The organism is Candidatus Dormiibacterota bacterium, from assembly GCA_035532035.1.
GTDB lineage: Bacteria > Vulcanimicrobiota > Vulcanimicrobiia > Vulcanimicrobiales > Vulcanimicrobiaceae > Tyrphobacter.
Window position 1 is genome coordinate 1 of sequence record DATKRS010000009.1, and the last position, 57,671, is coordinate 57,671.

A 57,671-nucleotide genomic window follows, 5' to 3' on the forward strand; every position below is an offset into this window, starting at 1 on the left:
CCCGGCTTCAGCTCGATTAAGCTCTCTAGCAGCTTGACTCAAAGCGGTATTCTCTGTGATGTCCGTCGCTCCAGGAGGCGCGGCCTGTTTGCCGGCTAGCCTATGATCGTGGCTAGATCTTCGGTAGGGTCGCGATAAACGCGTTGATATCGCGCAGTACTTCGTCCGTATTCGATATATAAACAAAGTGATCGGCATAGGGGATAACGATGACTTTTGCATTCGGCAGGCCGCGCTTGAAGCCGTTGATCTGTCGTGCATCGTCGGCATTCTCTCTCGCCGTCCGCGCTTTGTCTTGCGCTGTTCTTGCCATACGGTCGACGTCGTGCGGATGCGCGAAGATCGCGAGGATCGGATCGTCAATCGGCCCCTTGAATGATCGCGCTCCGTCGAGTACGGCGATCCCGATCGGCGGCATGGGCGGGCGTCCCGGCGGCGGACTCAGATTCGGTCGCGTGCCACCGCCGTCGTATGCATACCAGTACCCCGCATCGAGATAGACGAGTCCGGCAACCTTTTGCGGATATCGCGTTCCGATGTCGCTCAACTCCTCGCCCGCGATCGAATGACCGATGAGCACAGGCTTCTCGATGTCGAGCGCATTCATGACCGCGAGTACGTCATCTCCCAAACGGTCGACTGAGTAATTCGCGAGCGTAGGCGCGGGTTTGCTCGAGTTTCCGAAGCCGCGACGCGTCATCGAGTACACGTGATAGTGCTGTCTGAGGCCGGGAACGATCGCATAGACGTCGTGCCCCGTGTTTCCGAGGCCGGCGAGGAACAGCACAGGACGGCCCGTGCCGCCCCAGTCGAGCGCTTCGACCGTCACGCCTGGCTGGACTTCGACCATCGTAACTTTTGGCCGAAGAACTGGCCACGAGGCATGTGCGACTCGATGGTAGTTCATCGCGAGCTTCAGCGAGGGCCCTTGGGTGCTACTCCAGCTTCCATCCATCGTCGTATCGTTCGCGTTCAGTCTTGCACGATAGACCCGGTGGTAATCGAGCCACGGCCCGGTGTCCATGTCAAACGTCATCGTCACCGTCGATCCGTTTACCTTGACCTTGTGCGTGACGATGGGCACCTCGCTCTCGTCGATGCTGTGGATCGTCACATCGTAGGTGCCGTCGCTTTTGGTAATGACCATGATGCGGCGTATGTGCCCGGTGGGTCCGTTCATCGTGCCTTCCCACGTTCCGGACATGCCGGCGGGCGGTGAAGCGGCAACTAACAGAAAAGAAAGCAGAGCTATCATGTAGCGCAAGGACGATCCCCCTATTCCCACAATTGGCCGTCCTTTTCGAGCCGCTGCCGGACGATTCCGGTCGTTTTTCCGGGCTCTCGGCAAGCCAAGCCGTCCATTCGGCACGACATGGTCTGGCTAAACGAACGCGCCAGTCGCACCGTGCAAGGCGCGAGCCGCGCGAGCATACGGATTCGCGAGAAGTGGAGTTGCTCTTCATCGAGCCCGGCAAGCCGACGCAGAATGCCTTTATCGAGTCTTTTAACGCTCGCGTTCGCGACGAATTCCTCATTCCCAATCGCTTTCGCACGATCTTCGCCTTCAACGACACCGCAGAAGAGTGGCGCGTCGAGTATAACACCACGCACCCGCATGCCGGTCTTGACGGAAGGACACCCGAGACGTTCCTAGCCCTTTACGAAACTACGCCAACTTCATAAGTTATTGCTGGCTTCATGACGGGACCCATGCCAAGCGCTTTCCTCAATGATCCCAGCCTCAACCCACGCTTGCGAGATGCTGTGCAGCAGCTCTTCAATCAGGCTTCTTGCTAGCTCATCCCGATTGGCTCGCCCCATGCGCGCCACGTTGCACGGCGCTGCGCAGCTGCGCGATCGCTAAGCGCTTAGATCGTTCAGCATTGAGCGCTTAGAGCACGACGACGTGACGGCGATGCTCGGTATTTGGTGACTGCTTCGGCTTACCTCGGGTAGATCGCGAGGTAGTACGGCTCGCTGAGGCCTGAGATGACTGTGGGCGTGCCCGTGTAACTGCCCTTCGTGTAGATCTTCACTTCACTGTTCTCGTAATCCGCAACGAAGAGCCTGCCCTTACTGTCGATCGCGAGCGATTGTATGTACGAGCCGAAGCCGGTGATGGTCGTTGCCGGCGCACTGGTATAGTTCCCCTTCGTATATTCGGTTACTGTACCGATGGTATAATTCGCGACGAAGAGATCGCCGGAAGTGTCGAGTGCGATGGCGTACGGGTCGTCAACACCGTTCGAGATCGTTGCAATGGGTGCGCCCGTGTAGTTGCCCCTCGCATATTCGGTAACAGTGCTGTTGTTTGCGTTGGCAACGAAGAGGTCTCCGGAGGAATCGAGGACGAGCTGCGCGGGGTCGTTCAGTCCATTCGAAATCGTCGCAATCGGAGCGCCGGAATAGCTGCCCTTTGCATACTCGGTCACCGTGCTATTGCTATGGTTTGACACGAAAAGGTCGCCGGACGAGTCCACGGCGAGCCCGAAGTCGGGACCGTCGACGCCGTTGCTGATCGCTACCGGCGCTCCGGTATAGTTGCCAGCAACGTACTCATTAACCGAGCCGTTATCGTTCGCAACGAAGACATCTGAGGAGCTGTCGGTAATGATGACGTCGGGGTTATTGATTCCGTTGGAGATGGTCACGGCGGGAGCGCCCGCATAGTTTCCCTTCGTATACTCCGTCACGGTGCTATTACCATAGTTCGCGACCCAAAGATTGCCCGAGCTATCGACCGTCAAGGGATACGGGCCATTAATGCCGTTCGAGATCGTCGTGGCTGCACCGGTGAACGGCGCGCGATACTCGTTCACCGTGCTATTGCCGTAGTTCGCTACGAACAGCGTGTTTGACGCTGGTACTTCTCCGCCGGGCGGGTTGAATGCCGTGCCGACGCTCTTACACGCGCCGAGCGAAAGAAGCGCGAGGACGACGAGCGCGATGCCTAGCCGAGAAGCGACCATACTAGAAGCGGCCATAACCGAAGGCCTCCTTGCGAGCGGGCGATATCGTTATTATTTTAGTTCCTCCACTCGCTCGCCCCACCTGCCATTGCGGCGGGCGGACGCCTTGCCGAGCCTTTCCACATGAAGAGTCGCGCCAAGTGCTATGCGGAACTCAAGCACGCCTGGCGCGAGGAGGGCGAGGGGACGTGTCTCCAGTCCGACAGTGCCTACGCTCGATACCCAAGCGACGCGCTCGCCCAGTCCTCGCGTGCTCCATCTAGGCCGAGGCCCATGAGCGACGAACAATATCACGCATGAAACGCAAACTTGGAAAGAGCCTGGAAGTATCGGCGTTAGGACTTGGCTGCATGGGTATGAGCGCGAGCTACGGCCCGGCCAGCAACAAGGCAGAGATGATTACCCTCATCCGAGCTGCGGTAGAACGTGGCGTAACCTTCTTCGATACAGCGGAAGTCTACGGTCAGTTCAGCAACGAGCAGCTTGTCGGCGAAGCCCTCGATCCGTTTCGAGGACAGGTAGTGATCGCCACGAAGTTCGGTTTTAATCTCGATCCGAAGACCGGCGAGCGCCTCGGCGGTCTGAATAGTAAGCCGAAGCATATTCGCGAGGTCGCGGAGGCGTCGCGCAAGCGCCTTAGGGTTGACGCGATCGATCTATTCTACCAGCATCGAGTGGACCCGAGTGTGCCGATCGAAGATGTCGCCGGCGCCGTCAGAGGACTAATCGAGCAAGGTAAAGTTAAGCACTTCGGGCTTTCGGAAGCTGCTACGGCGACGATCCGTTGCGCGCACGTACGCCATGGAAGACACCGACTCGATGGCGATCATCGCGAGTAAGCGCGGCGGGCTTGTCGCGTGCCCCGGCGGCCCGTATCACGCGCGCAACGGCTGCGAAGCAATCAAACTACTCTCATGGGATCAGGTCCGCGAGATCGTCGATCGATTCGCGCGGTTGAACCCGTACGATCGCGACGCTGTTCCCGGTTCAGTCCTGAAGATCGAGGACGACAACGTTGATCCGAAGACCAAGAAGCAGCGGCAGCTGTGGTGCTACGCGATCGCGGCCAAGCGTTACGTTCTTTTCCTGCGCGACAAGGACGGCGCGCCAGTGTTGCTTCGGGATAAGATCAATAATGACGAAGATCGCTGGTCGGAACACGGGCTCGGGCATTTGCTCAACCCCACCGACCCGGACACCGATGACCGTGAATGGATTGCGCAAGCGTGGCTGCGCATTCTCCGCAAGGCGCTCAGCTTCAAGACAGGACCGCTGCGCTTCGAGAAGCTCCCCGCGATCGGGCGCGTGAGCGTGAGCAGTCCGTGGGTGATGCGGGCCTTCGCTTCCTTCAACCGCGGTAAGCCCTACGCCAAGCAGATCAAGCCGTTCAACTTCTTGCTCAGTGCGCAGGTGCGCGAGCTTGGCCGTCCGATCGGCGTTGACCCGGAGCGCTTTCACCTGATCGCGCCATACGAGACCGACTCACGAAAATGGCTCGCACTGCCGTGGATCGATGAGTACAGCACCGAGCGTTACCGCATCACGACCTCGCAAGTCCAGAGCCGCAAGACGGCTGCAGTCAAGACCTACGGCGACGTTCTGCGCGCGTACGAGTACCATCCGGAGCTCAAGTGCGCGGGACCGGATGGGAAGCCGTGCACAAAGCAAACCATCGGCCTGCTGAGTCGCAGGCACGTTCGGATCGTGCAGCTTCGGTTCATTGGCAAGGAGTCGAATCTGCTTGAAGAGGTTGAGGAAGGCTCGATCCACGACGCCGGGAGCGTATACACGGAATACCTGGATGCGCAGCGCGAGCGCGAGGCATGGCTGCGAGACATAGTCCCGAAGCTCAAAGCCGTGAGCCTCAAGGAACTGCAAAGCCGCACGGGGCTATCGCTGGCGGCGCTCAAGGCCGCGCGCGCCGGGCGCATGCCGCACCGCAAGAACCGCGACAAGCTCTTGGCCGCGTTAGGCGAGGCCGGGACCAACTAAGTCGAGCGAGGGCGTAGCGCTCGACTGCAGAACCCATGCTGCCCGGAGGTGCGTATGCTTGGCCTCAAGCGTACTGCCTCAGTCTCTTCTCTCGAAATAGCATCCTTCGCGCCATGGGTTGTGGCTGCGAGCTAAGCATGAGGGTTCTGATGCATAAGATTTGGAGTCGCGTGAAAGGGCTTCTACGCTTATCGGACACGATCATCGGGATTATCGCAGGGCTTTTTGGGGTGTACGGCGGGATCAAAGAAACCATAGGGTGGCCAAAAATCATCAGCCGACTAGAAGGCTCGTCCCTTCCCCTCGTGCGGCATGCGGCGGGAGCTTTGTCTCTCATCGTATCAAAGATGCCGCCTCTGTCGTTACCAGTGATCCTGATCGTGCTCGCGATAACTATCGTGGTTTGGATCATTCTCCGTCGTCGCGGTTTTGAGAAAATGGCATTCGAAACATCAAGGGGGTTAGATCGTCTTGGGAATCAGCGCAACGGTGAGAGGGCCATGGCAGCCTATTTTCAGGATTATGATCCAATCGTTATGCAAGAGATCGTACCCAGGCTCTCTGATCCTGCCGATCGCCAGTACATTATGAACCTGCGCTCGAAAATGGCAGAAAAAGGTGACATCCAGAGACTTGCCGCGCGATTACGAATCGCCATCTGAAGAAGATCGCGATAAGTAGTGTATGCTGGATGATGGTTCACCATAGCAGCGAATCGTCTCGCTCGAGGAGGTCGAGGAAGGCCGTGTCCACGATCCGCAAAGCGTCTGCACCGAGTATCCGCATGCGAGGCGCGAGCGCGAGGCGTGGCTCGAGGTGGTCGCGAGACTCAAGGCCCTGACCAAGAGCCAGTTGCGAGGCCTCGCAGCCCGAATCGGGCTCTCGTCCGGCCCAATCATAGACCAGCACCGTTCCGCCCGCATTCCGGGCCGGTCTATGAGGCGTTCCGGAACAGAACGGGAACGCCGGTGCGCTATCTTCGTGCCATGAGTCGGCGCAAGTACGCCTTCTTGGTCAATCTCTGGTTGGAGACCGAGAGCGAGGAAGCGCCGGGGGCTCGCCGCTGGCGCGGCAGCGTCGAACGTCTCTCGACTCGGCAGCGCCTCTACTTCAACGATCTCACCGAGCTGGTTGCTTTTCTCGCGACCTCGACCGGTAGGCGCGACGTGAACTGAGGGTGAGAAGGGCCGGAACGTTTTGGGAACGGTCGCGTGCTAGGTTGACGCATCGCTAGTTCCTTGGAGAAGGTTCTCATGCGTAAGGGAAATTGCTCGTTCGTCCTGCTTTGCTGAAGGAGTATCCTGAGTATGAAGTGTCTATCGGTTTCGTGCCTTGGGCTTGCCTTGATCGCCCTGGGGTTCTCTGGCTGCCACTCGAGTGGCATCACCCCGAACACACCCACCCCGAGCACACCCCCGCCGCAGACGCTTTTCGTCGCGAACTTCAACGGCACCGTGATGGAGTATGCCCCGCCGTACAGCGGCTCGCCGACAACGACTATCTCGACCGGCGAGCCATGGGCCCTGGCACTCAACTCCTCCGACGATCTCTTCGTCGCGAACTCTCATGCAGCCAACACCGTGACCGAATATGCACCGCCGTACACGGGGGCGCCGATAGCGACCGTCTCCAACGGCGTATGCGCTGCTGAGGGTGTCGCACTCAACTCCTCCGGTGATCTCTTCGTAGGGAACTATTGCAACGGCACCAGCAACGTAACGGAGTACGCACCGCCCTACACCGGAGCGCCGATAGCGACTATCACAAACAGCGTGGGCAGTGCTGAAGGGGTAGCATTCAACTCCTCCGACGACCTCTTCATCGCGAACGATAATAACGTGACGGAGTACGCAGCGCCGTACACCGGAGCGCCGATAGCGACTATCACAAACAGCGTGACCGCTGCTGTAGCCGTGGCGTTCAACTCCTCCGGCGATCTCTTCGTCGCGAACGCTAATACCCCCGGTAACGTGACGGAGTACGCACCGCCGTACACCGGTGCGCCGATAGCGACCATCACCACTGATGTGACCATTCCCTATGGTCTGGCACTCAATTCCTCCGGCGATCTCTTCGTGGCGAACTCTGGCAACGGCACCGTGACGGAGTACGCATCACCGTACACGGGCTCGCCGATAGCGACCATCACGATCAACGGGAGCAGCAGGCTCAAAGGCCTGGCGATAACGAAGTAGCTCGCGGATGTGGTAGGACAGGAGCCGCAGATCTGCTGCTCCTGTCCTACGCCCCGCTAGAAGATACGAGCCGCTCGGATCGAGCGCAAGCAACGGTGACGCCCCTCGCCCCATGCGCGCCACGCTGCGCGACACTGCGATGCCCGCGATCGCTTAGAGATTCGCGCTTAGCGCGTTGCGCCGAGATCGCTTAGCGCCGCACGCCGATCGCGTAGCGCTGTGCGGCCCACGTGACGAACTCGGGGCTTTGCAGGCCTTGATTTAGCACCGCTAAGAGCCCATGCGCCGCAAAGCCTTGCAGCATAAGGCTTTGCGCTCAGAGGCTCGGCGCCGATGGCCCGGGACAGGAGGGCTCGTCTTGGATCGCTTAACTCCTATCCCCTTATGCGGCGGCGCCGTGGCACTTCTTATATTTTTTGCCGCTGCCGCACGGGCATAAATCGTTTCGTCCGACTTTCGGTTGGTCGCGATGCGTCGGCTTCGCCGGCTCGTCGTCGCCACGGTTGGTGTGCATGCGCTGCAGACGCGGGCCGGGAGGCGGCGGCAGCGGCCCCATGGGTGCGCCGACCGGCACCAGCTCCGGAGACGTGCTTTGCGTCGGCGGTAAGGTGAACGGCGGCGGAGGCGGCGCTTGGCCTGCGCCCGGGCCCTGCTCCACCACCACGCGGAAGACGCCTTTGATCGCTTCGTCCGCGATGTTGTTCTTCAGCGACTCGAATATCTCGAAGGCTTCCTTCTCGTATTCGACGCGCGGATCGCGCTGGCCATAGCCACGCAGACCGATGCCGGTTTTGAGATGGTCCATGACATAGAGATGGTCCACCCATTGACGGTCGATGATCGGCAACAGAAGATAGCGCGATTCGATGACGCGCATCAACTCCGGCGTGATCTCGCGCTCCTTCTCTTCGTAGGCCTCAATCGCGGCCGCACGCACCATGCCGCGAATCTCATCGCGGTCTCTCTTCTCGAAGCTCGTCTCCGACAATCGCTTGCGTATGGGGAAGACCGCCTCGAGCGCGTTCAGCAGCTCGGTGAGGTCCCATTCGGCCGGGCTCGCGTTCTCGGGCGCGTTGTGCTCCAGCGCCTCGTCGACTTTCGCCTCGAGCGACTGCAGCATGAAGGCGCGCGTATCGAACGTACCTTCCAATATCGCCCGGCGATCGCCGTAGATCACTTCGCGCTGTTTATTCATCACGTCGTCGTACTCGAGGACGTGTTTGCGAATCTCGTAGTTGTGATTCTCGACCTTGCTCTGCGCGCGTTCGATCGACTTCGTCACGAGGCCCGATTCGATCGGCGCCTCGTCGGTGAAGCCGACGCGCTCCATGATCGCGTTCATGCGCTCGCCGCCGAAGAGCCGCATGACCTCATCTTCCAGCGAAACGTAGAACCGCGACGAGCCGGGGTCGCCTTGGCGCCCCGAGCGTCCGCGCAGCTGGTTGTCGATGCGTCGCGACTCGTGACGCTCCGTGCCGATGATGTGCAGGCCGCCGGCTTGCGGGACGCCGTCGCCGAGCTTGATGTCGGTGCCGCGGCCCGCCATGTTCGTGGCGATCGTCACCTGCCCGGGCTGCCCGGCGTCTTTGATGATCTCCGCCTCTTGCTCGTGGTACTTGGCGTTGAGCACGTTGCACTCGACGCCCTTGCGCCGCAGCATCGCCGCGAGCGTCTCGCTCTTCTCGATCGAGCGCGTCCCGACGAGCACGGGCCGGCCCTTCTGATGCTCGTTCACGATCTCGTCGACGACGGCTTGGAACTTCGCCTTTTCCGACTTGAAGACGATATCTGAGTTATCCTTACGAACCATCGGCATGTTCGTCGGGATGACGACGACGTCGAGCCCGTAGATGTCGCGAAACTCGCGCTCTTCCGTCTTTGCCGTGCCGGTCATGCCGGCGAGGTGATCGTAGAGCCTGAAGAGATTCTGAAACGTAATGGTGGCGAGCGTCTGATCCTCGCCGCGAACCTTGATGCCTTCTTTGGCTTCAATCGCCTGATGGATGCCGTCGGAGTATCGCCGCCCGTACATCAACCGGCCGGTGAACTCATCGACGATGATGATCTCGCCTTCCTTGACGATGTACTGCTGGTCGCGATGAAAGAGATGCCAAGCCTTCAACGCCGCGTTGAGCTGATGGGTGAGCTCGATGTTGCGCTGGTCGTAGAGATTCTGGATGCCGAGCATCTTCTCGACTTTGGCAACGCCGGCTTCCGTGATCGGCACGGCATGAGCCTTTTCGTCGACGGTAAAATCTTCGTCTTTACGCAGACGCGGGACGATCTGGGCGAACTTCTCGTACAGCTCCGTCGCCTCGGTGCTGGGGCCGCTGATGATGAGCGGCGTGCGCGCCTCGTCGATGAGGATCGAATCGACCTCGTCGACGAGCGCGAAGTACAGCTCGCGCTGCACGAGATCCTCGACTTGCCAAGCCATGTTGTCGCGCAGATAATCGAAGCCGACCTCGTTGTTCGTCACGTACGTGACGTCGCAAAGATAGGCCGCACGCCGTTGCGCGGGGTCGAGGTCGTGCTGGATGATGCCGACGCTCAACCCAAGAAACTCGTAGACGGGGCTCATCCACTCGGCGTCGCGCCGGGCAAGGTAGTCGTTGACGGTCACGACGTGAACGCCGCGCCCCTCGAGCGCCCGCGCGTAGACGGGAAGGGTCGCGACGAGGGTCTTGCCTTCGCCGGTCTTCATCTCCGCGATGCGGCCTTCGTAGAGCACCTGGCCACCCATGATCTGGACGTCGAACGGACGCATGCCAAGCGCTCTACGACTCGCCTCGCGAGCGACCGCGAAGACCTCGGGCAGCAGGTCGTCGAGCGTCTCACCCGCTTCGAGGCGGCCGCGGAACTCGGGCGTTTTTGCCCGCAGCTCGTCGTCGGAGAGCGCCTTCATGGGCTCTTCGAAGGTGTTGACGCGCTCGGCCGTACGCCGTAGGCGCGCGACCTCTCGTTCGTTCCCGTCGATCAGGGCCTTGAGAAATGCCATTATCTCTTACTTCAGCTCTTTTTCTACTTCTGCTCGTGCGAGGGGCAAAGCCACCGTAAAGGTCGTCCCCTCATCTTCTATAGACCGCACGCTCACCGTTCCCCGATGCGCGTCGACGATCTTTTTCGAGATGTAGAGGCCCACCCCCGAGCCGGCGATCCCCCGGCGACGGGCGTTGCTCGCCCGGCCGAAACGCGTGAAGAGCGCCGTCAGCTCGTCGCGAGGGATGCCGATTCCACGATCCGTGACGTCGATGCGCGCCTCGTTGCCCTCGGCATGCACGGCAACGTGCACCGGGCCTTCGGAGTACTTCAGCGCGTTTTGCACGACGTTGTCGATGACGTGGCGGAAGCGGTTCCCGTCGCAGCTCACGCTCACCGGCTCCGCAGGCAGCTCGAGCGTGACGCGCGCGCTCTCCCCTGCGACGGCGTGCACGCAACGCGCGACGAACGCACCGAGATCGACGACGTTGCGCGCCAGCGAAAACCCTTCCGACTGCGTCTGTGCGAGAATCAGCGCATCCTCCGAAAGACGCACGAGCCGGTTCGTCTGTTCGAAGATGCGCTTCACTTCATCCACGTCGTGCTCGGCCTCGAGCAAGAGCTCGCAATAGCCGAGGATGACGGTGAGCGGGCCCTTGAAGTCGTGCGCGAGCATCGCGAGCAGGTCGTCCTTGAACTCATTCGACTCGTGCAACGCGCGGTTGGCGCGCTGCATGGCCTCGTACAGATCGAGGTTGCGCAGCGCCAGCGCGAGCAGCGCACCGAGCTCCTGCAGCAAGCGAAGATCGTCACGCGCGAAGCGCACCGGCCGGTTGCTCCCCACGATGAGGAACGCATCGATCGTGTCGCCGGAGAGATCCGACGCAGTACGCGAGAGCGGAATGACGACGTAACCCGGTCCGTCCGTCAAACGCTGCACGCGACGATCGTCGGTCGAGGCCGTCATCGCCGGGCGCTGCGCGCGGTGCGTGAGGTCGAAGCCGCTCGCCGCGAGCGTCCGCTCGATATCCTGTCCGTACATCCCGACGCGCTCGTACGATGCGCCGTCCCAGCGCAGCACGCAGGTGCGGTCGGCGTGCACGAGCGTCGCCGCGAAACGGCACATCACGTCGGCGAGCGGCCGAAGCGCCGTATGGCTGAGAATCGTACGCGCAGCCTCCGCCAGCGTCTCGCGCTCCTGCGCGCGGCGCAGCTCGCGCTCGTACGCGTACGCGTTCGTCAATGCGATCTCGAGATGCGAGCCGAGCGTGCGAAAGAACGTCGCGCGATCCTCGGGTGCCCATTCCGCGAGCCCGGAGTCTGACCGCACGATGAACGCCCCCCACAGCCGCGCCTCGGTTCGCAACGCAACGAGCACGCCGCCCGCTTCGCCGAAGAGCGCACGGCGCGTATCCGCGGGCAGCAGCTCAGCGTCGGATGGGTCTTCCAGGGAGAGCTGCTGCTCCAGGCCGGCGCGCAGAATCGATGCCTCGGGCGTGAAACTGCTCGTCTCTCGCAGGCGTACCGCACGGCGCTCCAGCCTTTCGTCCTCGATCCCGTACGCCGCGCAATCAACGCCGAGCTCGTGCGACACCGTAACGACGAAGACGAGCAAGACCTCGTCCACGTATTGCGTGTCGCGCAGGATGCGCACGACGCGCTCGAGGGTCTCCGCTTGGCGGCGTCGCGCACGCTCCCGTTCGTAGAGCCGCGTGTTCGAGAGCGCGAGGCCTACGTGAAATGCGAGCACGCGCAGTGCGCCGACATCGGAATCGTCCAACGTTCGCCGTTCGTTGAAGACGAGCAGCATCGCGTCTTCGACGCGTCCGTCGACGATGAACGGCATCGCGATCGCGCTGCGCGCTCCGTCGCCGTACGCCGCCGCACGCTCAGGCAGGCGCTCGCGGCGAAGGGTCAAGCCGCTGAAGACCTTGCGCAGATCGCCGTCGATTGCAATTGACGTTGCAAGCGGAGCGCGTGACGTCGCTTCAGCGACGACGAGCGCGCGTGCGTCGGACGCGCCGCGCTCGTAGACGATGCAGCGATCGGCGTCGAACGCCGCGCGCACGCCTTCGGTGATTCCCGCCAGCAGCTCGCGCCGGTCGAGCGACTTGTGCAGCCGCTCGTTGACCATTGCGAGCAGACGACTCTCGCGCGACTGCCGCTCGGCAAGCTCCAGCGCTCCTGCGGTTTCGAGCATGCGCGAACAAACCTCTGCGATTGCCGCCGCTCGTTCTTCGGCGGTGGTCGCAATCGCGAGGCGCGTGAGCGCTGACAATGAATCGATGGGTGCGGGTGCTCCTTACGGAACGAGGCCCAAACCGATCGGTACGCCCGGAGAAGTGTAGGTCCTCGACGGCGCCACGTTGGCGGTTCCGCAGGTCGGTGAGATGCCGGTGAAGACGTACACGACGCCTGCGCCAGCCACCGTGGTATCCGCGACGTAGATGTTTCCGCTCGTGTCCACCGCGACGTCCGTGGGCGCAAAGAGGTTCGTGCTCGTCCCGCTGATCTTACAGGACGGCGGCACGTTCTGCGTGCCGGTCAGCCCTGCCGGAAAGACGAGGATGCTGGGCGGCACCGAGATGCTGCCCTCATCGGATACATAGAGATTGCCGCTCGCGTCGAGCGCGATGCCGCTCGGCTGCGTGAGCCCGGTGAGCCCGCCCGCGAGCGTGAGCGTCGGCGCGAGATTCTCCGGCGTGGGCGTCGGGCTGGGCGTCGGAGATGGTGTGGGCGTCTGTCCCGACGGCGTCGGCGCGGGCGTCGCCGTGGGGGCAGGCGTCGCGGTCGCCACGGGCGTCGGCGTCGGACTCGGAACGACGAATGCTTCGACCGACGCGCCTTGGAGGTTGGTCACGTACGCCGTGTAGCCGTTCACCGCAACGCCACTCGGCACGTTCATTCCCGTGTTCGGTCCGGCGATGATCTGGCCGGGAACGATGCCGCCGGCACCGGCGTCGCCCGTCGCATAAACGAGGAGCTGGCTCTCGAACGGCGATCCCGCCGCTGGATTGACGTTTGCGATGACGACCTGTTTGTTCGTCGCGTCGATGGCGATGCCGCGCGGACGAACGACGCCATCGCTCGCTCCGCGAATAACGCCGATCGGAAGCACGTTTCCGGTTGCCAGCGATTCGATCTCGACGACGCTTGCCGCCTGCGTGCTCGCGTTGTAGTTGGTGACCCAGAGATTGTTGCTTCCGTCGAACGCCAAGTACTGCGGACCGTTGAGCTGGGTACTGCTGCCGCCGATCTGATTGATGGGGCCTTTACCGGTTGCCTCGTTTGCCGCATACATCGAGATGCCGTTCTGCGTGCTGTTCGCCACGTAGAGCGTACCCTTAGGAAAGTTCGGGCCGATGTTCAAGCTAGAGGTCGTTCCCGTGTTGCCGGCGCACGCGGCCACGAGCGCGACCAGACACAGGGCAACCAGCCCATAGGTAAGCTTACGTGGCGTGTTCACGAGGCCTCACGTTCAAGCGAGGGGCCGACTTTCCTTGAAAAGCGGCCGGGCCCGTGCGGTGCAGCCCCCTCCACGCGCCGAAAGCCACGCCAGCCACGATGATTATCAGCACGAGCGCGACGACGATGCGCCTTCGCACGAGACGTCCGCGGCTCGATTCCGTATCGATGATGCTTCGAGGCACTGTGCGGGCGGCTTAGATCGAACGGCGCACGGGATGGTTCACGGCCCCCGCTCCCAGATAGCGCAGCAGCTGCTGCACGGTTACGAATCGGTAGCCCGCTGCACGAAAGGCCTCCACGATCGCAGGCAAGGCCTCGATCGTCGCGAGTTTACCGTTGTGCAGCAGCACGATATCAGGCCGCGTCGCGAAGTGCTCGACGTGAGCCACGATGCGTGCTGAAGGTATGGTGCGCCAATCGCCGCTATCGTCGGTCCAGAGAATCACGTGATAGCCGAGGCGCTGAGCGATGCGAAGCGTCTGCTCGGTGTACCGGCCGTGCGGCGGACGCATCATCCAATTGACGGAGGGGTCGTGCGTGAGGGCCCACAGCACGTCTCGGCCGCGAAGTATCTCGCTGCGCACGACCGCCGGCGTTTCGCGATCGAGATCGGGATGCGAGTACGTGTGATCGCCGATCTCGTTGCCCGCGGTCTCGATGCGCTGCGCCAGCTCCGGCCATTGCTCCGCATCGCGACCGATGAGAAAGAACGTCGCCGGTATGTGGAGATCCCTGAGGCGGTCGAGTAGCAGCGGCGTGAAGATCGGATACGGACCGTCATCGAACGTCAGCGCCACGAGACGGCTGCGCTCGCCAGGAACGATCGCTGGGCGCGAGTGGAGCGCACGATACAAGCGTGGTCCGAGCGCGCCTGAGAACTCTTTGTGGACGTTCATCGTCGGAGTGAGAATGGCTGCGGTACGGTTGCTCACGTGGAAGAACTCGCGCACGCCGAACGCCACCGCCGCGAGCGCGGCGGCCGCGGCAAGCACGAGCACGGCTCGCTTCATTCCGGGCGCGCCAAATCGCGCCCGACGATGATCGTCACGTCGCTCGTCTGCGGCGAAGGAGATGCGCCCGCGTCGACGATGCTCACGTTTTGCCACGGTCCCGGCATGGCTTCGCGTACGCGAGCGCCGGCGAAGAGCACCGCCGAGTGCACCTGGATCTCCGACGTCGGGAGGTTGGTATTTGCTGCGTCGCCGATGTCGCCGATCTGAAATCCGGCCTTGCGCAGGTGCTCGGCGACGCGGTGCGCCGCGCCTTGCACGCCGCTGCCGTTCTCGACGTCAACGCGCAAGGTCGAGGGCGGAATTGCGGCAAGCGCCATCGTGCTCGGCGGTGCGGGCGTCGGCGTCGGCGGCGCGACGAGCATCGTTTGCACGAGCCTCGCCTTCGCGGCGTCGTCGGGAATGAGATCGTCGCCGTCGGCGAGCTGGACATCGCCGGTATACGGCACTTGCGTCGAGTGAAACTCCTTGGGCGTGATGTCGGCGTAGTAGTCGGCGATCGAAAGCATCTCGCTCTGCGTCAGGTTCGTGACGAGGTTTGCGTGAACGATGCCGATGAGCTGCCCCAAATGCAAGAGCGTCGAAAGCTTGTCCCCTTTGAGCTTTTCGAGCACGGCGCGCGCGACTTGCTGCTGGCGCATGATGCGGCATGGGTCGCTGCACCAGTCGTGCCGGAAGCGCGCGTAGCCGACCGCCTGTCCGCCGTTCAGATGCTGCATTCCCGGCTTCAAGTGGATGTGCAGGTGCCCCCACGTGTCGTCGTAGTCGATCGGTCCATTGACGCAGTGGTGCGGCGTCATGAGACAGTCGGAGTTCTTCACGTCCACGTTGACGCCGCCGATCGCATCGATAACTTCGCGCGCCGCGTTGATGCGAAGGACCGCGTAGCGGTCGAAGCCGGGAATGCCCAGGAACCCCGCGACGACGTGCTCGGCTTCCCGTGTGCCGCCGTCCGACTGCGCCTCGTTGATCTTGCGCCGGCTGCCGTCGGGGAACGTCGCGAGCATGTCGCGCGGCACGGAGAGCTCGTAGATGCGATGGTTCGCAAAATCGAAGTTGACCGCCCAGATGACGTCGCTTCGCGATTGCGACGAGAACGGCTGATCGGTCGCGGTGTAATCGTAGTCGAGGCCTTCCACGAGCACGAGCAGGTTCTGCTTGCCGAAGACCTGCTGCGGACTTGGGATGAAGGCGCGCGACAACTCGATGAGCGGATTGTGCCTACCGATGACGATGTAGCCCGTGAGAACCGACGCCAGCCCGACGCAGACGAGCGCAGCGACGATCAGTGCCCGCCGCACGTTGCGCGGCGGCCTGCGGAAGAAACTGTTGCGTACCGCAAGATGCTTATTCACCGACTATCTCCTCCGCACAAACGCGGCCGAGCGAATCGAAGGTTGCATGCCCTTCGATGACGACCTCGACGAACGTGCCCGCGCGCACCTCGCCCGTAAAGTAGATGCCACCGTCGACGCCCGGCGCTTCGCCTTCCGAGCGCCCGTACCAGGCCGACGCGCAACCCAAGCGTTCGCGAAGCGGGCTCCCGGCACGCAACGAGCGCCGCTCCTCTACGAGCACGCGCACGACGCTTCCTACCCGCCGGGCGCGGGCGCGCTCGGACGCCCGACGCTGCGCTTCGCGCAATCGGACGAGGCGCCGCCGCCGCTCGCGTGGCGGAACGCTCTGCGCGAGCGATGCCGCGGGCGTTCCTTCCTCGGCGCTGTACTCGAAGAAGCCGACGCGATCGAGTTGCGCGCGCGCGAGCCACTCCTCCAGGTATGCGACGTGCTCCTCGCGCTCGCCCGGAAAGCCGACGATGAACGTCGAGCGCATCGTGACGCCGGGAATCTTCCGGCGAAACTCTTCTAGAATTTCGAGGTACCGCTCGCCGTTCGACGGCCGGCGCATCGCTCGCAGCATGTCGGGGTGCGCGTGCTGCAGCGGCATGTCCATGTAGTTGCAGACTTTCGGCAATGACGCGATCGCGTCGATGAGTTCTTCGTCGACAGTCGCGGGGTAGAGGTAGAGCAAGCGGATCCATTCGACGCCGTCGATCTCATGCAAGCGTCGCAACAACCGCGCGAGGCCACCGCGGCGGATGCCGCGATCGCGCCCCCACATCGACGTGTCCTGCGCGATGAGAACGAGCTCCTTTGCGCCGCCGCCGGCGAGCGCGCGCGCTTCGGCTAGGATCGAGTCTTCACTGCGACTACGAAAAGCGCCGCGTAGCGCCGGAATGATGCAGAAGGTGCACGGGTGATCGCATCCTTCGGCAATCTTGAGATACGCCGTGGCGCGTGGCGTCGTCACGAGCCGAGGAAGGAACGCGTGCTCGGGCTCCTCCACGTACTCCGTGCGCACCGGCCGGGCGCCGCCGCGTGCTTGCGTCAGGATCTCGGCGATCGACGCGTACGCTCCGGTACCGACGATACCGTCGATCTCCGGGATCAGCTGCGCGAGCTGCTCACCGTAGCGCTGCGCGAGACAGCCGGCGACGATCAACTGCTGACCGGGCCGCTTGCGCTGCGCGTACTCGAGTATGCGCTCGGTGGACTCGGCCTTCGCCGGATCGATGAAGGCGCACGTGTTCACGATGATGGCGTCGGCGCGCTCGCTGTCGGGCTCGATCGCCCAGTCGGCAGCGCCGAGCTTCGCGAGCATCACCTCGCTGTCGACCAAGTTCTTTGCGCAGCCGAGGCTGATGAGGGAAACGCTAAGAGTTTGTCGAGCTTGGGCCATTTCCGGATTCCGGCGCCGCATTTTGTTCGAAGACGAGGCGCGATGAGGGAGCGAAGCCGTAGCTTCGTGACCGATGAGCAACGAAGTATTCGGGCAAAAGGCGACCCGGAGACGGGAATGCGCCTACGTCCGACAGACTCCTAGGCATGCGTTAGCGATAGTTGACGAACTGCAGCGGCAGCTCGAAATCCATCGTCGAGAGCGTGGCGATGACGCGCTGGAGATCGTCCTTGCTCTTGCCCGACACGCGAATCTGCTCGTCTTGATACTGCACGGTGACCTTCGCCTTGAGTCCCTTGATCTTCTCGACGAGCTCTCTCCCTTTGTCTTTGGGAATGCCCGAGCGCAGCGTGATAACCCGGCGCACGGTGCCGCTCGCAGCCGGCTCCAGTGCGCCGACTTCAAAGGCTTTGATGTCGACGCCGCGCTTGACCGCTTTTGACTGAATGATATCGACGACGTTGCGCATCTTCATTTCGTCGTCCGAGACGACGGTGATCGACTTCGCATCGTTTTCGATCGTCGTTTTCGAGTTCTTGAAATCGAAGCGGTTCGCGATCTCGCGGCGCGCTTGATTTAGGGCATTGTCTAACTCTTGCCCGTCGACTCGTGAAACCACGTCAAATGAGGATTCGCTCGGCATCTATGAGGCAAAACTCCGCTCGACGACTTGTCCGGCCGCACCCATCTTCCCGAGGTCTTGCCCATCGAGCACCAGGTCGGCAGCCCCTGCGTTCCCGACGCGAACGTCGATGTTCCTTCCGGTGAACGTCTTGACGGTGCCGGCCGCGAAGGTTCCTTCGCTCGCCACGGCGCCGTCGACGGCGACCTCGATCCAGCATAACCCCGTTAGGCGCAGCGTGACGACGTGGGCACCGGATGCAAGTGGGCCGGCACTCGGTGGCGCGCTGCCGCTCGGTGGCGCGCTGCCGCTCGGTAGCGCGCTCGGTGAGAGGCTCGGCATCGCCGCTGCAGCAGCCGGCAGCGGCGAGGCGGGCGGCAGCGGCGAGGCCGTCGCCAAGAAAGCAACCGGCGACGGCTTCGGAAGCGTCAGCTCGTTGTACACCACGAACGCGATGAGAATGACGGCGACCAGCGACGCGATCCAGATCAGCGGCGAGAGCTGCAGGCCGCGGTGCCCGCCGGCGCGCTCGATGTCCGCGAGATCGCCCCGCGCCGGCACGATGGCCCCGCGCTCGCCCTCTCCGAGATTGAACGCTGCGACGGCCTCCTCGGCATCGAGCCCGAGGAAGCGCGCGTACGTGCGCAAGAAGCCGCGAATGTAGATCGGGGCACCGATCTCGCTCCAGGCTTCGTTCTCGATCGCGGCAAGATAGACGGCACGAATCCGAATCTGTTCGGCAACCTCAGCGATAGCGAGGCCGCGGGCTTCCCTCGCGGCACGAAATCGCTGACCGAGCGCCGGCATCGTCTCTTCTGTTATACTCGGTGCAATGTTATCCTGGTGCAGCAAATGAGCAAGCAGCGCGTCGTCGCGGCGATGAGCGGCGGCGTCGACTCCGCGGTCGCAGCCGGCCTTTTGGTGGAATCGGGCTACGACGTCGTGGGCGTGACGATGAAGATGTACGAGCCCACGCGGCCCGCGCATGCGAAAAGCTGTTGCGGCGTCGACGACTTCGACGACGCGCGCGCGAGCGCCGCGGCATTGGGGATTCCGCATTACGTCCTCGATTTCAAGGAGGCGTTCCGTCGCGGGGTCGTCGCGCGTTTCGTCGACGACTACGTGCACGGGCGCACGCCGAACCCGTGCGTCTCGTGCAACAACTACGTGAAGCTTGGAACGCTCGCGCGCTACGCCCGGCAGCTCGGCGCGGCACACGTTGCAACCGGGCACTACGCGCGCCTCGAGCATCGCGTCGACGGCCCGCATCTCTTCCGCAACGCGCACGAAAAGGACCAGGCGTATGCGCTCGCGCAGGTGTCGCCCGAGCAGCTTTCGATGCTGCTTCTGCCGCTCGGAGAGCTCGATAAGCCGGCGACGCGGGCGCACGCGCGCAGGCTGGGCCTACCGGTGCACGACAAACGAGAGTCGCAAGACATCTGCTTCGTCGAAGGCGGCGACTACCGCGATCTGCTCGCACGCTTGAACCCCGGCATTGATCGCCGCGGCGACGTCGTGAACGCGGGCGGAGATCGCGTGGGAACGCACGCCGGCGTCGCGCGCTACACGATCGGCCAGCGCGCCCGAATTGCCGATGCAGGCAGCGCGCGATACGTCACGCGCATCGACGCGGCGTCGAACACGATAACGATCGGGCGGGAGGAAGAGCTGCTCTCCGGCGCGCTCGTCGCCCGCGAGGTCAGCCTCATACGGCCGGAGCGTTTGCGCGAGCGGCAGACACCGGTCCGCGCGATGATCCGCTATCGCGCCGCCCCGGTCGCGGCCCAGGCAAGCATAGACGGCGACCGGCTCGAACTCGCCTTCGAGGCGCCGCAGCGAGCCGTCGCGCCCGGGCAGCTCGTCGCGCTCCTGGACTGCGGCACTGACGAAGTGCTGGGAGGCGCAACGATCGCCGCGAAGTAGACGGCATGAAGCGCTTGCTCGTCCTCACGGCCGCCGTGTGCTGCCTCGGTGCCGCCGCCCCCGCCAACTACAACGCCTTCGGTATTGCCGTGCTCCAACGGCTCGCGGGGCAATCGCACGCCGAAAATGTCTTCCTATCGCCGGTGAGCCTCGGCATCGCCTTGGCGATGGCCGCCGACGGCGCTGCGGGAAGCACCCGTACGGCGATTCTGCACGCGCTCGCATTGCGCGCTACGGACGTCGCGCCGGCGAATGCGGCGCTTATCGCCTCGCTCGAATCGAATTCCGACGCCCGCGTCGGCATCGCGAACGCGATCTGGCTGCGGCAGGATATCCCGCCGAGCTCGCGTTACGTCGCATTGCTTCGACGCGGCTATCGAGCCGAGGCGCGAGCCGTGCACTTCGGCGACCCGTCGGCCGCGCAGGCCATCAATGCGTGGACGCGCGCGCATACCCTCGGGTTGATCGACCACATCGTCGACAGCACGAGCCCGATGGATTTCGCCTACCTCACGAATGCACTCGCCTTCAAAGCCGACTGGACGGCACCGTTCGATCGCGGCGAGACGAGCCGCCAGCCGTTCACCGATGCAGACGGCACGAAGCACGACGTGCAGATGATGATGCAACGCGCAACGTTTCGAACCGCCGATCTGCCGACGTTTCGCGTCCTGCGCCTTCCCTACGGTAAGAACGGCGGCTACGCAGCGTACATTCTTCTGCCGAACGGCAAGGACGCCGCGGCGCTCGTGCGCGGCCTCAGCGCCTCGGCCTTCGATCACGCGCTTCGCGCGCTGCGCGCCGAAGACGTTCGCGTCGGGCTACCGCGCTTCACCGCGGAGTACCAAGCGCAGCTCGAGCCGCTCCTAGAAGCGATGGGCATGGGCGTCGCCTTCAGTCGCAATGCCGACTTCTCGCCGATGCATCCACCGGCCGGTACGATTCGCCTCGGAAGCGTCGTTCACAAGACCTACGTGCGCGTGGACGAGCAAGGAACCACGGCGGCTGCGGCGACGTCCGTCGAGATGCGGATGACGTCGGTCATGATGCCTCCGGCGCGCACGTTCATCGTCGACCACCCGTTCGTGATGGCGCTGCGCGACGAGCGCACCGGCGCGCTCCTCTTCATCGGCGTCATCAACACGGTGCCTCACACGTAAGCGGCCGGAGACGGGAATGCGCCTAAGTCCGACAGGACCCTAGGCCGTGGCGAGCGCGTAGTCGGAGCGGATGTTCCAGTACGTGTCGCGGATCGCCGGAACGAAGCCGGCCTCGCGGATGGCTTCCTCTAGATCGCGGCGCGACGCTTCGTTGGTGTTCCCTGCGTCGTGCACGACTTGCTCTTCGATGATCGTGCCGCCCATGTCGTCGCAGCCGTAGAAGAGCGCGAGCTGCCCCATCTTCAAGCCCGGCGTCAGCCACGACGCCTGCAGGTGCGGCACGTTGTCGAGGTAGAGTCGCGAGATCGCAAGGACGCGCAAGTACTCCAGACCCGTTGCTTCCTTGCCGCGCAGCGGCGTCTTGAACGGGATGTAATACCACGGAATGAAGGCGGTGAAGCCCTGCATCTCGTCTTGAAGTTCGCGCACGACGTGGAGGTGCTCGATGCGCTCTTCCGCGGTTTCGATCGAACCGAACATCATCGTCGCGGTCGTCGGCATTCCGAGACGTTGCGCCTCGCGCATGACGCCGAGCCATTCCTCCGGTTTCACCTTGCGTGCCGAAATACGCTTGCGAACGCGCTCGACGAGGATCTCCGCCCCCGCGCCGGGGAGCGACTTCATGCCCGCAGCTTTCAAGCGGCGAAGAATCTCGGGAACCGGCATCTCTTCGATTCGCGCCAAGCCCACGATCTCCGAGACCGAGAGCGAGTGGAGATCCACGTGCGGAAACTCGGCCCGCACGCGCGCGAAGAGTTGCTCGAACCACGCGATGCGCAGCTCAGGGTTGACGCCGCCTTGAATCATGATCTGCGTCGCACCTTGGTCCGCGGCGTGCCGCACGCGCGCGATCACCTCGTCGTGCGACATCGTGTAGCCTTCGTTGTGATGCTCGGGTCGAAAGAAGGCGCAGAAGGTGCAGTGCACGTTGCAGACGTTGGTGTAGTTCACGGTCGTGTCGATGACGTACGTCACGACATTCGAGGGATGGAGCTGCATGCGCCGCGCGTGCGCTGCGGCGCCGAGCGCGTGAAGGTCGGCGTCGTGGTAGAGCGCGACGCCTTCGTCGAAGCTCAAGCGCCCGCCGGACGCCGCGCGGTCTAGCAGATCATGCAGGGACACCGATCGCCTCCGGAAAGACGGGCGGCATATGCTCGATGGCGCCGATCGCAAGCAGCTCGCGGCAGAATGCCTCCAAGCCGCACTGCGCTGCAAAATGGAACGTGAAGTTCAGCTTGCCGTAATACTCCTCGTAGAAGCCCGTCGGGCGCGGGTAGGCACGCTGCGCCTGCGCGAGCACGAACTCCATGTGCGAACGCGACCACGTGTACGCATCGGTCAATGCGTGCATGCAGTCGCGCACGCCTTGCGGCTCGCGATCGTAGACGTCGCGGCGCGCCGCCCAAACCGCAAAGACCGTCTGCTGCCGCGTCCACTCGTGCCAGAGGCTGCCCAGGTCGTATACGTTCTCCCGCGGCAGCGAGAGCAGCGCGTCGATCGCCCGATCGCCGATGAGCAGCGCGGGGCACCCATTTGCCGCGTCCGCCAAGGGGTCGGCGCTCTCTTCGTACGCCGGATGCACGCCGAATCGGCGTTCGAGTAGGACGCGCAGGAGGTTCGCGCCGCTGGCCGACTCGCGCGTCACGGCGATGCGCGCGCCGTCGAGCTGCTCGAGCGGCCGCTGCGAGACGAGAACCACCGATACGACCTCGTCGCGCGCGCCGATGCAGAGATCGGGCAACAGGACGAGCTCGCCGGCGTGCCGCGCCCATGCGAACGCCGAAATAGGGCTCACGTCGAGCTCTCCGGCGAGCAGCATGGCATTCAAACGCGCCGGCACGTCCGCATGCAGCGTGCCCGGATACGGAATCGCCCCCGCGTCGAACGCGGCGTAGATCGGAAGGTCGTTCGTGTAGCAGATGCGTCCGCAGCGTAGCGTCATCGTCATCCAGCGCCGACGGGCACTGCCGCGTCGAAGGACGGAGGGGCCCAGTCCCACGCGAACTCGTCGTACGTGGTGTTGCGACGCACGGGCACGTAGCCTGCGTCTTCGATGAGACGGCGAAACTCGCGGTCGTCGACGTGCTGGCCGGACTGCGTCCCTGCCGCGTGATAGATCATCTCTTCGTCGGTCGAACCGTGCGTGCCGTCCATGTCGTCGGCGCCGAACTGCAGCGCGACCTGGCAGACCTTCAGACCCTGGATCATCCAATACGCCTTGATGTGATCGAAGTTGTCGAGCATCAGGCGCGCGACCGCAAAGGTGCGGACGTCGTCGAGGCCGCTCGTCCAGCCGCAATCGCTCATCTCGTTGCCGTCGGGATGGAACGCCAGCGGAATGAAGGCATTGTATCCCGGCGAGCGTTCTTGCGATGCGCGTAGGCGCAGCAAATGGTCGACGCGATCTTCGAGCGACTCGATGTGGCCGTAGAGCATCGTCGCGTTGCTCGCGACGCCTTGAGAATGGAGCTCCTCGTGAATCGCGAGCCAGTTGTCGCTATTGACCTTGTTCGGGCAGATCTTTGCGCGCGTCGCCTCGGCGAAGATCTCCGCGCCGCCGCCGTTGACGTTGTCGAGCCCGGCTTCTTTGAGCTTCGCGACGATGGCGGGGTAGGAGAGGCGATGGCGCTTGGCCATGTAGTCGATCTCGGCCGCAGTGAAGAGCGAAAGCTGCACGTGCGGCGCGGCTTCCTTGAAGCGACGCATGAGCGGCAGCCAGTAATCGAGCGAGAGCTGGCGCGGATCGTGGCCGCCGACGATGTGGACTTGGTTGAAGTTCGTTCCCGTCTCGAAGGTCCTTGCGAAGACTTCTTCGGCCGGCATGCGCACCACGCGCTCGCGCTCCTTGAACTCGTCGGCGGCGAACGAGCAAAACTTGCATCCGGCGTAGCAGACGTTCGTCGAGTTGACGTAGCGGTTGAGAACGTAGAAGACCTTCTTGCCGCTCTTGCGCTCTTTCTGTTTGCGCGCCAGACGCCCGAGCGCATGGAGATCGGGCGCGCGATAGAGCGCAAGGCCGTCGGCGAGAGAGAGCGGAGCGCCGGCATCGAGCTTTGCTTCGATCTCGAAAAGCGCCGGATCGGTCGAGCGGGTCATGCTCGCCCCTTTCTCGTCCGCGCGAGGATTTCCGGCCACGCCGCCGCTCCGGCGGCGAGCAACGTCAGGCCGAGCAGGACGCCGCCGGCGACGTCGGTCACGTAGTGCGCCCCGAGCGCCAGCCGCGACCAGTAGATCGCCAGGACGACGATTAGCACCAGGATGCAGACGGCGCTGCGCGAGGGCGCCGTGAAGCCGCGAGCGATCAGCCACGCCCAGAGCGCGTAGAACGCGGTTGCGATCGTCGCGTGCGCACTCGGATACGAGAACGAGGTTTCATGAAATATCACCCAGTCGAGGCGCCGCGGGCGCGCGAAGACGTGCTGGAGGAAGTCCGCGGCGCGCCATGCGAGAAGCAGCATGACGAGGCTGAAGAGTATGCGCCCGCGCCACGAGGGTAAAAGCCACGCCGCGATCAACAGCGCGAGCGCAAGCGATGCGAGAACGTAGAAGCGCCCGAGCTGCGTGATCCACCACGCAAGGATAGCGCCGTGATCTACGACGGCGCGATCGAACGCCCATACCGCAGTCGGCTCGCCGTAATGGTCGACGCCAAGCCCCAGTGCGATACACGCGGCAAACGAAATCGCCGCAGCGATGACGTACGCGCTACGATTCGACGGCGAAGAGGTCTTGCTGTCCACCCTCACCTTTTCCGACGCGCAGCGCGAGCTGTTCGATCTCCGCATAGCCCATCACGATCTTACGCGGCTTGGTTCCCTCGTGCGGCCCGACGACGCCGAGCTCTTCGAGCTGCTTCATGATACGAACGGCTCGAGGGTGGCCGATCGAGAGGTGCGATTGCAGCTGCGCGGTCGAGGCATACTGCGTCTCGACGATGAAGCGCGCCGCGTCGTACCACAGTGAGTCGAGGTCCTTGCGCGCGCGTTCCTCGTCGTCGGCGAGCGGAACGACGTCGACGTCGACGAGGTTCTCCGGTTGCGCTTGGCGAGCCCAGAAGTCGACGAGCCGGTGAATCTCGGCACCCGTTACGAGCGCACCTTGCGCACGCACGGGTTTCGGCGCGTCGATCGGAAGATAGAGCATGTCGCCGCGGCCCAAAAGCCGCTCCGCACCGTTCATGTCGAGAATGACGCGCGAATCGACCTGCGAGCTGACCGCGAAGGCGATGCGCGAGGGTATGTTCGCCTTGATCAAGCCGGTGATCACGTCCGCCGACGGGCGCTGCGTCGCGACGATGAGGTGAATGCCGGTCGCGCGTGCGAGCTGCGCGAGGCGCATGATCGTCGTCTCCACCTTTGCCGGCGCGATGAGCATGAGGTCCGCAAGCTCGTCGATGACGATGACGACGTACGGAAGCTTCTCGTCGGGAAACTTTGCGTTGTACTCTTCGATCTTGCGCACGCTCGCCTTGGCAAAGCGCTCGTAGCGCGCCTCCATCTCCTTGATCATCTCGAGCAACGCGCCCGCGGCGAGGCGCGGATCCGTGATGACGTCCTTGATGAGATGCGGGATCCCGTTGTATACGGGCAGCTCGACGCGCTTTGGATCGATCATGAGCATCTGCACTTGGTCCGGCGTCGCGCTGACGAGGAGGGACGCGATGATCGTGTTCAGACACACGGACTTGCCCGCGCCGGTCGCGCCCGCGACCAGGAGATGCGGCATCTTCGCCAGGTCGCCGAAGACCGGCCGTCCGGTGATGTCTTTGCCGAGTGCCATCCAGAGCGGCGGGACTTGGCCGCGATTCGGCAGCGCGTCGAGGATCTCGCGCACCGTCACGACGGAGACGGTTTGATTCGGAACCTCGATCCCGACGGCGGACTTACCAGGAATCGGAGCCTCGATGCGGACCGAGGTTGCGGCAAGCGCGAGGGCGAGATCGTCGGCAAGCGCCGCGATGCGCGAGATCTTCACGCCGCGCTCCGGACGCAGCTCGTAGCGCGTTACCGAGGGGCCGCGCTGCGAATGCACGACCTTCGCACCGACGCCGAACGACGCGAGCGTGTCTTCCAGCAGATGGGCGCGATCGACGTCGTCGTTCGATTGCGCGAGCGGAGCATCGAAAATTGCCAGGTCCGGAAGATGGTACGCGCGTTGCCCGCCCGAGGATTCGTACTCTCCGACGACGGCCTCGGCCGGCGGCGCCGGAGCCGTTAGCTGCGGCCTCGGCGCGACGTACCGCTGCAGCGGCACCGGAACGGCGACGCGCTTGGCGGGAGCGCCTTCTTCGACGGCATCGCGCTCGTCGAAAACCTCGGTCTTTCCCGTCGTGACGCGGTTGCTCGTGCGCTCGGGAAGCGAGAAGGCCTCGCGCACGTTCGCGTGGCCTGGCGGAAGGTGAAGATCGAGCTTGGGCAACTTCGGCAGACGCACGAGTTTGACGTTGCCGCCGAGGATCACGATCCAACCGATGATCTTCTTCAACGACGTGTTCGTCACGTAGAGCGTCAGCGCGATAGCGATGACGCCGAGCACGACCCACGCGCCCACCGACCCGACCAGCGCGCGCAACGTGCTCCAGATCGTCGTTCCGATCTCGCCGCCGGCCCGCGCGCCACGCGAGCCGAGGATCGCATCGAGCATCAGGAAGTAGGCAAAGGCGGCGCTTGCGAATCCCACGATGAGACGCGGCACGTTGATTTCCAGAAAGACGATGCCGCCGAGCGCGAAGATCAGCACGGGAAAGAACGGCGAAGCGTCGCCGAGCAGCCGCCGCAGCATCAGCTCCGTCGCGCGGCCGACGTGTCCCGCATACTGCGGGATCGCGAGCGCGACGGCAAAGAGGACGGCCAGGCCGATGGCGACAATCCCGACGATCTCGAGATTGAGGCCCTTCCTCGCACGGCTCTTCCGGCGTACGCGTGCCATCGAGAGGAGCTTTTCGTCGCAGCGACAGGAGTTCATTTGACCGCGCCGACCATCGTCGTTCTCGAAGGCGACCAAACCGGACAGGAGTTGCTGACCGAAGCACTGCGCGTGCTCGACACGTCGGTTATCGATCTTCCGCTGACGTTCGAACGTTACGACCTCTCGCTGGAGCATCGGCGCGGGACGGAGAACCGCGTCGTGCTCGACGCGGCCGAAGCGATGGTGCGCCATCGCTTCGGCCTCAAGGCCGCTACCATCACCCCCGAACAGCTGGGCGACGTGGGCTCTCCGAACGCGCTGCTGCGCAAGGCGGTCGGCGGTAAGGTCATCGTTCGCACCGGCCGCAAGCTGCCGCGCGTGCGACCCGTCGCGGGAATTCACGCGCCGATCACCGTGGTGCGCATGGCGGTGGGGGACGCGTACGGGGCGCATGAGTGGCGCGAAGGCGAGGGCGACGCCGAGACCGCGAGCCGAACGGAGACGATCTCGCGCGGCGTCTGCCGCTACGTCGCCGAGTACTCCTTCGCGCACGCAAAACGCATCGGCGGCCGGGTCTTCGGAGGCCCGAAGTACACCGTCAGCCCCGTGTACGAAGGAATGCTCAAGGAAGAGATGGATGCCGCCGCCGCGCGCCATCCGGACGTTGCGTACGAGCCGCACCTCATCGACGCAACGTACGCGCTTCTCCTTTCGAATGCCGGCGACGATCCGCTCGTCATCCCGTCGCTCAACCGCGACGGCGATTGCCTCTCCGATTTGGTCATGCAGCTTTTCGGCTCGATCGCGGGCGCGGAATCGCTCCTGCTGTCGTTTCCCGATCGCGAAGAGAGCTTTACGCCGAACGTCGTGATGGCCGAGGCGCCGCACGGTACGGCTCCGCGGCTCTTCGGAAAGAACATCGCCGATCCGCTCGCGATGATTCTCGCCACGGCCGCGGTGCTCTCGTACGTCGACGACAAGCGTGCTGCAAACGCGTCACGCGCGATCTACGAAGCCGCCCTCGAAACCGTGCACGCCGGGATCGCGACGCCGGATCTCGGCGGCAACGCGACGACGACCGAGTTCACCGATGCGACGATCGAGGGCGTGAAGCGCAAGCTCGACGTCTGGTCGACGATCTAGGGAACCGTGGGGATGACGCTCGGAACGTTCGGCGCGGTCGCCGCTGAGAGCCGGTAGCAGTAGCGACCGGCCGGATGTGCCCATGGGTCGTTGCCGTTGACCTGACCGACGTTCGACGTGTCGAACGTCGCGCACACGTCGTACCACTGCGCGTTCTTGCGCGCGTACACGAACGCCGCGCCAGTCGCGGGGTCGCGTAAGCGGCTCGCGGGAGGCGCCAGCTCCGCAAGCGACGCCGGCGCATTTCCACGCGTGTTGATCGCCGTCGCGATAGCATACATGTCGCTCACCCTCTGCTCGTCCATCCTCAGCTGACGCTCGAACGCGGGCGCCCCGACGCCTCCGAATCCGACGGCGAGCGCGGCGATCACTGCCGTCAGCGCGAACGCGCCGAAGAAGGTGTTGTCGTTCCCCCGCCGTTCCCAAGCCCGCATGCTGCGCAAGTAGTACCAGAAGATTCCGCCGGCGACGACGATGAGCACCATGTACTGCAAGGCGAAACGCACCGTCAGATTTCCGGTGAGAAAGCTTTGCAGAAACAGCACCGCGTCGGAAAGGAGCGCGATGGCGGCGATCACGAGCGCTACGTACGTCAGCCATTTTCGCACGCCCGAGTCGAGTTCTTCCGGGCGCCGCGCCGTTTGGCGCGCTAAAATCCAGCTCACCAGCATGAAGATGGGGAAGCCGATGATGATGCTCGCCAGCTGGCCGGCGAGGTCGTAGCGCAGCGACGTGGTACTCTCGACATCCGTTGGGCTCGGGAACGCGCGCGTAATCGCGATATTGCCAAGCCAGATGAGCGCGATGCTCCAAAAGCCGAGCGACACGAAAGATACGAGGTAGAGGAATGCATCTCGCGCGTTCTCCATTCCCTGCCCTCGCGAGGGGACCGGCGCTCCGGTCTGCTGCGCGTAGTAGTCGGAGAACGCGCCGTAAATGCGACGCTCGGACCAGCCGTTCTGCTTGAGGAGATCTACCAGAAACGCATCGCCGGCGCCCTTGTTCTTCGCGTCGCGTATGAAGGCTGCGAGCTTTTCGCGATCCCCGGCGTGCACTGCCGTAGGGCATTCAGTAGGCAAAGCGCCGGGCCCCTGCTTACGCCGCGATCAGTGCGACGCCCACGAGCGCGAGCAGCACGCCCCAGCGCTGAACCCGCTGCAGGCGTTCGCGCAAGACGAGCCACGCGAGCACGACCGTGGAGGCGGGATAAAGACCCGTCAAGACCGACGCGATAGAAACGTAGCCGGCACGTGCCGAAAGCACGAAGAACGCATTCGCCGCCATGTCGAGAACGCCGCACAGGACGATCAGCGGCAACACGGGGACGCTCGTCCGCACGCTGCCGCGCAAGCCCGCGGCGATCGCCAGCAAGACGAGCACGGAGGCCGCACGGGCGGGCAGCAGAATGGCGACGCCGGACGCGGGGCTCGCGCGGCTCAAGAACAGGATGAAGCCGCCGATGATCAGGCCCGCGACGAGCGCTTCCCGCACGCCCTCGGTCGCGATCTCGCGCGTTCCACCTTCCCCTTCTTCAAAGGAAGCCGCGATCAGAACGACGGCGACGAGCGCCAGAAGCATGCCGGCGCCCTGCGTCACGTGAAGGCGCTCGCCGCGCACGAGGCTCGCGGCTACCGGCACCGCCGCGGCGAGCACCGCTGTGATGGGAGAGACGATGCCCATGCGCCCGATCGCGAGCGCGTGATAGAAGAGCGCGAGGCCGCTGCCGGCGCAAACCCCGGCGAGCGCGCCGAACAAGAGATCCCCTCGCGTCAGCCGCCAATGCGTAAACGCGAGAATTACAAAGAGCGCGAGCAAACCCGCTAGCTGCGAGATGATGGTGACGGCGAAGACCGCGCTGCGGCGCGCCGCCACGCCGCCGCAGAAATCGGCTGCGCCGTAAAAGACCGCCGCGAGCAGTCCGTAAACGACGGCAGCCACGACGCTCGGGTGGTTAGACTTCCATCACGAGCGGAATGACCACCGGCCGGCGCTTCGTCCGCGAGTAGATCGCTTTGCTGAGCGTGTCTCGCAGGTGTTCCTTCACGGTGCCGGGGTCGCGCATGCCTTCGACGGAGATCGCGTCGAGCGACGCGCGCAGCTCCGTGCGAAGCTCCTCGAGAACGCCGTCGGCTTCAGGTAAGTAGAAGACGCCTCTTGCGACGACGTCCGGCCCCGCGGTAACGCGCGCCTCTTCGGCGTCGATGGCGACGACGACGAGCACGATGCCATCGCCGGCGAGCGCGCGCCGATCGCGCAGCACCGCTTCGCCGATGTCGCCGATGCCCGACCCGTCGACGAGGACGTTTCCGCCGTACGCCTTCCCGACTTTGTCGCCGTACTCGAGCGTGAACTCTAGCACGTCGCCGTCTTCGGCGACGAAGACGTTCCCCGCCTCGACTCCCGTTCGCACCGCCAGCTTCCCGTGCTGGACGAGCATGCGATATTCGCCGTGGATCGGGACGAAGAACTCGGGGCGGACGAGATTGAGCATGAGGAGCAGCTCTTCTTGCGACGCATGCCCGGAGACGTGGGAGCGCCCGTCGGTACCGTGCACGACGGTCGCACCAAGCTTGTAGAGATTGTTGATCGTCCGGTACACGGACTTCTCGTTGCCGGGAATCGGCGTCGCGCTCACGACGACCGTGTCGCCCGAGACGATGCGCAATCGGTTATGGTCGCGAACCGACATGCGCGTAAGGCCGCTCATCGGCTCGCCTTGCGAGCCGGTCGTCATCACGACGATCTGCTCGGGAGGCAGCTCCTCGAGCTGCTCGGCCTTCATTGCCGTCCCGGGCGGAATGCGCAGGTGCCCGAGCTCGGTCGCGAAGTGCACGACGTTCTGCAGCGACCGGCCCAGGAAGACGATCTTTCGCCCGAAGCGCTCCGCTTGGTCGATGACCTGCTGGATGCGCGGAACGTTCGACGCAAACGAGGCGACGATGATGCGGCCCTTCGCGCGCGCAAAGATCGCCGCGAACGCCTCGCCGACGATCCGCTCGGAGAGCGTGTGGCCCGGTCGCTCGGCATTCGTCGAATCCGAGAGCATGCAGAGCACGCCTTCTTCGCCGACCCGCGCGATGCGCGAGAAGTCCGCGGGACGCCCGTCGATCGGCGTTTGGTCGAACTTGAAGTCGCCGGTGTGGAAGACGATGCCGGCAGGCGTGCGCAGCGCGAGCGCGCAGGCTCCCGCAACCGAGTGGTTGACGTGAATGAACTCCGCCTCGATGCTGCCGAATCGTACGCGCTCGCCGGGAACGACCGTACGAAAGTCGACGTCGCCGAGCTTGTGCTCGCGCGACTTGGCCTTGATGAGCGCGATCGAGAGCGCGGTGCCGATAACCGGGATCCTCACGAACTCTTTCGCGAAATACGGAATCCCGCCGATGTGATCTTCGTGTCCGTGCGTTACGAGCAACGCGCGAAGCTTGTCCGCTCGCTCGCGGACGTAGCTGAAGTCGCTGATGACGATATCGACGCCGTACATCTCCTCGTCGGGAAACATGAGGCCGCAATCGACGACGACGAGGTCGTCGTTCGTTTCGATGACGGTCATGTTGCGGCCGATTTCACCGCATCCGCCCAGCGGCACGACGCGAACGTACGGCTCGTCCGGCGGCGCGGCGATCACCAGCTCCCTTGTTGCGGAGGCCGAGGCGCGTGAGGAATCGTTGGAGGTATTGCTCATGCTCGTTCTACGTCGCGTCCTTGCAGCGATCATCGTCGTCCTCCTCTTCAGCGGCGCCACGCCGCGACCGCGAACGCCGGAGGAACTCTACGCGCGGCGCGCGCTGCGGCGGGCCCGCCTCATCATCGAGCTGCGGCTGCTCGAGTTTCGCAAGGAGCGCCTGGAGTGCGTCCGCAGCGCGATTCTTCGCAATCTGCCGCCCGATCTTCGGCCTTCCGGCCGTATCGCCGAAGGCACTCGCACGCCTGATCCTGAAACTTGCGCCGAACTTTTGCGGTAAAGGAGCAGCGATGGACCCTGCCAAGAGCACGTCGGCGAGCGGCTTGCAGACCGTGGTCGATGTCATTCTCGCACCCTCGACGGCGTTCGAGCGCCTGCGCACCGCGCCGACGTGGGGTTGGGCGTTCCTCATCACCCTCGTACTCTATGCGCTCGCGTCGTATCTCATCACTCCGGCGATCGTCCACGGGTTTCAGACGGGCTGGCCCGCCATGGTAGCCGGCGATCCGCGCATGGCGCAGCTCTCGCCCGACAAACTGCAGCAAGCGCTCTCGTTCACACTGTGGATCCTGCATTTCACGTGGCTCCTCTCGATCGTCGGAACGCCTGTTGCAATCTTCTTTACGACGATCGTCATGCTCGTCTTCAATGCCGTCGGGCGCGGCTCGGCGTCCTTCTCGATGCTATGGGCAACGGCGGCGAACGTCAGCGTGCCGACGCTCGGGTTGGCCGGCGCGGTCCTGGCCGTTATCGTCCTTCTGCGCGGCGCGGATAGCTTCGGCTCCACGATGGCGGTAACCGAGGCGCTTCCGTCGCTCGCGTGGCTCGTCCCATCCGCCGGAGCCAAGGTCGTCGCTTTTCTCTCCGCGTTCAGCGTCTTTCAGATATGGGGAGCCGTGCTGCTCTACATCGCGATGCGCGTAACCGCGCGCGTCGGCGCGGTGCCGGCGGTATTGACGGCCCTTCTGCTACCCATCTGCGCGGGAATCTTTGCCTCGTTCGGCGCTCACTAGGAGTTTGTCGGGCGTGGGCCGGTTCGTTCTCGCGCTCGCCTGCGCCGCGATGGCGGTTGCTCCGGCAGTCGCCGACGCGCGCGCTCCGATAACGCTGCAGCAAGCCGTTTCGTACGCGCTCGCGCACGATCCGACGGTCGCCGCAAAATACGCCGCGGTCACGACGCAAGCGCACGCCGTCGCGGTGCAAGAGGGCCAGACGTTCCCCACCGTCAACGGCACGCTGCAGAGCATCCTGCAGAAGCAATCGAACTACGGCGGTGTCTACCAGCTCATCGGCGCTACGCCGCAGTCGAACTTCAGCCAGAACACCGCTTCGATTGGAACGAGCTACACGCTCAACGCCGCCGGCTTGGGCCTGATCCAGCTCGCCGCCGCAAACGCAACGCTCGCGTCGGCACGCGAGGACCTGGCACGCAGCGAGGATCTCGTCGCAAGCAACGTCACCGGCGCCTTCTTCGACGTCGCACAGAAGGTCGCGCTCGTGGCGCTCGATCGCTCCGATCTCTCGTATCAAAACGCACTCGTTTCTGCGGCACGCCTTAAAGAGCGAGCCGGAGTGGTTGCCGGCGTCGACGTGTTGCGCGCGCGGGTCGCGCAAGCGAAGAGCGCCTCGACGCTGGTCGGCGCCAAGGCCGACGCAGACAACGCGCGCGAAGCTCTCGCGCACACCGTCGGCCTTGCTCTCACCACGCCGTTTGCGATCCCTTCGGCCATTCCGGAGCCGCCGCTGCCCGACGGCACGATCGGCACGCTCGCGAGCATCGCGATGGCGCAGCGGCCCGACGTCGTCTCGGCGCGCAAGGCGTTGCTGAGCGCGCGAGAGACGCGCCGCGGATGGCTGCGCGAGTTCTTCCCGTCGCTGCAGATCTCGGCCAGCTTCGGAAACCAGTACTCTCCGACCGAGACGGTCACGCTGCAGCAAGAATTGGACGCGCAAATTGCCCAACAGAATCAGCTGCGGGCGGCGCTTCACCTACCCCCGCTGCCGTTTCCCATCGTGCCGCGCGGCAGCCCCGGCTTCTGGCAGATCGGGTTGACGAGCACCTTCACGCTGCCGATCGTCGACTACGGGCAGCGCCGCACCGAGCGCGTCAACGACGAAGCGCAAGTGGCCTCCGCGGAGGCGACGCTTGCGTCGGCCGTTTCCCAAGCCGAAGTCGACGTGCGCAAGCAGTATCGCGCCGCACGGACGGCGCAGGCGCAGCTTGCGTACGCTAAGCAGGAGGCCGCGCTCGGAGCTGAGTCCGCGCGCATCGCGCAGCTGCAGTATCGTAGCGGCGTCATCGCGCTCGCAGACGTCTTTCAAGCGCAACAGACCTCCGTACAGGCGCAAACGGACCTCATCGATGCGCGCGTGGCGTACGTAGACGCGCTCGTCGCACTGCGCGTAGCCGTCGGCACGTATGGTCCGCTCTCGGCGGTCGCAGATCTCTAGTGGCGAAAGGAAACGGATGCGTCAGCGTAACCTCTTGATCGTTCTCGCCGCGCTCGTCGTGCTAATAGCGATTGCCGTCTTCGCTCGCGGCGGGCACCAGCGGGGACTGGTCGTCACGACCGCGACCGTAACGTACGGCCCATTCGTCGTGAAGCTCGCCGAGAACGGCGTCGTGATGAGCCCCCATTCCGAGACGGTCCCATCGCTCGTCGCGGGCAACTTGCAGAGCCTCAACGTCCACGACGGCGATCGGGTCTATGCCGGAGAGCTGCTCGCCACCGTGTACAACCCGTCGCTTGCATACGCAGCGGCAGGATCGCAAGCCGACTACAGCTCCTCCGTCGCCGACGTTGGTACGGCGCAGGTCAACGAACAGAACGCGCGCGTCCAGTACCAGGCGCAGGTCGACACCGCGAAGTCGAGCCTCGACTTGGCGCAGCGCATTTACAACGAAGACGTCACGCTCTTCGACAATCAAGCGATCTCGCGAAATCAGCTCGACACCGATCGCTCAAAGCTCGATCAGGCGCGCGTCGCCTACCAGCAGGCGGTCGAGCAGCTCCGCCTCGGCGCGGTCAGCGGGTACGGTATCGCCAGCGTACGCACCGCGCAGGCGAACGCGCAAAAAGCCGCGATCCTCAACGCGCAGAATCAGCAGCAGCTTGCCTTCACGCGCATCTCGGCACCCTTCGACGGGATCATTCAAAGCGTCGCAGCCGACGCGACCGACCCGCTTCGCCCGATTCGCGTCGGCGCGCCGGTGTCGGCGGGCCAAGCACTCTTCACGATCTCCGCAAACGAGCGCTACATCGTGCGCGCGGAAGTCGACGAGCAGGACATCATCAACGTTCGCGTCGGGCAGAGCGCGACCGTCACCGGGGAAGATTTCCCAGGTCATGCGATACAGGGGCACGTCACGCAGATCGCGCCGATCGCAACGAAGTCGACCGACACGACGAGCACCGCGAAGCAGGTGCTCACGACGATTCAACTGGACACGTCGCCGGCATTCCTGAAAGACGGGATGAACGCCGACGTCGACATCCTCACGACCGATCTTCGCCGCGTGCTGAGCGTTCCCAACGCCGCGATCTCGACGCAAAACGGCGCGAGCTACGTGTTCGTGGTCAGCCACGGCGTGGCGCACAAGCGGCGGGTCACGACGGGGGCCCTCGGCGACACGCGCACCGTCATCGTCTCGGGGCTCTCGCCCGGCGAGAGGGTCGTGGCGCAGCAGTATCCGACGCTCTCCGACGGCGCCCACGTCGCGCCCACGACGAGCCCGTCTCCGCTCCCGCTGTCGACCTAAGGGAAGCTCTAGCGTGCATCGCATCCTCGCATACCTCGAGGAAGCCGTGACGTCGCTGTGGCGCAATCGCATGCGATCGCTGCTGACGATGCTCGGGATGATCATCGGAAGCGCGTCGATCATCACGGTCTTCGGAATCAGCCGCGCGACGACCAGCGGCATCGCGAGCACGTTTGGCTCCTTCGGAACCTTTCCGGTCATCGTACAGGCCGATCCCGCGCAAGACTATCCTTCGATCGCACAGATCCACTACGCCGACGTTCGCCCGGTCGCGCGGGCCTTGCAAGGCATCACGCCGTGGGTGATTCCCGAATGGAACCGCACGTATCTCACGACGTTCGGCAACAAGCACGACTACCCGTCGGTCGTTGCGACGAGCGGCTTTCACGACGACGGGATCGCGATGCAGCAAGGCCGTAAGCTGAGCCAAGAAGACGTCTCCACCGCCGCGCACGTCTGCGTGATCACCGCGGATCTCGGCGCGGAGTACTTCGGAACCGGAAATGCCCTTGGAAACTACTTGCGCATCAACGGCGGTCGCTACCGCGTCGTGGGCGTGTACTCGAACATTCGCGGCTCCTTCCTCAACTCGCTGGTCGGCAGCAGCACGGTTGCGATTCCGTACACGACGTTTCACCGCGACGTCGATCCCTCGCCGCCGGACTATATCTTGATCTACGCGCCGAGCGGAACGGAGGAAACGGCTGGAAAGCTCGCGATTGGCGCGCTGCAGCGCATTCACGGCCCCGGCGCCAAATACGTGACGCAAAACACGGCCGATTTGATCAAATCTTTCGAGAACGTTTTGAACATCGTGGGGGTGGGCCTCGCAGCGATCGGAGGCGTCGCTCTGATTGTCGCCGGTATCGGCATCATGAACATCATGCTGGTCTCGGTCACCGAGCGCACGCGCGAGATCGGCATTCGCAAGGCGGTCGGCGCCAGCCGTAACGACATCGCCCTCCAATTCCTCATGGAGTCCGTCGTGCTCGCGCTCGTCGGCGGCGGCATCGGCATGGTGATCGGCGTTCTCGTCACCGTCGGGGGCGCGTCGCTGCTCTCCCAACAGCTCGGCGAGATGATCATCCCGTACGTGTTCATCGTGAGCCTCGCCGTCGGCTTTTCGATCGTCGTCGGCGTGCTCTTCGGGACCTATCCGGCATTACGCGCCGCACGCCTCGACCCGATCGAGGCGCTTCGCGCATGATGTACGCGGCCGAAGCGCTGCGCGTGCTCCTTGCGAACAAGGTGCGGTCGCTCCTGACGGTCACCGGCCTGATCATCGGCGTCGGCGCGGTCGTCGCGATACTCGTTCTCGGCAAGAGCATGGGCGGAGCGGTGAACGCGGCGCTTGGCAATGTCGCCGACAACTCGTTCATCATCTTTCCCAACACGACGCAACGCAACTCGACGATGGCGAGCATTCGGCTGAGCGATCTCGACGCGATCAAGGCATCCATTCCGGGCATCGTCGACGCGCAGCCGCTGGGGTTCCACAGCGATCTCGTGCGCGCCGGCCACCAGCAGGCCCGGTACGGGATTTCGCCCGACGGGCCGATCCCGTTCAACACGACGCCGGTCGAGTACGGTCGCCGCTTCACCGACGCCGACGTCGCGACGGCGGCCCACGTGTGCGTCATCTCGAACGCCGTCTATCTCCGTCTCTTCCCAAACGGCGGCGACCCGACCGGAGAGAACATCTATGCCGGATCGCGGCGCTACGTCATCGTCGGCGTGCTGCAGCCGCCGCACCACGGGTTCATCAACGCGTCCTTCGGCTCGGACATTTCGATCCCGTGGACGACGTACGTACAGACGTACGTGCGCGGATCGACGGTCTTCGCGGGGCGCTTCATCGCCGCCAATCCCGCGGACATCCCCTCGCTGGAGCTCGCCGTGATGAACGCGCTACGTGCGCGCCATGGCGCAGCCCGCGGCCAACAGTATCAGACGTTCGACAAGGCCCAAATCACCCAGGGCATCAACGGTATCTTCAACGCGATGACGATGGTCGTCGCGTTGATCGGCGCCGTCTCGCTCGTCGTCGCGGGAATCGGCGTCATGAACATCATGCTCGTCTCGGTCGCCGAGCGCACACGCGAAATCGGCGTGCGAAAGGCCATCGGAGCGCGCGCATCGCAGATCCTCGCGCAGTTCTTCGTCGAGTCGCTCTTGCTCTGCGGCAGCGGGTGCGCCATCGGACTTGCGATCGGCCTCGCGATCGGTCAAGCCGTGAATCAGTTCGCGATCGTACGGCTCACGGGCGCGATCACGCCGATTCCGTGGCTCTCCGCCGTGGTGGTCGCAGCAGGCTTTGCGGTCGTCGCGGCGCTGGCGTTCGGCACGTACCCGGCGTATCGCGCATCGCGACTCGATCCGATCGAGGCGCTACGCTATGAGTGACGCGCCGGTGGTCGCGCTACGCGGGATCGTCAAAGTATACTCGACCGGCCCGCTCGAGCTGGAGGTCCTGCACGGCATCGATCTCACGATCGAACGCGGCGAGTACGTCGCAATCATGGGCCCGTCTGGCTCCGGCAAGTCCACGCTGATGAATCTCATCGGCTGCCTCGACCGGGCGACGCGGGGGCAGTATCTCCTCGACGGCATCGACGTCTCCGGCTTGGACGACAACGCGCTAGCCGAGATTCGCCTGCACAAGCTGGGCTTTGTCTTTCAGGGTTTCAATCTGCTCGGCCGCGCCGACGCGCTGAGCAACGTCGCGCTTCCTCTCTTTTACGCAGGGATGGCCCCGCGCGAGCGTAAGGCGCGCGCGATGGCCGTCATGACGGAGCTTGGGCTGGCAGACAGGGCAGGCCACAAGCCGAGCCAGCTCTCCGGGGGACAGCAGCAGCGAGTGGCGATCGCCCGGGCCCTCGTGAACGACCCCGCGGTTCTCCTGGCCGACGAGCCCACGGGGAACCTCGACTCCGCAACCAGCGAAGAACTTCTGCAGGTTTTCAGGAATCTCAATGCTGTAGGGCGGACCATCGTCATGGTTACCCACGACGAGAACGTCGCCGCCCACGCCCGACGAATCGTTAGGCTCCGGGACGGGAACATTGTAGCGGACGCTCCGCGTTAGTTTGAGAGAGAGGGTATGTCAAAGAATCGCATTTTGCCCGCGTTGATCATCGGGCTCGTTGGTGCCATCGTCGGCAGCTTCGCCATGATGCTCTATGCGAGCACGCATTTTTCCGGCGTCGCCGGGCCGAACAACGCTCCGCCGCCGGTCTCGGCCGCGCCGCTCACCGGCGTGAGCGACCAAGATCGCATCGTCAGCGCGGTGAAGCGCACGAAGGCCTCGGTCGTCGCCATCCAAGTCGAGATCAACGGGCAGCAGTACGTTCCGGTGGATCCGCTCATGCAGCAGTTCTTCGGAAACCAGGGTCCCGGCGTCGTCCAACCGTTTCACGGCCGCGCGTCCGGATCGGGCTTCGTCTACGACGCGCAAGGCGACATCGTCACGAACGCACACGTCGTGACCGCGCCCCAGGGCGGCCGCATTACGCGACTGACCGTGGTTTTCGCGAACGGCGACAAGGTGCCGGCGCACGTCATCGCTACGAACATCGACGCCGACATCGCGATCGTCAAAGTGGATCGGTACGGGAAGCTTCCGCCCCCGCTGCAGTTGGGCGACTCCGACCGGCTCGAGCAAGGCCAGTGGGCTATCGCAATCGGCGAACCGCTCGAGCTCCAGCAGACCGTAACGGTGGGCGTGGTCTCGGGATTCGACCGCGACGAGCAGATTCCAACCGAGGGCGGCGGTACGGCGATCGCCTTCAAGGGCTTGCTCCAGACCTCGGCTCCGATCAATCCGGGCAACTCGGGCGGCCCGCTCATCGACATCAACGGGCGAGTGATCGGCATCAACCAGTCCACGGTCCGTTCGGCGTTCGCGCAGGGCATCGGCTTCGCGATCCCTTCGAACACCGTGCGACGCGTCGTGGCGCAGCTCGAGGCGCACCCCGGCATCCATCAGGGCACGGGTCAGGGCTTTGTCGGCGTCGTGCTCGAGAACCTCAACGCCGGACTTCGCAACCAGATCGGCTACAGCGGGACCGCCGGCGTCGCCATCGTGCAGGTGGTCGGCGGATCGCCGGCAGACCAAGCGGGCTTGCAGCCGGGCGACGTCGTCGTCTCCGCAGACGGCAGAGGCTTCAGCTCGAACAGCGCGCTCAGCCACTACATCGCGTCGAGGCGGCCGGGGCAGGACTTGCGGCTCGACGTGTGGTCGCAAGGCGACCGCAAACTCGTCGTCGTGAAGTTGGCCGAGCGGCCGGCAGCTCAACCCATCCAGCAGCCGTAATCGAGGCCCCGAAAGGCGGCTCCTGCAACCCGCGCTTCACCGCGCGGGTTGCTTGATGTAGCCGGTCATCCTGGTATGATGACCGAGCGTCGCAATCGTCCGTAAGCGGCAAGGCGTATTCCGACTCACCCGAGCGTAACCTCCGCTCGAGCGCGCCGGGAGTAGCTGGTCCGGGACGAGTGCAGTACACAAATTTTTTTCACGAAAGAGGCACCAAAACTACATGGCAAAAGTGGTCGGCATCGACCTCGGCACGACGAACTCCGTCGTTGCCGTCATGGAGGGCACGCAGCCCGTCGTCATCCCGAACTCTGAGGGATCGCGCACAACGCCGTCCGTCGTCGCCTTCACCAAAACGGGTGAACGGCTCGTCGGGCAGCTCGCGAAGCGCCAAGCGATCACGAATTCGGATCGCACGATCTCCTCGATCAAGCGGCATATGGGCGAGGGCACCTATCACGTCAAGATCGACGGCAAGGACTACACGCCGCAAGAGATCTCCGCGATGATCCTCCAAAAGCTCGTCAACGACGCGAGCAACTATCTCGGCGAACGAGTGACGAAGGCCGTCATCACGGTTCCCGCGTATTTTAACGACGCACAGCGTCAAGCGACCAAGGACGCCGGCAAGATCGCCGGACTCGACGTGCTGCGCATCATCAACGAGCCGACGGCCGCAGCGCTTGCGTACGGGCTCGACAAAAAGGCCAACGAGACGATCCTCGTTTGGGATCTCGGCGGCGGCACGTTCGACGTCTCGATCCTCGAGGTCGGGGACGGCGTTTTCGAAGTCAAAGCGACCAACGGCGACACGCATCTGGGTGGCGACGACTACGACCAGCGCGTCGTCGACTGGCTCGTGACGAGTTTCCGTAAAGATCAAGGCGTCGATCTCGCCAAGGACCGGCAAGCGATGCAACGGCTGACCGAGGGCGCTGAAAAAGCGAAGATCGAGCTCTCTTCGGTCGTGCAGACGTCGATCAATCTCCCGTTCATCACGGCGGACCAGGAAGGGCCCAAGCATCTCGACTACGTCCTCACGCGGGCGAAGTTTGAAGAGCTGACGAGCGATCTCTCCGACCGGTGCATCGCGCCGTTCAAGAACGCGATCGCCGATGCGAAGCTCGACGTGTCGAAGCTCGACGAGATCATCATGGTCGGCGGCGCGACGCGCATGCCGGTCATTCAGCAACTCGTGCGCAAGCTGACCGGCAAGGAGCCTAACCTCACCGTCAACCCGGACGAAGTCGTCGCGGTCGGCGCGGCGATCCAAGCCGGCGTGCTCTCGGGTGAAGTGCGCGACATCGTTCTGCTCGACGTCACGCCGCTCTCGCTCGGCCTCGAAACGATGGGCGGGGTGATGACGAAGCTCATCGAGCGCAACACGACGATCCCGACGAAGAAGTCGCAGATCTTCACGACGGCCGAAGACGGGCAAACCTCGGTCGACATCCACGTGCTGCAAGGCGAGCGTCCGATGGCGGGCGACAACAAGACCTTGGGGCGATTTCGACTCGAAGGGCTTCCCGCGGCGCCGCGCGGCGTTCCGCAAATCGAGGTCACCTTCGACATCGATGCCAACGGTATCGTCCACGTCAACGCCAAAGACCTCGGCACCGGCAAGGAGCAGCAGATCACGATCACTGCGACGACGAATCTCACCAAAGACGAAGTCGATCGCATGGTCAAGGACGCCGAAATGCAAGCCTCGGCCGACGAGCGCAAACGCGAAGAGGCCGAGACGCGCAACCAAGCCTCGAGCCTCATCTACTCGACTGAAAAATCGCTGAAGGAAGTCGGCGACCGGCTCGACGCATCGGCCCGCGGCGACGTGGAGACGGCGCTCGCGGAGCTCAAGCGCGTGAGCGACAACGGGACCGCCGACGAGATCAAGCCTGCCGTCGAGCGTCTGCAGCAGGCGAGTTACAAGATGGCGGAGTTGCTCTACAAAGCGTCGCCGGGCGGTGACGGCGCCGCCCCGAGCGGTGAGGGTGCGCCGACGAACGGCGCGTCGTCCGGCGCGGGAGAGCAAGAAGACGTCATCGACGCCGAGTTCAAAGAGTCGAAGTAACCTCACTCGACGATGCTCGAGGAACAGCGACTCGACCCCGCAGGCGTCGAGGATGAAGCAGTGATGGGGGCCCCGGTTACGCCGCGGGCTCCCGACGGGCCCGACTCCGTAGCGCAGCTGCGCGAGCAGCTCGCTGCGGCGACGGCTCGTGCCGACGAGAACTACAACCGCTTCCTTCTCGCCGCCGCGGACTTCGAGAACTTCAAGAAACGCACCGAGCGCGATCTGCGCAAGATGCTTACCGACCGGCGCCGCACGCTGTTGGAGCGCTTTCTTCCCGTGCTCGACAATCTGGAGCGAGCGCTCGAGTCCGAGTCCCAAGGTGACGCGCTGCGCGACGGCATCGAACAGACCGTTCGCGGATTTCGTTCGGTGCTCGGCGCCGAAGGCGTTCGGCCGATCGAGGTGCAGGGCAAAGCGTTCGATCCGCACGTCGCCGAAGCGATCGCCACCACGGCTGCGACCGACGGCGTTCCAGACGACACGGTCGTCGCCGTATCCGAGAAGGGATACACGATCGACGACGAGCTCCTTCGCCCCGCAAAGGTCATCGTCGCGAAGCGCTCCGAGTAAGCGAGCCGTGCGCGGATGAACTACAAGGACTACTACGCGACTCTCGGCGTTCCCAAGACGGCGACCGAGAAAGAGATCAAGTCGACGTATCGTAAGCTCGCAAGAAAGTGGCATCCCGACACCAATCCGGATAAGCCGAAAGAAGCCGAAGAGAAGTTCAAGGAGATATCTGAAGCGTACGAAGTGCTCGGCGACGCGCAGAAGCGGCGCAAGTACGACATGCTCGGCGCGGATTGGCAGCAGGCGGCGCAGCAGGCCGAGCAACAGCAGCGGTACCGCACGCAGTTCGACACCGAGGGTTTTGATTTCTCAAACTTCGGCGGAGCGAGCGGCTTCTCGGATTTCTTCGATCTCTTCTTCTCCGGCGTCGGACGGCGGCCGAGCGCTGCGAGCGGCGTCGCGCGACGAGGCCAGGATATCGAGAGCACGATCGAGTTGTCGCTGCGCGACGCCTATAACGGCGGCAAGAAGTCCGTATCGCTGCAGCTCGAGGACGTCTGCCCGCGCTGTCACGGCAGCGGCACCGAGCGCGGCAAGCTCTGCACGACGTGTCACGGTACGGGCCATGCAGTCGTCACGAAGAGGTTCGACGTAACGATTCCGCGCGGCATCGCCGGCGGCCAGCGCATTCGGCTCGCAGGCCAAGGCGGCAGCGGCTCGCCGAACGGCGATCTCTTTCTCGTCGTCAAGATCCGCGACGATCCAACGTATCAACGCAAAGGCAACGATTTGTACGTGGATCTGCCGGTGAGCCTCTACGATTTGGTGCTGGGCAGCGAGGTGCAAGTGCCGACGATGACCGGCCCGGTGTCGATGAAGATTCCCGAGGGAACGCAGAACAACCGGCTCCTGCGCTTGGCGGGAAAGGGCATGCCCGACGTCAAGGGCAACGGAGCCGGCGATCAATACGTTCGACTGATCGGTCAGCTTCCACAGCAGCTCTCCGAAAAGGAGCGCGAGCTTTTCGGCCAGCTTGCCGCCCTACACAACACAAAACGAGAGACGGAGGTGTCCCCATGACGATCAAAGAGATCGCTTTCACGGCCTATCCGGCAAAGGACGTCGCTCGCGTTCGCGACTTCTATCGCGACGTTCTCGGGCTGCCGTTCAGCGGCGAGTTCGCCGAGAGCGGCGTGCTCAAATACGACGAGGTAAAACTCGGCGGCGGCTACTTCGCAGTGCTAACGGAGGAATGGGCCGGGCGCCCCGCAGGCAGCGCCGGCAGCGTCGTCTTCGAGGTCGACGACATCGAGAGCGCGCGCAACGACCTGATCGCGCGCGGCCTGTCCGTCGAAGAGATCTACGACACCCCGGTGTGCCGGATCACGTCGTTCTCCGACCCGGAAGGCAACAAGGTCTCGCTCCACCAGCGTACCGCTCCGTGATAATTCTCTCAACGTGAGGCTTGGTCCGACGCGGCGATCGTATTCGCTCGCCGCGGAGTCTGCGCCATGATGAGCGGGCATGGGCTGATGTGGGGAAACATGTACAGCCCGGACAAGCCAAGCGTTCGGCGCCGCATCGACTGGAAACGCATCGGCGCGCTGTTCATGCCGTATTGGCGGCCGCAGACGCTGGTGCTGGCGTGCATCGTCATCGCGTCGCTGCTCGGGCTGGTTCCCGGTTTCCTGACGGCGCACATCATCGACGTCGCGATCCCGCGAGGCAGCCTCTCGATGCTGCTCGTCGATCTCGCAATCATCGTCGCCTCCGCCCTTGTGGCAGCGGCGATCGGCGTCGTGCAAGGCTACCTGAACTCGGTCGTCGGCGAAGGCATCATGCGCGACATCCGCACGAGCCTGGTATCCCACCTGCACCGCATGCCGATTGCGTTCTTCACGGGCACCAAGACCGGCGAGATCATGAACCGCGTCTCGAACGACGTGGACAACATCGACAACGTCGTGACGGGAACCCTCACGGCCATCGTGACCAACGTCGTCGTCATCGGCACGACGCTCGCCGCGATGTTCGTCTGGAACTGGCGGCTCGCACTGCTCTCCGCCATCGTGGTTCCGCTGATGATCGTCCCGCTCGGCCCGGTGGGGCGACGCATGTATCAAGTACGCCGGCGCACGCGCGAGCAACGCGACGAGATCGAGTCGATCACGCAAGAGACGCTCTCGATTTCAGGGATTACTCTCATCAAATCGTTCGCCCGCGAGGAGTACGAGAGCAAGCGCTTCTACGGCGTGGGAACGAAACTCATGAATCTCGAGGTTCGCCTCGCGATGGTCGGGCGCTGGTTTCTCGCATTGGTGACGGCGATGGTCATCATCGGCCCCGTAATCGTTTGGCTCGGCGGCGGATGGCTCGCGATCCAGCATACGCTGCAAATCGGCGTCATCGTCGCGTTCGTCTCCTTCATTCAGACGCGGCTCTACGGACCTGCCGCGGCACTCGCGGGAATCCAGGTGCAGATCGTCAGCGCGTTCGCCGTCTTCGAGCGCATCTTCGAGTACCTCGATTTACCGGCTGAAGCGTACGATGCCCCGAACGCCGTCGCGCTACCCGAGATCAGAGGCGACGTCGCGTTCGAGGACGTGAGCTTCGGCTACACCGATGCGCGGCGCATACTCGATAAAGTCTCTTTCGAGGTCCGCAGCGGCCAAGTAGCGGCCTTCGTGGGGCCGACCGGAGCCGGAAAGACGACGATCACGCAGCTCGTGCCGCGCTTCTACGATCCGCAAGAAGGCCGCGTCCTCGTCGACGGCCACGACGTGCGCACCGTCACGCTCGACTCGCTGCGACGTCACATCGGGATCGTAACGCAAGAGACGTATCTCTTTCACGACACGATCGAGAGCAATCTGCGATACGGCAAGCCCGACGCGACGACCGAGGAGATCGCGGCGGCGGCGACGGCGGCGAACATCCACGACTTCATCGTAAGCCTACCCGACGGCTACCAAACCGTCGTCGGCGAGCGCGGCCACAAGCTCTCGGGCGGCGAGCGCCAGCGGCTTGCCATCGCGCGGGTGCTCCTCAATGACCCGCGTATTCTGATTCTCGACGAGGCGACGAGCGCGCTCGACTCGCACAGCGAAGCCGCAATCCAGACGGCGCTCGAACGCGTCATGCGCGGGCGCACGACGCTTGCCATCGCGCATCGGCTTTCGACGATTCTCTCGGCCGACGTCATCTTCGTGATCGAGCGCGGCCGTATCGTCGAGCAAGGGACGCACGCCGCGCTCCTCACTCGCGACGGTTCCTACGCGCGGTTGTACCGCAAGCAGTTTCGGGAGGAACCAGCGTCTGAAACGATGGCCGCCCCGTAAGGGCGGCCATCGTTTCGAAGATTCTACGGTTACGGTCTCAGCGGCCGGCGGCGATGCCCGCCTGAACCTCAGTAATAGCCTGGTTGACCAGCCCCATCGCCCTGATGCGATGACCGGCCTTGTCCGTGATCGCCATGCTGAGCTGGTTGCTGGCGGCGCGAAGATCGCTCAGCGCGTTGAACATGTGCGTTTGCACGGCAAACGCGACGCCGCTGCCGAAGCCGACGGCGAGTGCGAATGCGACGGCGACGAGGCTGAGGCGGAATCTGGATCGCTGCATGAATGAACCTCCAAGAGTAGGAGCGGAAAGCGTTCATGCGTTAGCCGGCTGCGTACCCCTTCCTTCGCCCGTTGCATATTCAGCCCACCGGGCCGAGCTCGACTCGCAGCGCCGGTTCGGTTGCCTTTCGCACGTCGTCCACGCTCACGCCGGGGGCCGTCTCGCGCAGCACCAGACCGTCGGGCGCAACGTCGATCACCGCGAGATCCGTGATGATGCGATTGACGACCCCGCGTCCCGTGAGAGGCAGCGAGCACTCGCGCACGATCTTGCGATCGCCTCCTTTGGCGACGTGTTCCATCATCACGATGACGCGCTTCGCACCGTGCACGAGATCCATGGCGCCGCCCATCCCCTTCACCATCTTGCCGGGGATCATCCAGTTGGCGAGATCGCCCGTCTGCGAGACTTGCATCGCACCGAGAACCGCGACGTCGATGTGCCCTCCGCGAATCATTCCGAAGGAGAGCGCGGAATCGAAGAACGAAGCACCCGGAAGAACCGTCACGGTCTCCTTTCCAGCGTTGATGAGATCGGGATCCTCGTCGCCTTCGTACGGATACGGTCCGAAGCCGAGAATGCCGTTCTCGCTCTGAAGCACCACCGTCACGCCTTCGGGCACGTAGTTCGGCACGAGCGTCGGCAGGCCGATGCCAAGGTTGACGTACTGCCCGTCGCGCAGCTCGCGCGCTACGCGCGCTGCGAGCTCGATTCGCGTCAAGGCCATCTCAGGAGACCGCCTTTCTGGTGGTCACGCGCTCGATGCGTTTCCCCTCCGCACCGACGGGAACGACCCGTTGCACGAAGATGCCCGGCAGGTGCACGTCTTCGGGAACGATCGCGCCAGGCTCGACCAGCTCCTCGACTTCGGCGATCGTGATCCGACCCGCCATCGCACAGAGCGGGTTGAAGTTTCTCGTCGCCTTTGCGAAGACGAGGTTGCCTTGCCGATCGCCGACGGTAGCGCGCACGAGCGCGAAGTCGCAAACGATTCCGTACTCGAGCACGTACTCGCGATCGCCGAAACGGCGCACCTCTTTGGGCGGCGATGCGACCGCGACGCTTCCGTCGGGAGCGTAACGCCATGGCAGGCCGCCGTCGGCGACCGGCGTACCGACGCCGGCGGGCGTGTAGAATGCGGGAATGCCGCACCCGCCGGCCCGCAACCGCTCGGCGAGCGTTCCCTGCGGAACGAGCTCGACTTCGAGCTCGCCGCTTAGGTACTGGCGCTCGAACTCGCGATTCTCTCCGACGTACGAGCCGGTGGTTCTGCAAATGCGCTTGCGATCGAGTAAGACGCCGAGTCCCCAACCGTCGACGCCGCAGTTGTTGCTGACGGTGACGAGATCGGTCGCACCGTGCTCGAGCAGCGCGGAGATGAGGTTGTGCGGTATGCCGTTGAGCCCGAAACCGCCGACCGCGAGCGTAGCCCCGTCCGGTATGTCCGCGATGGCTTGCGCGCAGGTGGCGACGACCTTGTCCATAGGCGGGTGGAGTATGCGCCCGGAGGACGGAGAGCCTCCCTTGGGCGTGGAAGCGGCACCGCATGGCCACCACGGTACCGGAGCGGGCACAAACGCAAGAAACCGAGGAGCTGATCCTCGCGGTCGTGCGACAGCTTGTCGTAGAGCGCGTCGCGCCGCGCGCCGCGGAGATCGACGAGCGCGGCGAGTTCCCGATGGATTTGAAGCAGCTCTTCGCGCAAAACGACTTGCTCGGCATCCCGATCCCGGTCGAGTACGGCGGACTCGGCGGGACGTTCCTCACCTACGTGAAGGTCGTCGAGGAAATTGCCAAGGCCTGCGCTTCGAGCTCGCTCATCGTCGCGGTGCAGGAGCTCGGCATGCTTCCGATTTTCATCGGCGGCGATGAGGCCCAGAAGAAGCACTACCTTCCGAAGCTCGCCTCCGGTGAGTGGATTGCCGCCTACGCGCTGACGGAAAGCACGAGCGGCTCCGATGCCGCGGGCTCGATGCGCACGCGCGCGCAACGGCGCGGCGACACGTACGTGCTCAATGGAACGAAGATTTGGATCACCCACGGCGGCCTCGCCGATGTGGTCTGCGTCTTCGCCGTGACCGATCCGTCGATGGGGCCCAAGGGCATCAGCGCGTTCATCGTCGAGAAGACGTTCGACGGTTTCAACGTCGGCAAGAAGGAGCGCAAGATGGGCATCCGCGGATCGCCGACCGTCGAGCTCAACTTCAACGACTGCATCGTTCCGGCGACAAACCGCATCGGGGCGGAGGGCGAGGGCTTCAAGATCGCGATGCGGGTGCTTGACAAATCGCGCCCCGGCATCGCGGCGCAAGCGCTGGGAATCGCTGCCGGAGCACTTGAGTACGCAACCAATTACGCCAAGGAGCGAATCGCCTTCGGCAAGCCGATCGGTCAGCATCAAGGCGTGGGATTCATGCTCGCCGACATGAAGACGGAGGTCGAGGCGGCGCGCCTCCTCCTTTATGAAGCTGCGCGCCGGTGCGACGAGGGTACCTCGGACGTAACGCTCTGGGCGGCCATGGCCAAGCTCAAATGCGGCGACGTCGCGATGGCGGTGACGACCGATGCGGTTCAGGTCCTCGGCGGGTTCGGCTACTCCGCCGATTACCCCGTGGAGCGTATGATGCGCGACGCCAAGATCACGCAGATCTACGAAGGAACGCAGCAGATACAGCGCCTCGTGATCTCGCGCTCTATCGTGGGCAAGAGCCGCTAGGCCAGGGAACGTATGGCCGGGGGCGAACCATCTTCCGGTCATCTACGTTGCACGAACGTAGCATTTCCGGCGCCCGCGGCGTCCCCGTCCCGCACCGGAGAAATTTCGCGTTGAAAGGAGGTGTGTAGATTGAACAAAGCATTTGCTGCATTGCTGGCGTCGGCATTCCTGACGACCGGCATCGCGATGGCGGCGGCGACCCCGAAGCCGGCGGCCCATCACACGATGGCGCCGCACCACGCGACGCCGAAACCCAAGCCGACCATGCACTCATCGATGATGCACTCGTCGCATAGCCACACGGCGACGCCGAAACCGAAACCGAAGCCGACCCACAAGCCCTAATCGTAGGGCTTCGTTTTCATCCCACGCCGGCGCGGCCCAGAGGGCTGCGCCGGATTCTTTTGCAGCGCTCTGCCGGTGGGGCAGAGCGCAAGCAACGGACAGCGATCGCACAGCGGCCGCGGTGCCTTGCAGATCGCGCGCCCGTGCAGAATGAGCCAGTGCGTTGCGAGCCCCCACTTCTTACGAGGAACGACCGCGGTAAGATCGCGCTCGACGTCGAGCGGCGTCTTGCCGGTCGTCAATCCGAGACGGTGCGCGACGCGAAAGACGTGCGTGTCTACTGCGAGCGCCGGCTCGCCGAAGGCATTGGCGAGCACCACGCTTGCGGTTTTGCGCCCCACGCCGGCGAGCGACTCCAGCGACTCACGCTGCGCCGGCACCTTCCCCCCGAAGCGCTCGGCGATATCGCGCGCGGCCGCGATGACGTTCCTCGCCTTGGCATGGTAGAAGCCGCACGACTTGATGATGCACTCGACCTCCTTTGGAGAGGCCTTCGCGAGCTTTTCCGGCGCCGGATACTTCTCGAAAAGGATCGGGGTCGTCACGTTCACGCGCGCGTCGGTGCACTGCGCGGAGAGAATCACCGCGATCAGCAGCTCGTAGGGGTTGCGGTGCTCGAGCGCGGTCGCCGCGCGTGGATAGGTGCGCTCGAGTATTTTCAGCTGTTCGAGCGCGACCGCGCGGGAGACCTTACGTTTCGGAAACGGGACTGCGGACACGCTACGGCGCTATGGCAGCGAGACGCTCCCGTCCTGCAGTACGACCAGACCTTCGCCGTGGAGCGCGCGGACGAGCTCGCGCACTTCGGCGATACGCCGGTCGGCGAGCACGGCCTTTAGGTCGCGATGGAGATCGAGCAGTGAGATGCGCTTCCCCGGCGGCAGATCGCGCAGCCGGTCGACGATGCGGCCCCGTGCGTAGCGCGACGTCAGCACGAACGCGACCGCCTTGCGGCGCGTCCGTCGCGTGCGCCTCGTGCGCTCAACGGTGGAAGCGCCGAGGAGCGCTGCAGCAGCACAGGCTCCTCGCAAGGGACAGATCGCGCATTTCGGCGCGCGCGACGTGCAGATCGTGGCGCCGAAGTCCATCAGCGCCGAGTTCCAGTCGTGGGCGCGTCCCCGCGGCATGAGGGCGAACGCGAGCGTGGCGAGCTGGGTGCTCGTCGCCGCAGCGGGATCTTCGGGGCCCCAGAAGACGCGATGCAGGACGCGCTTCAGGTTGACGTCGAGCGGCACGTCGTCGATATCGTAGCCGAAGGCACGAATCGCGGCAGCCGTGTACGGGCCGATTCCCGGGAGCGCCAGCAACGCGGACGTCGCACGCGGCAGCCTCCCCCGGTGCTCGGCGACGACGGCCGCGGCGGCGGCGTGGAGCCTGAGCGCCCGGGCATTGTAGCCGAGGCCACGCCAGGCGCGCAGGATCTCCCCGCAGCTCGCCGCCGCGAGCGCCGTGAGGGTCGGAAAGCGCTCGACGAAGGCCGTGAAAATCGGGACGACGCGATCGACCTGGGTCTGCTGCAGCATGAACTCGCTGACGAGGGTGCGATACGGTGAGCGCTCCCGGCGCCAGGGCAGATCGGACCGCCCGGCTCTCCGAAACCACCGCAGCAGGGCTTGCCGCACGAGCGCCTGCGTTTCCCCGACTCCCGCCGCTCGCCTACTCAAAAGATTAGAGACTCCTTAACGGGCAGGGACCCGCCCGGCTGCACTCGCAAGACGCGCGGCAGCCGGGGCGTTACTCGCGTTACTGTCGGAGGAGACCAATGTTTAGGACTTTTCTGAGTTGGCTCATTGCTTTGGCTGTGGGCTTCATGGTGCTTTCCGCCACGCCTGCCGCTGCCGCAGGAACGGGAAGCGTGTCAGGAACGGTTACCGCCAGCGACGGCGCTCCGATTGCCGGTGCGACCGTCGACCTGCGCGGTCCGGCGTCGTATGCGACGCAGACCGATGCAGCGGGAGCATTTACGGTCCCCTCTATCGTGCCCGGCATCTACTCGATAACCGTCAGCAAGGCGGGGTTCGGCACAGCGACCGACAGTCTCGCCGTCATTGCGGACCAGACGCAGCACATCGGGGTGAGCTTGAACGCTGCGTCCTTCACGTCGCTGCGCACGATCGCGACGGTCAACGTCCGCGGCCACGGCCAGTTCAACGTGACGCCCGCGTCCGTCAGCGTCGTATCGGCGCAGGCTTTCCAAAATCAAGCCCAGCCGCAAGTGATCCACATACTTAATGAGATTCCTGGTCTCCAAATATCGTATCCGGGAGGAAGCGCGAACGCCGCTCTGCCCGGCGCCATCACGGTTCCGACGATCAGAGACGCGTCGTCGTACGAGACCGCATCGCTGATCGATGGCCACCCGCTCGCCATCTCGGATTATGGCGACTACGTCACGACGTTCCTGAGCAGCTTCATGTTCGGCTACGTCGAGGTCATCAAGGGTCCGGGCGCGACGGCACCGGAGGTCAACAACGCGATCAACGGCACCATCAACTTTCACACGCTGGATCCCACGCTGGCGCCGACTCCGTCCTACGAGTTCGCGTACACCAGCCACGGAGGAACCTTCGAGAACTTCGGCATCTCCGACACGATACTCAACGGGCGCCTCGGCTTCGTGGTCGACGTCGCAAACCTCGACGACCCATCCGCACTCAACGGCACCCAAGTGATGATCGACCCCGGCTCCGGCAGCGGCTGGTCGAGGAGCACACATCCGTACTCGCCCAACTACAACTTCTGTGACAACTACTGCACGTTCTTCGGCGGAGAGAACAACGTCAATAACACGGAGAGCGGCATCCAAACCGGCTTCTCGATGGTCGGATGCTGCTATCGCCTCTCCGGCGATTTCGAAAACACCTCTGAGCTCGTAAAGCTGCGCTATCACTTCTCACAGTCGACGACGCTCACCATGAGCTATCTCGGGGGGCAATCGTTTTCGGATCAAAACGGAAACATCGGAAACTTGACGCTCGGCACCTTCACGCCCGGCGGCGGTTACACCGGTTCGATTCCGGCAGGCAGCCCCGTGGCCGTCGACTACTTATATCCCGGAACCGCGAACCGCGAGGCCGACAACGAGCCCATCTTCCAAGCTGAGATCAGCTCGGCACTCGGCAACGACACGATCCTGGCCCGCTACTATCACGCGACGCTCTACCGCAATGCCTATGAAGGCTCGGGGCAAGGCATTCTCGACCCGTACAACCTCACGGTCTACGGCACGTCCTACACGAGCCCCGCGACGACGTGCCCGGACGGTGGCGTCGGCGTCACGGACTGCACCTACAACGGGAACGCGTTCCCCGTGTTCTGGCAAGACTACTTCAGCCAAACCGAGCAGAACAAGCTCAATGGCTGGTCCTTTGAATACGACCATCCGTTCGGGGCCGGCGACGACGTTTCGTTCGCCATCGACCGGACGGACACGCAAGCGCTCGTATGGGAGCAGACCGCGACCTACACGAGCGTGACTCTCCCGACCGGGTCGTCGAGCATCTATACCACCTATCAACTCCGCGGTCACTTCCTGCTTTCACCCACGCTCGAAATGACTGTCGCCGACTATTTGAACACGTACCACAACACGTTTCCCCAGAGTTGCCCGTTCGCATTTGGCTTCCAGGTATGCGCAGCCGACGGAAGCAACGTGACGTTCGAATCGGCAACGACGAGCCACAACGATCCACGCATAGCGTTCGAGTTTCGCCCGAGCCCAAACGTCGCGATTCGCGCCTCGGCCGGAAGCGCAATCGCGCCGCCGTATCTCGGATTGCTGAGTCTTATCTCGCCGGCGTCCGCATCGTTCCACGCAGGGAACTACGCGACAATCACGCACAATACGACGAACCTCAAAGCCGAGACCGCGTTCGGATACGATGTCGGTGCCGACTGGCGCATCGGCGGGGGCCAGACGATCGTCTCGGGCGACATCTACCTCAACAACCTCTTCAACCACTACTTTGACGAGACCATTTTCAGCGGCACCTACTGCTTCAACCCGATACCGTGCAGCGGCGGCGGGAGCGCCAGTACGCCAGTGTACTTCGCGACGAACACGAACATCAGCAACTTTCGCTTCGAAGGCATCGAGCTCTCGATCAACCGGCACCCGCGGGTAGGCTTTGGCTACACGCTCGCAGCCGGGCTGCAGCGGGGATACGTGTACAACCTGCCGGCTGGATTCTACTGCACGCAGCCGGTTGCATCGTGCATCAGCAATCCCGCAAAATGGAACCAGAACCTCAACATCGTCGCGGGACAGAATCTCAACGGCGAGGGCGTCGGATCCGTGCAGTTCTATCCATACTACGGCTTCAACAGCAGCATCAGCGGCCTGAACACGCGCGAGCCGTACTCGCAGGGCTACGGAGAGCTGTCGTACGCGTTCGCAGGAGGAGCGGGCTACGCGTCCTTCGGGGAGACGTACTTCGGCAACAACAACTCGTTCAACCAGCGTGCGTTCACGGTCGCCAACGCAACGCTCCGGATCCCAATTGCCAAGACGCTGTCGTTCCAGGTGTCGGGAAACAACGTCTTCAACGCGCTATCGGGATTGATCCCGATATACGGAGGCGGTATCCCGATACCGCTCGCCAATCGGTCCGTGTGCCCGAACGCCGGCATCGGGACGGGCTGCGGAAGCGCGGCCACGGTCGCCAACTTCTACGGACCAGCCACCTACACGTTCATGCTCACGAAGAGGCTACCGTAGCGCTCTTCCCACATCACTCGATTTTTTTGTCGGAGAACCATTGATGCGTTTGCCTACCCTTCGTATCCTCGCTCCACTCTGCATCGTCTTCGGCTTCCTGACGGCTTCGGCGGCGGCTTCGGTGCCCGCCACGGTTGCACAAGCAACCGCGTCCGTCACGGGAACCGTGCAAGACACGAGCGGCGCGCCCATAGTCGGCGCGGCGATCATGCTGAGCGGCCCGACGACATACTCCACGACGACGGATAACCAGGGACGCTTTTCCGTGCAAAACGTCAGCCCCGGCGTCTACACGATCTCGATCGACAAGGCGGGATACAACAACGCGGTCCAGTCGATCGCCGTGGTGCCCGGCCAAGTGCAGACGGTCGCAGTAAACTTGGCACCGATCAGCTTCTCGACGTTACGCACGATCGCAAGAATACGGACGAACGGCAGAGGGAGCATTAATACGACGGCGGCTTCGGTCAACGTCATTTCGCCGCAGACCTTCATCGACCAAGCCGCACCTCAAGTCACGCGCGTCCTCAGCCAGATCCCCGGCTTGCAGATATCGTTCCCGTCGAACTCCGCGAACGCAGCCGCGCCCGGCGCGATCACGATCCCGAACATCCGCGACGCAACGTCGTACGAGACCGCATCCCTCATCGACGGGCATCCGATCTCGGTCGGGCAGTACGGCGACAACGTCACGACGTTCTTGAACACGTTCATGTTCAGCGGCGTCGAGGTCGTGAAGGGCCCGGGGGCCGACGCACCCGAGGTCAACAATGCGATCGGCGGTACCGTAAACTTCCACACCAAGGATCCGACGCTCGCGCCGACGCCGAGCTTCCTTGCCGGCATCGACAACCGCGGGGGAACCTTCACCAACTTCGGCATCAGCGACACGATCCTCGACGGACATCTAGGCTTCGTCGTCGACGTCGCGACCGACAACAACCCCTCGGCGCTCAACGGTACGCAGGTGTACTACGATCCGAGTGGCGGCACGTATCATGGCGGCTCGCTCTACGGGAACACCGGCTACACGCAAGTGCCCAACACCTTGAGCTTCCTTCCAACTCAGTACCACCTCCTCGCATGCTGTTATATGCTGCAAGGCTATCTCAACCAGACGGCTGAGTTGATCAAGCTGCGCTATCGCTTATCGCCCGCCACGGTCGCGACGGTCAGCTACCTCGGCAACCAAACGATCAGCGATCAAAATGGGAACACGTCCGACTACGTCAACGGCACGTTCATTCCCGGCGGCGGTTATACCGGATCGCTTCGGCCAGGCCCCATCCAAGTGGCGAACATCTACGCCGGCACATTCAACGGCGAGTTCAACAACCAGCCGATCTTCCAAGCTGAGGTCTCGACGACGCTCGGCAACGACTCGTTCATCGCTCGCTACTACCACGCGTCGATCGAACGGTATCAGTTCCAGGGCGGACCCAGCCCGTACAACCTCGACTACAATAACGTCACGCTCTACGGATACGACTCCAACTCGTCGACGATGTTCAACGGCCAAGGCGCGGCCGTCGGCTATGCGGACTTCTACCAGGAGCCCGAGATCGACAAGCTCTCCGGTGAATCGTTCGAATGGCAGCACCCGTTTGCCGAAAACGACCTGCTTACATTCTCGGTCGAGCAGAGCGCGGCGCAGAGCATCGACTACTCGATCTTCTCCGGCCCCTTCTACTCCTACGGGCTTCCGCCGGGGACGAGCCAGCTCTTGACGACGTACCTGCTCCGCGCGCATGTCTACCTCACGCCGAAGCTCGACGTCACGCTCGCCAACTACTTCAACACGTACAGCAGCACGTTTGCAACGCTGTGTCCGCCGTACGATCCGGGCTGCGTAGACAAGTCGACCGTCGAGCAAGGCACGGGCCTGACCTTCACGACCGTGCATAACTCGCACTACGATCCGCGAATTGGCCTCGTCTTCCGGCCGAATCCGAACACGTCGATCCGTCTCGCGGCGGGCAGCTCGATCGCGCCGCCGTTCATGGGCCTCCTCAGCACTATCACGACCCAGCCGGCATACAGCGGCAACGTCGCGATCGAATCTCAGAGCAACGGCAACCTGAAGCCCGAGACGGGCTTCGGATACGACCTCGGGGCAGACTATCGCCTCAACGACGGCCTGACGACGATCTCGGGCGACGCGTACCTCACGAATCTCTTCAACCGGTTCTTCGGGCAAACCATCGACACGGGACTCGTCTGCGGCACGGCTAACCCGTGCAGCGGCGGCGCTCCGCCCGGTACGCCGATCCTCAATTCCACCAACACGAACATCAGCAACGCCCGCTTCGAAGGCGTCGAGTTGACGATCAAGCGCGAGCCGCTCGTCGGCTTCGGATTCAACGTCTCGGGCGCGGTCATGCGCGGCTACTACTACAACCTGCCGCCGGGATTCTATTGCAGCGTTCCAACCACCGCATGCATCAACAACCGAACGCTGTGGGATCAGAACCTGAACGTCATCGCCGGGCAGAACACGAACGGCATTACGGACGGCTTCTATGCCATCAGCTACAACGGCAACATGCGCATCCCGTACTCGCAGGGGAACGCCGAGTTCTCGTACAGCTTCCCGAACCGCGCGTACGTGTCGTTCGGCGAGACGTACTACGGCAACAACAACTCGCTGAACCAGCCGGCGTTCGTGATCGGCTACGCGACGGTGCGCTACCCGATCACGAAGATGCTGGCTCTCCAAGTCTCAGGAGACAACATCTTCAACAAGTACCCGGGCATACTGCCGACGCTCGGCGCCGGCGTGCCGATTCCTCTCGCGAACGGGTGGACCGGCGCAACGACCGGTAACGTGCTCGGCCCGGCAACCTGGCGTCTCGTCTTGACGACGATGCTGCCACAGTCTCAGGCACCCTAACAGCGATTAGGCGCTCCTCGACGCTCTGATGCGTCGAGGAGCGCTCGCGCTAGGCGTTCGGGCGGCAGCCGCGCCGGCTCCGGGCAGCGTGCCCGCCAATATCGCGGAACCCAGATGCTCGTGGATCTGCCGATAGAGCGGCCCGTCTAATCTTCAACCTGGACCGGTCCCATGTTCGCGGCGCACGCACGTCGAAGCCTGTGCGCATCGAGAAAGGAGCCAGACTTGGCTGAACATCAGGCCGACGCGATCGTCATCGGAGCAGGCCCCGGTGGTTACCATGCCGCGATTCGTCTCGGACAACTCGGCAAGAAGGTCATCTGCGTCGATCGTGACGAGGTCGGCGGCGTCTGTTTGAACTGGGGCTGCATTCCAACGAAGGCGCTCTTGCACGTGGGTGAGATCGCGCGCCAGATTCGCCAGGCCGGAGAGCTCGGATTGACAGCCGGAGAGCTTCGCGTCGAGCGCGAACGCGTAGCGAAGTTCAAGACCGACGTCGTCAACGCGAACGTCGGCGGCGTCAAGACGCTCTTCAAAGGCAACAACGTGGAGTTTCTCTACGGTGAGGCCTCCTTCTTGAGCGCGACGCAGATCGCGCTCAAGAAGAGAGAGGGTGGAGAGGACACGATCGTCGCGCAGAAGGTCGTGATCGCGACCGGCTCGGCGCCGATCGACGTCAAATTGTGGCCGCACGACGGAACGGCGATTCTCAACTCCGACGACGCCGTCAAGCTGGAATCCATCCCGAAGGAGCTGCTCGTCGTCGGCGGGGGCGTCATTGGCTTAGAGTTTGCCACCGTCTACACGCGCTTGGGCGCCAAAGTGCTCGTGATCGAGACGCTGCCGCAGATCCTCACCGGGACCGACGCCGAGATCGCCAAGACCCTCGGCCGTATTTTGAAGAAACAAGGCATCGAGATCATGCTCTCGACGACCG

General features: G+C 63.8%; 49 protein-coding genes and 1 pseudogene (1 of these 50 running past the window's edge). 27 read left to right on the forward strand and 23 right to left on the reverse strand.

Translation table 11 applies throughout. The annotated features are described in order from the left end of the window. Positions 1 to 112: 112 nt before the first annotated feature. Positions 113 to 1,180 carry an alpha/beta hydrolase gene (locus VMV82_02795; protein HUY40476.1) on the reverse strand — a complete coding sequence of 356 codons (1,068 nt, stop codon included), beginning with the start codon at positions 1,178 to 1,180 and terminating at the stop codon, positions 113 to 115. A 107-nt stretch (positions 1,181 to 1,287) separates the two neighbouring features. On the opposite strand from VMV82_02795, the gene VMV82_02800 reads away from it, so the two are divergent. After that, positions 1,288 to 1,683, forward strand: a complete 396-nt coding sequence (locus tag VMV82_02800; GenBank protein ID HUY40477.1) for a transposase — start codon at positions 1,288 to 1,290, stop codon at positions 1,681 to 1,683. Positions 1,684 to 1,943: 260 nt separating this feature from the next. On the opposite strand, the gene VMV82_02805 is transcribed toward VMV82_02800, so the two are convergent. Further along, positions 1,944 to 2,984: a hypothetical protein gene (locus VMV82_02805; protein HUY40478.1), complete on the reverse strand. Its 1,041-nt coding sequence runs from the start codon at positions 2,982 to 2,984 to the stop codon at positions 1,944 to 1,946. Between the two features lie 281 nt (positions 2,985 to 3,265). Here VMV82_02805 and VMV82_02810 point away from each other — a divergent pair. The 5 genes and pseudogenes from VMV82_02810 (at position 3,266) to VMV82_02830 (ending at position 7,156) form a co-directional block, all read left to right on the forward strand. Next, positions 3,266 to 3,763 (forward strand): annotated as a pseudogene (locus VMV82_02810) (aldo/keto reductase). A 25-nt stretch (positions 3,764 to 3,788) separates the two neighbouring features. Further along, complete coding sequence (locus VMV82_02815) at positions 3,789 to 4,961, forward strand: hypothetical protein (GenBank protein HUY40479.1); 1,173 nt, start codon at positions 3,789 to 3,791, stop codon at positions 4,959 to 4,961. 149 nt (positions 4,962 to 5,110) lie between these two features. Next, positions 5,111 to 5,623 carry a hypothetical protein gene (locus VMV82_02820; protein HUY40480.1) on the forward strand — a complete coding sequence of 171 codons (513 nt, stop codon included), beginning with the start codon at positions 5,111 to 5,113 and terminating at the stop codon, positions 5,621 to 5,623. 324 nt (positions 5,624 to 5,947) lie between these two features. Further along, complete coding sequence (locus tag VMV82_02825; GenBank protein HUY40481.1) at positions 5,948 to 6,136, forward strand: hypothetical protein; 189 nt, start codon at positions 5,948 to 5,950, stop codon at positions 6,134 to 6,136. A gap of 279 nt (positions 6,137 to 6,415) precedes the next feature. Continuing rightward, on the forward strand, positions 6,416 to 7,156 hold the full coding sequence (locus VMV82_02830; protein HUY40482.1) for a hypothetical protein: 741 nt from the start codon (positions 6,416 to 6,418) through the stop codon (positions 7,154 to 7,156). Positions 7,157 to 7,538: 382 nt separating this feature from the next. On the opposite strand, the gene secA is transcribed toward VMV82_02830, so the two are convergent. The 8 genes from secA to VMV82_02870 all read right to left on the reverse strand — a co-directional run bounded on the left by secA (position 7,539) and on the right by VMV82_02870 (position 18,781). Beyond that, complete coding sequence (gene secA, locus VMV82_02835) at positions 7,539 to 10,154, reverse strand: preprotein translocase subunit SecA (GenBank protein ID HUY40483.1); 2,616 nt, start codon at positions 10,152 to 10,154, stop codon at positions 7,539 to 7,541. A 6-nt stretch (positions 10,155 to 10,160) separates the two neighbouring features. Next, a complete protein-coding gene (locus VMV82_02840; GenBank protein HUY40484.1) occupies positions 10,161 to 12,413 on the reverse strand; it encodes an ATP-binding protein in 2,253 nt (750 codons plus the stop codon). A 24-nt stretch (positions 12,414 to 12,437) separates the two neighbouring features. Continuing rightward, complete coding sequence (locus VMV82_02845; GenBank protein HUY40485.1) at positions 12,438 to 13,601, reverse strand: hypothetical protein; 1,164 nt, start codon at positions 13,599 to 13,601, stop codon at positions 12,438 to 12,440. 196 nt (positions 13,602 to 13,797) lie between these two features. Further along, entirely contained in the window at positions 13,798 to 14,613 is an 816-nt protein-coding gene (locus VMV82_02850) for a polysaccharide deacetylase family protein (protein ID HUY40486.1), read from the reverse strand. Continuing rightward, entirely contained in the window at positions 14,610 to 15,968 is a 1,359-nt protein-coding gene (locus VMV82_02855) for an LCP family protein (protein ID HUY40487.1), read from the reverse strand. Before VMV82_02855 ends, VMV82_02850 begins: the two co-directional genes overlap by 4 nt. Further along, positions 15,961 to 17,373, reverse strand: a complete 1,413-nt coding sequence (rimO, locus tag VMV82_02860) for a 30S ribosomal protein S12 methylthiotransferase RimO (protein ID HUY40488.1) — start codon at positions 17,371 to 17,373, stop codon at positions 15,961 to 15,963. Before rimO ends, VMV82_02855 begins: the two co-directional genes overlap by 8 nt. A gap of 130 nt (positions 17,374 to 17,503) precedes the next feature. Next, on the reverse strand, positions 17,504 to 17,995 hold the full coding sequence (locus VMV82_02865) for a YajQ family cyclic di-GMP-binding protein (GenBank protein HUY40489.1): 492 nt from the start codon (positions 17,993 to 17,995) through the stop codon (positions 17,504 to 17,506). Beyond that, entirely contained in the window at positions 17,996 to 18,781 is a 786-nt protein-coding gene (locus tag VMV82_02870; protein HUY40490.1) for a RodZ domain-containing protein, read from the reverse strand. 45 nt (positions 18,782 to 18,826) lie between these two features. On the opposite strand from VMV82_02870, the gene mnmA reads away from it, so the two are divergent. Together mnmA and VMV82_02880 are read left to right on the forward strand one after the other, a co-directional pair. Beyond that, positions 18,827 to 19,897 carry a tRNA 2-thiouridine(34) synthase MnmA gene (mnmA, locus tag VMV82_02875; GenBank protein HUY40491.1) on the forward strand — a complete coding sequence of 357 codons (1,071 nt, stop codon included), beginning with the start codon at positions 18,827 to 18,829 and terminating at the stop codon, positions 19,895 to 19,897. Positions 19,898 to 19,902: 5 nt separating this feature from the next. Continuing rightward, entirely contained in the window at positions 19,903 to 21,057 is a 1,155-nt protein-coding gene (locus tag VMV82_02880) for a serpin family protein (GenBank protein HUY40492.1), read from the forward strand. 39 nt (positions 21,058 to 21,096) lie between these two features. On the opposite strand, the gene mqnC is transcribed toward VMV82_02880, so the two are convergent. The 5 genes from mqnC to VMV82_02905 are packed head-to-tail and all read right to left on the reverse strand — an operon-like array spanning position 21,097 to position 26,985. Beyond that, complete coding sequence (gene mqnC, locus VMV82_02885; protein ID HUY40493.1) at positions 21,097 to 22,179, reverse strand: cyclic dehypoxanthinyl futalosine synthase; 1,083 nt, start codon at positions 22,177 to 22,179, stop codon at positions 21,097 to 21,099. Next, entirely contained in the window at positions 22,166 to 23,005 is an 840-nt protein-coding gene (locus VMV82_02890; protein HUY40494.1) for a menaquinone biosynthesis protein, read from the reverse strand. Before VMV82_02890 ends, mqnC begins: the two co-directional genes overlap by 14 nt. Beyond that, entirely contained in the window at positions 23,002 to 24,153 is a 1,152-nt protein-coding gene (locus VMV82_02895) for a CofH family radical SAM protein (protein HUY40495.1), read from the reverse strand. Before VMV82_02895 ends, VMV82_02890 begins: the two co-directional genes overlap by 4 nt. Continuing rightward, entirely contained in the window at positions 24,150 to 24,797 is a 648-nt protein-coding gene (locus tag VMV82_02900; protein ID HUY40496.1) for a phosphatase PAP2 family protein, read from the reverse strand. Before VMV82_02900 ends, VMV82_02895 begins: the two co-directional genes overlap by 4 nt. Next, positions 24,763 to 26,985 carry a DNA translocase FtsK gene (locus VMV82_02905; GenBank protein HUY40497.1) on the reverse strand — a complete coding sequence of 741 codons (2,223 nt, stop codon included), beginning with the start codon at positions 26,983 to 26,985 and terminating at the stop codon, positions 24,763 to 24,765. The genes VMV82_02900 and VMV82_02905 overlap by 35 nt, the downstream gene beginning before the upstream one ends. Positions 26,986 to 27,021: 36 nt before the next feature. Between VMV82_02905 and VMV82_02910 the strand changes: the two genes are divergently transcribed. Then, positions 27,022 to 28,107: an isocitrate/isopropylmalate family dehydrogenase gene (locus VMV82_02910; GenBank protein ID HUY40498.1), complete on the forward strand. Its 1,086-nt coding sequence runs from the start codon at positions 27,022 to 27,024 to the stop codon at positions 28,105 to 28,107. Here the strand turns inward: VMV82_02910 and VMV82_02915 are convergent. From VMV82_02915 to VMV82_02925, 3 genes are read right to left on the reverse strand one after another with little or no spacing between them, the layout of a single operon-like run. Further along, positions 28,104 to 29,162, reverse strand: coding sequence for a DUF5671 domain-containing protein (locus VMV82_02915; protein HUY40499.1), 1,059 nt, complete (start codon positions 29,160 to 29,162; stop codon positions 28,104 to 28,106). The genes VMV82_02910 and VMV82_02915 overlap by 4 nt on opposite strands. A 40-nt stretch (positions 29,163 to 29,202) precedes the next feature. Then, positions 29,203 to 30,045: an EamA family transporter gene (locus VMV82_02920; protein ID HUY40500.1), complete on the reverse strand. Its 843-nt coding sequence runs from the start codon at positions 30,043 to 30,045 to the stop codon at positions 29,203 to 29,205. A 13-nt stretch (positions 30,046 to 30,058) separates the two neighbouring features. Beyond that, positions 30,059 to 31,792, reverse strand: coding sequence for a ribonuclease J (locus VMV82_02925; GenBank protein HUY40501.1), 1,734 nt, complete (start codon positions 31,790 to 31,792; stop codon positions 30,059 to 30,061). Between VMV82_02925 and VMV82_02930 the strand changes: the two genes are divergently transcribed. The 13 genes from VMV82_02930 (at position 31,791) to VMV82_02990 (ending at position 45,786) form a co-directional block, all read left to right on the forward strand. Further along, positions 31,791 to 32,072, forward strand: a complete 282-nt coding sequence (locus VMV82_02930; GenBank protein HUY40502.1) for a hypothetical protein — start codon at positions 31,791 to 31,793, stop codon at positions 32,070 to 32,072. The two genes, VMV82_02925 and VMV82_02930, sit on opposite strands and share 2 nt — an antisense overlap. Positions 32,073 to 32,082: 10 nt before the next feature. Next, positions 32,083 to 32,805 (forward strand): hypothetical protein, encoded by a 723-nt coding sequence (locus VMV82_02935; protein ID HUY40503.1) that lies wholly within the window; start codon positions 32,083 to 32,085, stop codon positions 32,803 to 32,805. Between the two features lie 13 nt (positions 32,806 to 32,818). Beyond that, complete coding sequence (locus VMV82_02940) at positions 32,819 to 34,243, forward strand: TolC family protein (GenBank protein ID HUY40504.1); 1,425 nt, start codon at positions 32,819 to 32,821, stop codon at positions 34,241 to 34,243. Between the two features lie 16 nt (positions 34,244 to 34,259). Then, positions 34,260 to 35,552 (forward strand): efflux RND transporter periplasmic adaptor subunit, encoded by a 1,293-nt coding sequence (locus tag VMV82_02945; GenBank protein ID HUY40505.1) that lies wholly within the window; start codon positions 34,260 to 34,262, stop codon positions 35,550 to 35,552. A 13-nt stretch (positions 35,553 to 35,565) separates the two neighbouring features. Continuing rightward, positions 35,566 to 36,759 carry an ABC transporter permease gene (locus VMV82_02950; protein ID HUY40506.1) on the forward strand — a complete coding sequence of 398 codons (1,194 nt, stop codon included), beginning with the start codon at positions 35,566 to 35,568 and terminating at the stop codon, positions 36,757 to 36,759. Beyond that, positions 36,756 to 37,955 carry an ABC transporter permease gene (locus VMV82_02955; GenBank protein ID HUY40507.1) on the forward strand — a complete coding sequence of 400 codons (1,200 nt, stop codon included), beginning with the start codon at positions 36,756 to 36,758 and terminating at the stop codon, positions 37,953 to 37,955. Before VMV82_02950 ends, VMV82_02955 begins: the two co-directional genes overlap by 4 nt. Continuing rightward, positions 37,948 to 38,637 (forward strand): ABC transporter ATP-binding protein, encoded by a 690-nt coding sequence (locus VMV82_02960; GenBank protein HUY40508.1) that lies wholly within the window; start codon positions 37,948 to 37,950, stop codon positions 38,635 to 38,637. The genes VMV82_02955 and VMV82_02960 overlap by 8 nt, the downstream gene beginning before the upstream one ends. Before the next feature lie 33 nt (positions 38,638 to 38,670). Then, positions 38,671 to 39,864: a trypsin-like peptidase domain-containing protein gene (locus tag VMV82_02965; GenBank protein HUY40509.1), complete on the forward strand. Its 1,194-nt coding sequence runs from the start codon at positions 38,671 to 38,673 to the stop codon at positions 39,862 to 39,864. Positions 39,865 to 40,087: 223 nt separating this feature from the next. Further along, a complete protein-coding gene (gene dnaK / locus VMV82_02970) occupies positions 40,088 to 41,935 on the forward strand; it encodes a molecular chaperone DnaK (GenBank protein HUY40510.1) in 1,848 nt (615 codons plus the stop codon). Between the two features lie 12 nt (positions 41,936 to 41,947). Continuing rightward, positions 41,948 to 42,508: a nucleotide exchange factor GrpE gene (locus tag VMV82_02975; protein ID HUY40511.1), complete on the forward strand. Its 561-nt coding sequence runs from the start codon at positions 41,948 to 41,950 to the stop codon at positions 42,506 to 42,508. A 15-nt stretch (positions 42,509 to 42,523) separates the two neighbouring features. After that, entirely contained in the window at positions 42,524 to 43,528 is a 1,005-nt protein-coding gene (locus VMV82_02980) for a DnaJ C-terminal domain-containing protein (GenBank protein HUY40512.1), read from the forward strand. Beyond that, positions 43,525 to 43,893, forward strand: coding sequence for a VOC family protein (locus tag VMV82_02985; protein HUY40513.1), 369 nt, complete (start codon positions 43,525 to 43,527; stop codon positions 43,891 to 43,893). The genes VMV82_02980 and VMV82_02985 overlap by 4 nt, the downstream gene beginning before the upstream one ends. 66 nt (positions 43,894 to 43,959) lie before the next feature. Then, on the forward strand, positions 43,960 to 45,786 hold the full coding sequence (locus VMV82_02990) for an ABC transporter ATP-binding protein (protein HUY40514.1): 1,827 nt from the start codon (positions 43,960 to 43,962) through the stop codon (positions 45,784 to 45,786). 37 nt (positions 45,787 to 45,823) lie between these two features. Here VMV82_02990 and VMV82_02995 read toward each other — a convergent pair whose 3' ends face one another. The 3 genes from VMV82_02995 to VMV82_03005 all read right to left on the reverse strand — a co-directional run bounded on the left by VMV82_02995 (position 45,824) and on the right by VMV82_03005 (position 47,550). Next, complete coding sequence (locus tag VMV82_02995; protein HUY40515.1) at positions 45,824 to 46,066, reverse strand: hypothetical protein; 243 nt, start codon at positions 46,064 to 46,066, stop codon at positions 45,824 to 45,826. A 79-nt stretch (positions 46,067 to 46,145) separates the two neighbouring features. Then, the gene (locus VMV82_03000) at positions 46,146 to 46,793 is read right to left on the reverse strand and encodes a CoA transferase subunit B (GenBank protein HUY40516.1); all 648 of its coding nucleotides are present in this window, start codon (positions 46,791 to 46,793) and stop codon (positions 46,146 to 46,148) included. A gap of 1 nt (position 46,794) precedes the next feature. Beyond that, a complete protein-coding gene (locus tag VMV82_03005) occupies positions 46,795 to 47,550 on the reverse strand; it encodes a CoA transferase subunit A (GenBank protein HUY40517.1) in 756 nt (251 codons plus the stop codon). A gap of 62 nt (positions 47,551 to 47,612) precedes the next feature. Between VMV82_03005 and VMV82_03010 the strand changes: the two genes are divergently transcribed. Then, positions 47,613 to 48,782 carry an acyl-CoA dehydrogenase family protein gene (locus VMV82_03010; GenBank protein HUY40518.1) on the forward strand — a complete coding sequence of 390 codons (1,170 nt, stop codon included), beginning with the start codon at positions 47,613 to 47,615 and terminating at the stop codon, positions 48,780 to 48,782. A 129-nt stretch (positions 48,783 to 48,911) separates the two neighbouring features. Beyond that, on the forward strand, positions 48,912 to 49,127 hold the full coding sequence (locus VMV82_03015) for a hypothetical protein (GenBank protein ID HUY40519.1): 216 nt from the start codon (positions 48,912 to 48,914) through the stop codon (positions 49,125 to 49,127). On the opposite strand, the gene nth is transcribed toward VMV82_03015, so the two are convergent. Both nth and VMV82_03025 read right to left on the reverse strand, forming a co-directional pair. Beyond that, the gene (gene nth, locus VMV82_03020; GenBank protein ID HUY40520.1) at positions 49,124 to 49,846 is read right to left on the reverse strand and encodes an endonuclease III; all 723 of its coding nucleotides are present in this window, start codon (positions 49,844 to 49,846) and stop codon (positions 49,124 to 49,126) included. The two genes, VMV82_03015 and nth, sit on opposite strands and share 4 nt — an antisense overlap. Before the next feature lie 9 nt (positions 49,847 to 49,855). Next, the gene (locus VMV82_03025; GenBank protein HUY40521.1) at positions 49,856 to 50,749 is read right to left on the reverse strand and encodes an A/G-specific adenine glycosylase; all 894 of its coding nucleotides are present in this window, start codon (positions 50,747 to 50,749) and stop codon (positions 49,856 to 49,858) included. 233 nt (positions 50,750 to 50,982) lie between these two features. Between VMV82_03025 and VMV82_03030 the strand changes: the two genes are divergently transcribed. The 3 genes from VMV82_03030 to lpdA form a co-directional block, all read left to right on the forward strand. Beyond that, positions 50,983 to 53,844 (forward strand): TonB-dependent receptor, encoded by a 2,862-nt coding sequence (locus tag VMV82_03030; protein ID HUY40522.1) that lies wholly within the window; start codon positions 50,983 to 50,985, stop codon positions 53,842 to 53,844. A gap of 49 nt (positions 53,845 to 53,893) precedes the next feature. Continuing rightward, a complete protein-coding gene (locus VMV82_03035) occupies positions 53,894 to 56,734 on the forward strand; it encodes a TonB-dependent receptor (protein HUY40523.1) in 2,841 nt (946 codons plus the stop codon). A 225-nt stretch (positions 56,735 to 56,959) separates the two neighbouring features. Continuing rightward, positions 56,960 to 57,671, forward strand: partial view of a dihydrolipoyl dehydrogenase gene (gene lpdA / locus VMV82_03040; GenBank protein HUY40524.1) — the beginning only. Its footprint extends 731 nt past the window's final position; only the first 712 of its 1,443 coding nucleotides appear in the window; its start codon is at positions 56,960 to 56,962; the stop codon falls past the right edge of the window.

Coding starts and splice junctions, on each gene's coding strand:
- VMV82_02795 (HUY40476.1), bottom strand. CDS start 1,180: ATGAACGGACCCACCGGGCACATACGCCGCATCATGGTCATTACCAAA.
- VMV82_02805 (HUY40478.1), bottom strand. CDS start 2,984: ATGGCCGCTTCTAGTATGGTCGCTTCTCGGCTAGGCATCGCGCTCGTC.
- VMV82_02815 (HUY40479.1), top strand. CDS start 3,789: ATGGCGATCATCGCGAGTAAGCGCGGCGGGCTTGTCGCGTGCCCCGGC.
- VMV82_02820 (HUY40480.1), top strand. CDS start 5,111: ATGCATAAGATTTGGAGTCGCGTGAAAGGGCTTCTACGCTTATCGGAC.
- VMV82_02825 (HUY40481.1), top strand. CDS start 5,948: ATGAGTCGGCGCAAGTACGCCTTCTTGGTCAATCTCTGGTTGGAGACC.
- secA (HUY40483.1), bottom strand. CDS start 10,154: ATGGCATTTCTCAAGGCCCTGATCGACGGGAACGAACGAGAGGTCGCG.
- VMV82_02850 (HUY40486.1), bottom strand. CDS start 14,613: ATGAAGCGAGCCGTGCTCGTGCTTGCCGCGGCCGCCGCGCTCGCGGCG.
- rimO (HUY40488.1), bottom strand. CDS start 17,373: ATGCGGCGCCGGAATCCGGAAATGGCCCAAGCTCGACAAACTCTTAGC.
- VMV82_02865 (HUY40489.1), bottom strand. CDS start 17,995: ATGCCGAGCGAATCCTCATTTGACGTGGTTTCACGAGTCGACGGGCAA.
- VMV82_02870 (HUY40490.1), bottom strand. CDS start 18,781: ATGCCGGCGCTCGGTCAGCGATTTCGTGCCGCGAGGGAAGCCCGCGGC.
- mnmA (HUY40491.1), top strand. CDS start 18,827: ATGAGCAAGCAGCGCGTCGTCGCGGCGATGAGCGGCGGCGTCGACTCC.
- VMV82_02880 (HUY40492.1), top strand. CDS start 19,903: ATGAAGCGCTTGCTCGTCCTCACGGCCGCCGTGTGCTGCCTCGGTGCC.
- VMV82_02890 (HUY40494.1), bottom strand. CDS start 23,005: ATGACGATGACGCTACGCTGCGGACGCATCTGCTACACGAACGACCTT.
- VMV82_02895 (HUY40495.1), bottom strand. CDS start 24,153: ATGACCCGCTCGACCGATCCGGCGCTTTTCGAGATCGAAGCAAAGCTC.
- VMV82_02905 (HUY40497.1), bottom strand. CDS start 26,985: ATGGCACGCGTACGCCGGAAGAGCCGTGCGAGGAAGGGCCTCAATCTC.
- VMV82_02930 (HUY40502.1), top strand. CDS start 31,791: ATGCTCGTTCTACGTCGCGTCCTTGCAGCGATCATCGTCGTCCTCCTC.
- VMV82_02925 (HUY40501.1), bottom strand. CDS start 31,792: ATGAGCAATACCTCCAACGATTCCTCACGCGCCTCGGCCTCCGCAACA.
- VMV82_02935 (HUY40503.1), top strand. CDS start 32,083: ATGGACCCTGCCAAGAGCACGTCGGCGAGCGGCTTGCAGACCGTGGTC.
- VMV82_02945 (HUY40505.1), top strand. CDS start 34,260: ATGCGTCAGCGTAACCTCTTGATCGTTCTCGCCGCGCTCGTCGTGCTA.
- VMV82_02955 (HUY40507.1), top strand. CDS start 36,756: ATGATGTACGCGGCCGAAGCGCTGCGCGTGCTCCTTGCGAACAAGGTG.
- VMV82_02960 (HUY40508.1), top strand. CDS start 37,948: ATGAGTGACGCGCCGGTGGTCGCGCTACGCGGGATCGTCAAAGTATAC.
- dnaK (HUY40510.1), top strand. CDS start 40,088: ATGGCAAAAGTGGTCGGCATCGACCTCGGCACGACGAACTCCGTCGTT.
- VMV82_02975 (HUY40511.1), top strand. CDS start 41,948: ATGCTCGAGGAACAGCGACTCGACCCCGCAGGCGTCGAGGATGAAGCA.
- VMV82_02980 (HUY40512.1), top strand. CDS start 42,524: ATGAACTACAAGGACTACTACGCGACTCTCGGCGTTCCCAAGACGGCG.
- VMV82_02985 (HUY40513.1), top strand. CDS start 43,525: ATGACGATCAAAGAGATCGCTTTCACGGCCTATCCGGCAAAGGACGTC.
- VMV82_02990 (HUY40514.1), top strand. CDS start 43,960: ATGATGAGCGGGCATGGGCTGATGTGGGGAAACATGTACAGCCCGGAC.
- VMV82_02995 (HUY40515.1), bottom strand. CDS start 46,066: ATGCAGCGATCCAGATTCCGCCTCAGCCTCGTCGCCGTCGCATTCGCA.
- VMV82_03000 (HUY40516.1), bottom strand. CDS start 46,793: ATGGCCTTGACGCGAATCGAGCTCGCAGCGCGCGTAGCGCGCGAGCTG.
- VMV82_03005 (HUY40517.1), bottom strand. CDS start 47,550: ATGGACAAGGTCGTCGCCACCTGCGCGCAAGCCATCGCGGACATACCG.
- VMV82_03010 (HUY40518.1), top strand. CDS start 47,613: ATGGCCACCACGGTACCGGAGCGGGCACAAACGCAAGAAACCGAGGAG.